Source organism: Brevibacillus sp. YAE8 (genome assembly GCF_057543335.1).
Genome location: NZ_BAAIYG010000005.1, coordinates 1 through 56424, shown reverse-complemented (window position 1 = coordinate 56424; position 56424 = coordinate 1). Strand labels below are relative to the sequence as shown.

At 55.4% G+C, this 56424-nt stretch carries 55 protein-coding genes and 2 pseudogenes; 38 read left to right on the top strand and 19 right to left on the bottom strand.

Translation table 11 applies throughout. From position 1 onward, the window contains the following. The first annotated feature begins 220 nt into the window (after positions 1-220). From AC27IT_RS09820 to AC27IT_RS09790, 7 genes are all read left to right on the top strand, one after another. Positions 221-379 (top strand): helix-turn-helix domain-containing protein, encoded by a 159-nt coding sequence (locus tag AC27IT_RS09820; RefSeq protein WP_081774628.1) that lies wholly within the window; start codon positions 221-223, stop codon positions 377-379. Between the two features lie 381 nt (positions 380-760). Next, positions 761-1051 (top strand): ECF transporter S component, encoded by a 291-nt coding sequence (locus AC27IT_RS09815; RefSeq protein ID WP_025846248.1) that lies wholly within the window; start codon positions 761-763, stop codon positions 1049-1051. A 153-nt stretch (positions 1052-1204) separates the two neighbouring features. Further along, positions 1205-1357 (top strand): hypothetical protein, encoded by a 153-nt coding sequence (locus AC27IT_RS09810; RefSeq protein WP_155808596.1) that lies wholly within the window; start codon positions 1205-1207, stop codon positions 1355-1357. A gap of 3 nt (positions 1358-1360) precedes the next feature. Then, entirely contained in the window at positions 1361-1795 is a 435-nt protein-coding gene (locus AC27IT_RS09805; RefSeq protein ID WP_025846246.1) for an energy-coupling factor ABC transporter ATP-binding protein, read from the top strand. Next, a complete protein-coding gene (locus AC27IT_RS09800) occupies positions 1764-1916 on the top strand; it encodes a hypothetical protein (protein WP_155808594.1) in 153 nt (50 codons plus the stop codon). Before AC27IT_RS09805 ends, AC27IT_RS09800 begins: the two co-directional genes overlap by 32 nt. Before the next feature lie 59 nt (positions 1917-1975). Beyond that, positions 1976-3814 carry an ABC transporter ATP-binding protein gene (locus tag AC27IT_RS09795; RefSeq protein ID WP_429781869.1) on the top strand — a complete coding sequence of 613 codons (1839 nt, stop codon included), beginning with the start codon at positions 1976-1978 and terminating at the stop codon, positions 3812-3814. Then, positions 3783-5519, top strand: a complete 1737-nt coding sequence (locus tag AC27IT_RS09790) for an ABC transporter ATP-binding protein (RefSeq protein ID WP_487091760.1) — start codon at positions 3783-3785, stop codon at positions 5517-5519. The genes AC27IT_RS09795 and AC27IT_RS09790 overlap by 32 nt, the downstream gene beginning before the upstream one ends. Before the next feature lie 84 nt (positions 5520-5603). Here the strand turns inward: AC27IT_RS09790 and AC27IT_RS09785 are convergent, their stop codons facing one another. Together AC27IT_RS09785 and AC27IT_RS09780 are read right to left on the bottom strand one after the other, a co-directional pair. Next, positions 5604-6050: a NucA/NucB deoxyribonuclease domain-containing protein gene (locus AC27IT_RS09785; protein ID WP_007779117.1), complete on the bottom strand. Its 447-nt coding sequence runs from the start codon at positions 6048-6050 to the stop codon at positions 5604-5606. Positions 6051-6219: 169 nt separating this feature from the next. Continuing rightward, entirely contained in the window at positions 6220-7527 is a 1308-nt protein-coding gene (locus AC27IT_RS09780) for an MFS transporter (protein ID WP_283857907.1), read from the bottom strand. A 234-nt stretch (positions 7528-7761) separates the two neighbouring features. Here AC27IT_RS09780 and AC27IT_RS09775 point away from each other — a divergent pair, with 234 nt between their 5' ends. Further along, complete coding sequence (locus tag AC27IT_RS09775) at positions 7762-9360, top strand: amidohydrolase (RefSeq protein WP_007779109.1); 1599 nt, start codon at positions 7762-7764, stop codon at positions 9358-9360. A 106-nt stretch (positions 9361-9466) separates the two neighbouring features. Here AC27IT_RS09775 and AC27IT_RS09770 read toward each other — a convergent pair whose 3' ends face one another. Continuing rightward, positions 9467-10354 (bottom strand): DMT family transporter, encoded by an 888-nt coding sequence (locus AC27IT_RS09770; protein ID WP_005831071.1) that lies wholly within the window; start codon positions 10352-10354, stop codon positions 9467-9469. Positions 10355-10506: 152 nt separating this feature from the next. On the opposite strand from AC27IT_RS09770, the gene AC27IT_RS09765 reads away from it, so the two are divergent. Then, entirely contained in the window at positions 10507-11382 is an 876-nt protein-coding gene (locus AC27IT_RS09765; protein WP_005831073.1) for a LysR family transcriptional regulator, read from the top strand. 11 nt (positions 11383-11393) lie between these two features. On the opposite strand, the gene AC27IT_RS09760 is transcribed toward AC27IT_RS09765, so the two are convergent. The 3 genes from AC27IT_RS09760 to AC27IT_RS09750 all read right to left on the bottom strand — a co-directional run bounded on the left by AC27IT_RS09760 (position 11394) and on the right by AC27IT_RS09750 (position 13709). Further along, entirely contained in the window at positions 11394-12140 is a 747-nt protein-coding gene (locus AC27IT_RS09760; RefSeq protein WP_238501256.1) for a YwaF family protein, read from the bottom strand. A gap of 452 nt (positions 12141-12592) precedes the next feature. Continuing rightward, positions 12593-13120, bottom strand: coding sequence for a cysteine hydrolase family protein (locus AC27IT_RS09755; protein WP_025846230.1), 528 nt, complete (start codon positions 13118-13120; stop codon positions 12593-12595). Between the two features lie 112 nt (positions 13121-13232). Then, the gene (locus tag AC27IT_RS09750) at positions 13233-13709 is read right to left on the bottom strand and encodes a Gmad2 immunoglobulin-like domain-containing protein (protein WP_122952776.1); all 477 of its coding nucleotides are present in this window, start codon (positions 13707-13709) and stop codon (positions 13233-13235) included. Positions 13710-13870: 161 nt separating this feature from the next. Between AC27IT_RS09750 and aspA the strand changes: the two genes are divergently transcribed. Beyond that, positions 13871-15295, top strand: coding sequence for an aspartate ammonia-lyase (gene aspA, locus AC27IT_RS09745; protein ID WP_007779092.1), 1425 nt, complete (start codon positions 13871-13873; stop codon positions 15293-15295). A 207-nt stretch (positions 15296-15502) separates the two neighbouring features. Here aspA and pdaA read toward each other — a convergent pair whose 3' ends face one another. Continuing rightward, positions 15503-16303, bottom strand: a complete 801-nt coding sequence (gene pdaA / locus AC27IT_RS09740) for a delta-lactam-biosynthetic de-N-acetylase (RefSeq protein ID WP_005831081.1) — start codon at positions 16301-16303, stop codon at positions 15503-15505. Between the two features lie 251 nt (positions 16304-16554). On the opposite strand from pdaA, the gene AC27IT_RS09735 reads away from it, so the two are divergent. Further along, positions 16555-16719 (top strand): hypothetical protein, encoded by a 165-nt coding sequence (locus AC27IT_RS09735; protein WP_007779087.1) that lies wholly within the window; start codon positions 16555-16557, stop codon positions 16717-16719. A gap of 156 nt (positions 16720-16875) precedes the next feature. Here the strand turns inward: AC27IT_RS09735 and AC27IT_RS09730 are convergent. Then, a pseudogene (locus AC27IT_RS09730) lies at positions 16876-17283 on the bottom strand (hypothetical protein); the annotation flags it as partial. Between the two features lie 107 nt (positions 17284-17390). Here AC27IT_RS09730 and AC27IT_RS09725 point away from each other — a divergent pair. The 3 genes from AC27IT_RS09725 (at position 17391) to AC27IT_RS09715 (ending at position 23855) form a co-directional block, all read left to right on the top strand. Further along, on the top strand, positions 17391-20672 hold the full coding sequence (locus tag AC27IT_RS09725; protein ID WP_487091759.1) for a DEAD/DEAH box helicase: 3282 nt from the start codon (positions 17391-17393) through the stop codon (positions 20670-20672). A 158-nt stretch (positions 20673-20830) separates the two neighbouring features. Then, positions 20831-22687, top strand: a complete 1857-nt coding sequence (locus AC27IT_RS09720; RefSeq protein ID WP_487091758.1) for a CotS family spore coat protein — start codon at positions 20831-20833, stop codon at positions 22685-22687. 25 nt (positions 22688-22712) lie between these two features. After that, the gene (locus tag AC27IT_RS09715; RefSeq protein WP_283857904.1) at positions 22713-23855 is read left to right on the top strand and encodes a glycosyltransferase family 4 protein; all 1143 of its coding nucleotides are present in this window, start codon (positions 22713-22715) and stop codon (positions 23853-23855) included. Between the two features lie 265 nt (positions 23856-24120). Here AC27IT_RS09715 and AC27IT_RS09710 read toward each other — a convergent pair whose 3' ends face one another. Continuing rightward, the gene (locus AC27IT_RS09710) at positions 24121-24726 is read right to left on the bottom strand and encodes a hypothetical protein (RefSeq protein WP_025846217.1); all 606 of its coding nucleotides are present in this window, start codon (positions 24724-24726) and stop codon (positions 24121-24123) included. Between the two features lie 186 nt (positions 24727-24912). On the opposite strand from AC27IT_RS09710, the gene AC27IT_RS09705 reads away from it, so the two are divergent. Genes AC27IT_RS09705 through AC27IT_RS09685 form a run of 5 tightly spaced genes read left to right on the top strand, consistent with a single transcriptional unit; the run spans position 24913 to position 29926 of the window. Further along, the gene (locus tag AC27IT_RS09705; RefSeq protein WP_007779075.1) at positions 24913-25935 is read left to right on the top strand and encodes a hypothetical protein; all 1023 of its coding nucleotides are present in this window, start codon (positions 24913-24915) and stop codon (positions 25933-25935) included. Next, the gene (locus AC27IT_RS09700) at positions 25928-26554 is read left to right on the top strand and encodes a DUF4129 domain-containing protein (protein WP_487091757.1); all 627 of its coding nucleotides are present in this window, start codon (positions 25928-25930) and stop codon (positions 26552-26554) included. The genes AC27IT_RS09705 and AC27IT_RS09700 overlap by 8 nt, the downstream gene beginning before the upstream one ends. Further along, positions 26547-27674 carry a DUF4350 domain-containing protein gene (locus AC27IT_RS09695; protein ID WP_005831090.1) on the top strand — a complete coding sequence of 376 codons (1128 nt, stop codon included), beginning with the start codon at positions 26547-26549 and terminating at the stop codon, positions 27672-27674. The genes AC27IT_RS09700 and AC27IT_RS09695 overlap by 8 nt, the downstream gene beginning before the upstream one ends. A 10-nt stretch (positions 27675-27684) precedes the next feature. After that, positions 27685-28605 carry an AAA family ATPase gene (locus AC27IT_RS09690; RefSeq protein WP_007777648.1) on the top strand — a complete coding sequence of 307 codons (921 nt, stop codon included), beginning with the start codon at positions 27685-27687 and terminating at the stop codon, positions 28603-28605. Beyond that, a complete protein-coding gene (locus AC27IT_RS09685; RefSeq protein ID WP_026557345.1) occupies positions 28556-29926 on the top strand; it encodes a DUF58 domain-containing protein in 1371 nt (456 codons plus the stop codon). The genes AC27IT_RS09690 and AC27IT_RS09685 overlap by 50 nt, the downstream gene beginning before the upstream one ends. On the opposite strand, the gene AC27IT_RS09680 is transcribed toward AC27IT_RS09685, so the two are convergent. After that, the gene (locus tag AC27IT_RS09680) at positions 29893-30873 is read right to left on the bottom strand and encodes a stage II sporulation protein M (protein ID WP_007777655.1); all 981 of its coding nucleotides are present in this window, start codon (positions 30871-30873) and stop codon (positions 29893-29895) included. The genes AC27IT_RS09685 and AC27IT_RS09680 overlap by 34 nt on opposite strands. A gap of 51 nt (positions 30874-30924) precedes the next feature. Here AC27IT_RS09680 and AC27IT_RS09675 point away from each other — a divergent pair, with 51 nt between their 5' ends. From AC27IT_RS09675 to AC27IT_RS09650, 6 genes and pseudogenes are all read left to right on the top strand, one after another. Further along, a complete protein-coding gene (locus AC27IT_RS09675) occupies positions 30925-31743 on the top strand; it encodes an RDD family protein (protein WP_005831093.1) in 819 nt (272 codons plus the stop codon). Positions 31744-31890: 147 nt separating this feature from the next. After that, positions 31891-32397 carry a hypothetical protein gene (locus AC27IT_RS09670; protein ID WP_005831094.1) on the top strand — a complete coding sequence of 169 codons (507 nt, stop codon included), beginning with the start codon at positions 31891-31893 and terminating at the stop codon, positions 32395-32397. Continuing rightward, the gene (locus AC27IT_RS09665; protein ID WP_174435219.1) at positions 32378-33457 is read left to right on the top strand and encodes a phosphodiester glycosidase family protein; all 1080 of its coding nucleotides are present in this window, start codon (positions 32378-32380) and stop codon (positions 33455-33457) included. The genes AC27IT_RS09670 and AC27IT_RS09665 overlap by 20 nt, the downstream gene beginning before the upstream one ends. Before the next feature lie 162 nt (positions 33458-33619). Next, entirely contained in the window at positions 33620-35647 is a 2028-nt protein-coding gene (ggt, locus tag AC27IT_RS09660) for a gamma-glutamyltransferase (RefSeq protein ID WP_025846208.1), read from the top strand. A 30-nt stretch (positions 35648-35677) separates the two neighbouring features. Beyond that, positions 35678-36567 (top strand): annotated as a pseudogene (locus AC27IT_RS09655) (NAD-dependent epimerase/dehydratase family protein). Between the two features lie 82 nt (positions 36568-36649). Then, positions 36650-37489 carry a M15 family metallopeptidase gene (locus AC27IT_RS09650; RefSeq protein WP_005831097.1) on the top strand — a complete coding sequence of 280 codons (840 nt, stop codon included), beginning with the start codon at positions 36650-36652 and terminating at the stop codon, positions 37487-37489. 75 nt (positions 37490-37564) lie between these two features. On the opposite strand, the gene lepB is transcribed toward AC27IT_RS09650, so the two are convergent. Then, complete coding sequence (gene lepB / locus AC27IT_RS09645) at positions 37565-38125, bottom strand: signal peptidase I (RefSeq protein WP_005831859.1); 561 nt, start codon at positions 38123-38125, stop codon at positions 37565-37567. A gap of 390 nt (positions 38126-38515) precedes the next feature. Here lepB and AC27IT_RS09640 point away from each other — a divergent pair, with 390 nt between their 5' ends. The 4 genes from AC27IT_RS09640 to AC27IT_RS09625 all read left to right on the top strand — a co-directional run bounded on the left by AC27IT_RS09640 (position 38516) and on the right by AC27IT_RS09625 (position 41248). Then, a complete protein-coding gene (locus tag AC27IT_RS09640; RefSeq protein ID WP_007777678.1) occupies positions 38516-38944 on the top strand; it encodes a MarR family winged helix-turn-helix transcriptional regulator in 429 nt (142 codons plus the stop codon). A 75-nt stretch (positions 38945-39019) separates the two neighbouring features. After that, positions 39020-39655, top strand: a complete 636-nt coding sequence (locus AC27IT_RS09635) for a hypothetical protein (RefSeq protein ID WP_429778502.1) — start codon at positions 39020-39022, stop codon at positions 39653-39655. A gap of 156 nt (positions 39656-39811) precedes the next feature. Next, entirely contained in the window at positions 39812-39979 is a 168-nt protein-coding gene (locus AC27IT_RS09630) for a DUF4025 domain-containing protein (protein ID WP_005831854.1), read from the top strand. Positions 39980-40135: 156 nt separating this feature from the next. Then, positions 40136-41248, top strand: coding sequence for an aminopeptidase (locus tag AC27IT_RS09625; RefSeq protein WP_487091756.1), 1113 nt, complete (start codon positions 40136-40138; stop codon positions 41246-41248). A 16-nt stretch (positions 41249-41264) separates the two neighbouring features. Here the strand turns inward: AC27IT_RS09625 and AC27IT_RS09620 are convergent, their stop codons facing one another. The 3 genes from AC27IT_RS09620 to AC27IT_RS09610 form a co-directional block, all read right to left on the bottom strand. Next, positions 41265-41585, bottom strand: a complete 321-nt coding sequence (locus AC27IT_RS09620; protein WP_025846204.1) for a hypothetical protein — start codon at positions 41583-41585, stop codon at positions 41265-41267. A 115-nt stretch (positions 41586-41700) separates the two neighbouring features. Continuing rightward, positions 41701-42225, bottom strand: a complete 525-nt coding sequence (locus AC27IT_RS09615; protein ID WP_005831849.1) for an isoprenylcysteine carboxyl methyltransferase family protein — start codon at positions 42223-42225, stop codon at positions 41701-41703. A gap of 5 nt (positions 42226-42230) precedes the next feature. Continuing rightward, entirely contained in the window at positions 42231-43301 is a 1071-nt protein-coding gene (locus AC27IT_RS09610; protein WP_026557340.1) for a type III polyketide synthase, read from the bottom strand. Positions 43302-43388: 87 nt separating this feature from the next. Between AC27IT_RS09610 and AC27IT_RS09605 the strand changes: the two genes are divergently transcribed. Next, positions 43389-43721: an activator of HSP90 ATPase gene (locus AC27IT_RS09605; RefSeq protein ID WP_237716578.1), complete on the top strand. Its 333-nt coding sequence runs from the start codon at positions 43389-43391 to the stop codon at positions 43719-43721. Here the strand turns inward: AC27IT_RS09605 and AC27IT_RS09600 are convergent. Further along, on the bottom strand, positions 43718-44953 hold the full coding sequence (locus tag AC27IT_RS09600) for an MDR family MFS transporter (protein ID WP_005831844.1): 1236 nt from the start codon (positions 44951-44953) through the stop codon (positions 43718-43720). The two genes, AC27IT_RS09605 and AC27IT_RS09600, sit on opposite strands and share 4 nt — an antisense overlap. Before the next feature lie 296 nt (positions 44954-45249). Here AC27IT_RS09600 and AC27IT_RS09595 point away from each other — a divergent pair, with 296 nt between their 5' ends. The 3 genes from AC27IT_RS09595 (at position 45250) to AC27IT_RS09585 (ending at position 47738) form a co-directional block, all read left to right on the top strand. Beyond that, entirely contained in the window at positions 45250-45894 is a 645-nt protein-coding gene (locus tag AC27IT_RS09595) for a GGDEF domain-containing protein (RefSeq protein WP_005836351.1), read from the top strand. A 214-nt stretch (positions 45895-46108) separates the two neighbouring features. Next, positions 46109-46726: a DUF47 domain-containing protein gene (locus AC27IT_RS09590; protein ID WP_005836349.1), complete on the top strand. Its 618-nt coding sequence runs from the start codon at positions 46109-46111 to the stop codon at positions 46724-46726. Continuing rightward, positions 46719-47738, top strand: a complete 1020-nt coding sequence (locus tag AC27IT_RS09585; RefSeq protein WP_005836347.1) for an inorganic phosphate transporter — start codon at positions 46719-46721, stop codon at positions 47736-47738. Before AC27IT_RS09590 ends, AC27IT_RS09585 begins: the two co-directional genes overlap by 8 nt. 58 nt (positions 47739-47796) lie before the next feature. On the opposite strand, the gene AC27IT_RS09580 is transcribed toward AC27IT_RS09585, so the two are convergent. The 3 genes from AC27IT_RS09580 to ligD form a co-directional block, all read right to left on the bottom strand. Further along, entirely contained in the window at positions 47797-48036 is a 240-nt protein-coding gene (locus AC27IT_RS09580; RefSeq protein WP_005836345.1) for a hypothetical protein, read from the bottom strand. 116 nt (positions 48037-48152) lie between these two features. Further along, entirely contained in the window at positions 48153-48950 is a 798-nt protein-coding gene (lgt, locus tag AC27IT_RS09575) for a prolipoprotein diacylglyceryl transferase (RefSeq protein WP_005836343.1), read from the bottom strand. 72 nt (positions 48951-49022) lie between these two features. Beyond that, positions 49023-49925, bottom strand: coding sequence for a non-homologous end-joining DNA ligase (gene ligD / locus AC27IT_RS09570; protein WP_005836341.1), 903 nt, complete (start codon positions 49923-49925; stop codon positions 49023-49025). 139 nt (positions 49926-50064) lie between these two features. Between ligD and AC27IT_RS09565 the strand changes: the two genes are divergently transcribed. The 4 genes from AC27IT_RS09565 to AC27IT_RS09550 are packed head-to-tail and all read left to right on the top strand — an operon-like array spanning position 50065 to position 54432. Then, on the top strand, positions 50065-51669 hold the full coding sequence (locus AC27IT_RS09565; protein ID WP_025846195.1) for a spore germination protein: 1605 nt from the start codon (positions 50065-50067) through the stop codon (positions 51667-51669). Next, positions 51666-52832 (top strand): Ger(x)C family spore germination protein, encoded by a 1167-nt coding sequence (locus AC27IT_RS09560; protein ID WP_025846193.1) that lies wholly within the window; start codon positions 51666-51668, stop codon positions 52830-52832. Before AC27IT_RS09565 ends, AC27IT_RS09560 begins: the two co-directional genes overlap by 4 nt. Further along, positions 52825-53061: a hypothetical protein gene (locus tag AC27IT_RS09555; protein WP_007777696.1), complete on the top strand. Its 237-nt coding sequence runs from the start codon at positions 52825-52827 to the stop codon at positions 53059-53061. The genes AC27IT_RS09560 and AC27IT_RS09555 overlap by 8 nt, the downstream gene beginning before the upstream one ends. A gap of 12 nt (positions 53062-53073) precedes the next feature. Continuing rightward, positions 53074-54432, top strand: coding sequence for a GerAB/ArcD/ProY family transporter (locus tag AC27IT_RS09550; RefSeq protein WP_007777698.1), 1359 nt, complete (start codon positions 53074-53076; stop codon positions 54430-54432). 39 nt (positions 54433-54471) lie between these two features. On the opposite strand, the gene AC27IT_RS09545 is transcribed toward AC27IT_RS09550, so the two are convergent. After that, positions 54472-55416, bottom strand: coding sequence for an ATP-dependent DNA ligase (locus AC27IT_RS09545; RefSeq protein WP_327919955.1), 945 nt, complete (start codon positions 55414-55416; stop codon positions 54472-54474). Between the two features lie 485 nt (positions 55417-55901). Here AC27IT_RS09545 and AC27IT_RS09540 point away from each other — a divergent pair, with 485 nt between their 5' ends. Continuing rightward, a complete protein-coding gene (locus tag AC27IT_RS09540) occupies positions 55902-56231 on the top strand; it encodes a DUF1904 family protein (RefSeq protein ID WP_025846190.1) in 330 nt (109 codons plus the stop codon). Positions 56232-56424 lie beyond the last annotated feature (193 nt).

The following is a 56424-nucleotide window of genomic DNA, read 5'->3' as shown; positions in this document are numbered from 1 at the left end:
AACCTTTTCTGCCCGGTGAATTTCTGGGCGGCAAAGGTTTTTTTGTGCATGCCGATTAGTGGCAAAGAAGCGAATTTCATTGATAATGAGAATCAAAATCAATATAATGGAAGAAAATGTGCAAGCCAGCGACGGTTGTTCGCTTACCATACATGCCGGACTAAAAAGAGGATGAGACAGATGCGTATTCAAGCCGAATTGTCACAGTTTACGGAGTCGGCTGGAAAAGGCCAAGCTGCTCCTGGAAAGAGAGCGGATCAGCGTCAGCGAGGCGGCGTTGCTCGTCGGCTACAGCAATTTCAGCCATTTTGCCTCGATTTTTCGCAAAACGTACGGCATCAACCCGAGCCTGTACGGCAAACGGGTCGAGAAACGATAAACCAGCGAGAAAGGCGCTCTGTTGCATGTTGCAGGGCGTCTTTTTTGTACAGACAAGAAGGGAGAAGATTCTGAGCAGTATAAGGGCGACATCGCGAGGCTGCGAACAAAGGGAGAAAGCGAGACTTGTGTCCTTTGCCATTTGGGGACGAAAAGCTCGCAGCCCAGTGTTCTAGTGAATGGGGCGCGGCGTTTTGCCCCGAAAAACAGGGCCGACTGCTTGCGTTGCGCGCAACTCACCGTCAGCGCATGACCGTGAGAAATGGACAATTTCTCCGTCCAGGGGCAGCGTCTCTCCGTGAAATGGCGGTAAAGGCCAGGGCCTTCCCCTTATGATGAAGAGGGAAAACAGAAAGCAGCAAGCGCTAGAGAGGGGAACCCAATGAAAACAGGCTTGGAGAAGGCGGGACGCGTCCAGCGATATTGGAGGACAAAGGACCTGCTGATGGCAGGACTGCTCGGTGTCGTCTTTGCCATCGTCATCATTGGCGTGAATTACGTTTACATGCTGGCTACTTCCCTGCTTGGCCCGATTTATTCCCGCATCCTGATCGGCTTTTACATGCTGCCCGGCCTGATCGCTCTCTATCTGATTCGCAAACCGGTAGCGGGCTTGCTGGCAGAAACGGTGGCGGGGCTGGTGATGATCCCGTTCACATCGTACGCTGGATGATGCTGGTGGGGCAGGCGGTCAACGGGCTGTTTTGCGAGCTGCCGTACGCGTTCGCCCGCTACCGGACGTCAGTGCGCGGTTTATGCTGGCGGCCGCAGCCGTAACAGGCGCGCTCGCGGTCTTGAGTGAATACCCGCTGACAGGCTACGCGATTTGTCCGCAGGGGCGCAGTTCGGCTTGTTTGCCGTGACGGCAGCGAGCTGCGCACTGGCGGCATGGCTCTCCCGGGCGTTGTGCCACGCGATTTTGCAGGCAGGCTTGCTCGCGGACTATCGCGTGAACCTGGCGAACCGGACAGGACGGTAGCCGATGGTAAGTGGCGTACTGGAAGCGCGGAATGTCTGCTTTGGCTACGACGACGCGGAGCAGCTTGTCATCCGCAACGTGACTTTTCGCGTGCAAACAGGCGAGCTGCTGCTCGTCATGGGAGCATCGGGCGCGGGCAAAAGCACGCTGGTTCTCGCGCTGAACGGCTTGATTCCCCACGCGCTCCAAGGCAGCTATGACGGCGAGGTCCGGGTCGCCGGGCGAAACACGCGGGAGGCGACAGTAGGCGAGCTGGCGATGCACGTCGGGATGGTGTTTCAGGACCCGGAAGCCCAACTGGTTGCGTTTACGGTGGAGGACGAGGTGGCGTTCGGTCTGGAAAACCTGTGCCTGGAGCGGGCAGAGATGGAGCAGCGCATCACGCGGGCCTTGCGCGAAGTCGGGCTTGCCGACCAGCGGCAAAAAGCAGAAAAGTGAATTTCACCGGGCAGACTGGCAGTTTATCCTGCTGCACTGGCTGTTGTCCGGGCTGCTGGTTGTCGGGCTTGCCGCATCCGGTTTGCTCGGGGACATCTCGTTTCTCAAAATGTTTGCATAGGCCTGCTTGCTTGCCAAAAAAGCAGGCCGCATAACTTCGCTGGAAAGGAGTGGAGTAGGATGAGCGAGAAAAAAGGAGTGCTTCGTCTGTTGGAAATCGCAGACGAAAAACGCAGCCTGCTGGTTGTCTCGGGGATTTTGTCGTCCTTGAGCGCGATCTGCATGCTGATTCCTTACGCATCCGTCTATTTTATTTTGCAGGAGCTATTGCTCCATGCCTCGGCTCCGGCGAATGCCGACGGGGCGTACATGGTCCGCTGGGGAGTGATCGCGCTGGCCGGACTGGTCGGCAGTCTCATTCTGATGTACGCAGGCGGGATGGTTTCGCATATCGCTGCTTTTCGCATTTTGTACGGCTTGCGCGTCAAGCTGGCTTCGCATATTGGCCGACTGCCGCTGGGCTGGCTGAACGGAACGTCGACGGGGGCCGTGAAAAAGACGCTGGAGCAAAACGTGGAAAAAGTAGAGACGTTTGTCGCGCACCAATTGCCCGATCTGGTGCAGGTGATCGTGACGACGGTTGTGATGATCGGCGTCATGTTGTACCTGAATGTGTGGCTGGCGCTCGCCTGCGTAGTGCCAATCGTCCTCGCGCTGCTGGTGCAGGTCCTGTCGTTTGCCAGTACGAGAACAAAAGAAAATGTCAGGAAGTACTACGACTCGCTGGAGCGGATGAACGGCTCGGCCGTCCAGTACGTGCGTGGCATGCCGGCGATTAAAGTGTTCGGGCAAACCGTTCACTCTTTTCGGCGCTTTTACGCGGACATGATTGCGTATCGAGACTACTGTGTCAAGCATACGAACGATTTTCAAACCGGCTATTTGACGTTCAAGGTGATTTTGGGCTCGTTCGCCGCCTTCATTTTGCCTGTGGGCGTGTTTTTGTTGAGCCGCGACCCGCAAAACGTCGCTTTTGCGTCTGTCCTGCTCTTTTTCCTCGTCATGGCGCCTGGCATTTCCGCGCCGATGTTCAAGATCATGTTTTTGACCTCGACCTTGCGCGACATTGGCGAAGGGGTGGAGCGGATGGATCGGATTTTCGCCGAGCCGCCTGTCGCCGAGCCGCTTGCTTCCAGGCAGCCCGAGCATTTTGATGTGCAGTTTGACGACGTCTCGTTTGCTTACTCCACGGAGGGCGAGGCAGGCAAAGAAGCTCTTTCCCGCGTGTCCTTTCTCGCTCGCCACGGGCAGGTGACGGCGCTCGTCGGTCCGTCCGGGGCAGGCAAGTCTACGGTGGCGAACCTCATTCCGCGCTTTTGGGATGTGCAGGAAGGGGCAATCCGCATCGGCGGCGTAGACATTCGGGAAATGTCCAGCTCTGATTTGATGAATACCGTCGCGTTTGTGTTCCAGGAGACGTTTTTGTTTTACGACACGGTGTACAACAACATCGCGGTCGGGATGCCGGACGCGGCGCCCGAGGCGGTCTATGCCGCAGCCAAGGCCGCGCAGTGCCACGCGTTTATTCAAAAGCTCCCGCAAGGCTACGACACGCTGATCGGGGAAGACGGCGTCTATTTGTCGGGAGGAGAGGAGCAGCGCGTGGCGGTAGCCCGGGCGATTTTGAAAAACGCTCCGATTCTCGTGCTCGATGAAGCGACCGCTTTTGCCGACCCGGAAAACGAGTACGAAATGCAGTTGGCGCTGGCCGAGCTGGTAAAAGGCAAAACCGTCATCGTCATTGCGCACCGTCTGTCGACGATCCGCGAGGCCGACCAGATTTTGGTCATGCAAAAAGGCAAGGTCGTCGAGCAAGGACGGCACGAAGCGCTGCTTCAGGCAAACGGCTTGTACGCGCGGATGTGGGCGGCGTACACAGATGCCCAGAACTGGCAGATCGGGAAACAGAGAGGGAGGGTGGATACCGATGAGCATGCTCAGCAATATTACAGCCGGTAAACCGCGGGCGCTGCTAAAGCCGGTTATCTATACGACGCTGGCCAACCTCGCAAGCATTGTGCCGTTTGCCTTGCTGGTCGAGGCGACGCGCCTGGTTTTCGAGCCGTTTGTCCATCCGGACGCGCCGCTTGACACGACGAGGCAATGGTGGGTATGCGTTTGGCTCGTCGTCTCGCTATTGCTTTTGTTTGCGGCGGAGATGCCCGCTTACCGCACGCAGTTTCGCGGTGCCTACAGCGTGGCGGCAGAAGGGCGGGCCAGGCTCGCCGAGCATTTGCGCAAGCTGTCGCTCGGCTATTTGAACAAACGCGACCCGGGCGATTTGGCGAACATGATGATGGGCGATTTCACGATGGTCGAGCACGGGATTTCCCACCTCGTGCCGCAAATGATCGGGGCGCTGCTCATGCCTGTCATCGCCATTACCGGGCTGTCCTTTATCGACTGGCGCATGGCGCTGGCCTTGTTTGCTGCCTTTCCAGTCGCGATCCTGCTCGTGCTCGCGACGTCCGGGCTGCAGCGAAAGCTGGGCGCCCAGCATATGCGGGCCAAAATCGACGCAGCCAACCGCTTGCAGGAATATTTGAACGGCATCCGCGTCATCAAGGCGTACAACTTGACGGGTGAGCGCTTCGTGCGGCTGGAGCGGTCGTTTCGCGAGTTCATGCGGCAAAGCATTCGCATCGAAGGCTTGCTCGGCCCGATTGTGCTCTGTGCTATCGCCTTCATCCGGGCCGGACTCACGCTCATGGTCATGACAGGAGTGTACTTGCTGGTGGGAGGCAGCCTCGACCTGATTACATTCGTCCTATTCCTTCTGGTCGGCACGCGCATTTTCGACCCGTTGACTACCGCGCTTGTCAACTATGCCGAATTTCGTTACCACGAGCAGGCCGGGGAGCGGATTGTGCAACTGCTGGCGGAGCCGATCATGCCAGGCGAGCTGCAGCCGCCGGAGGAAAACGACGTGACGCTCGAACGTGTCTCGTTCGGGTACAACGAAAACATGGCGCTGAACAACGTCAGCATGCGCATGCCAAACGGCTCGTTTACAGCTTTGGTCGGGCCGTCCGGCAGCGGAAAAAGCACGGTGCTGCGCCTGATCGCCCGCTTTTACGATCCGACTGAGGGCCAGGTGCTGCTGGGGCAAAAGCCGCTGGCGAGCATGGACCCGGAGGCGCTCCTGTCCCGCATATCCATGGTGTTTCAGGACGTCTATTTGTTCCAGGACACGATTGCCAACAACATTCGCTTCGGAAAAAGGGACGCGACGCAGGAGGAGATCGAAGCGGCGGCCAGGCAAGCGTGCTGCCACGACTTCATCATGCAGCTTCCGAACGGCTACGAGACGATGGTAGGCGAGGGCGGCAGCACGCTGTCCGGCGGGGAAAAGCAGCGAATTTCCATCGCGCGGGCGATTCTGAAAAATGCGCCAATCGTCCTGCTGGATGAGGCGACTGCCTCGCTCGATCCGGAAAACGAAGCGCAGATTCAAAAAGCGATTGATACGCTGATTGAGGGCCGAACCGTGATTGCGATTGCGCATCGGCTGAAAACGATTCGTCACGCCGACAACATCTACGTGCTGGACAAAGGCCGCGTCGTCGAAGCGGGGACGCACGACGAGCTGGTTGAGCGGCAAGGTCTGTATGCCAGGTTGTGGCGGCTGCAGCAGGAGTCGAGCGGCTGGCGCATTTCTTCCTGAACGGGAAAAGACAAAACCCGCCTGGCACACGTCGTCCAGGCGGGTTTTTCTCGGGCGCCAAAAAGCGAGGCGCAGCCGCGTTTTCTAATGCGCGGGCTGATCGTCAATGACAATCTGCACGCGGGTGCCGTCCGGGTAATCCTCAAGCTGGTTGGCAATCCACGAGCCTGCTCCGCGGTTGTCGGAAGGGGAGACGTAAGCGATATCGGCGCCCTTGCCGCCTTCCTTGCACATCGCCATCGGCCACTCGTCCCGATCGTAGCCGCGCTTCGTCGGAATGCCGGAAAGCGATTCCTCGCGATGCTTGTCCGCCGCTTTGCGGTCGATGGTACAGACGGCAGGCTGGCCTTTTTCGATGGCGGAGCGAATGTGCTGCGCCGTCTCGGGATACCGTTCGCGGGGAAAATGCAAAATGACATCCGCCTGCGTCGCAGCGCTGTCGGTCGGGACGCCCTGCTGCTCGGCAAACAGGCCGAAGTAGCCGAGGCCGAGCAAAAACGCGAGGATGAATAAAATGCGTTTGACTTTCACGGTTTCTCTCCTTCATCCATTTATGTACGCGCCAAAAAGGGCAGTTGATCTCACGGGCGATAACCGTGGAGATCGACTGCCCTTTGGTTCATTATACCAATGGCTGGTCAGCGTGCTAAGTAAAAACTTTGCGAATCAACAGCCCCGTGCTTTTTGCCAGGAGCCGGGGCTACGCGCGGCTCTGCTTTGCGTTTGCCGCAGAAAACAGTCTGGTCATGCACAGCCAGGCGATCAGCGGTCCTGTGCCGATGGCGAATACGAGCCAGTTCAGCGTGAGCGCAGAGACGCTGAACGAGGTAACCAACAAAAACAGCGAGATTCCCAGCAGCCTGCCGACATCGAGCGCGAACTCGCGCAGGACGACGTATTCGACCCGGTTGCGCGCACTTTGTTCATTGGTGCCGATCAAGTCAAAGACAGTCGAGATCATCGGCATCGAAAACAGCGGGTAGGCGATCGAGACGGCGATTCCGAAAGCGAGCAGCGTCACATAGCTCACCTGCCAGAAAAATAGGAGCAAGATGCCGGACATCACGATCGCTCCGATGAGCATGCCCCATTTGCGGTAGCGCGGAGCGTACCATTTGGCCGCAGCATAGTAGCTGCACAGCCCGACCGCCGATGTAATCAGCCAGAAGTTGCCGAGCGTCATCTCGCTTTTGGTGGCAATGTACACGAACAGCCCGATGATGAAGCCGAACACGCCCTCGCGCATCCCTTGCGCGGCCAGCGCGGCGGCAGCCCAGCGCCACTCCGGCTGCTCGCGCAGACAGCGAAAGGAGAAGCCCCAGGCGTACATTCCTTCCGATTGGCGCTTTTTCAGAAAAAAGCTGATGATGCCGCCGACGACAAACAAAGCGAGCGAGAGAGCGAAGATCAGGCGGTAGCCACTGCTGCCAGGCAGCCGGGAAATGAGCCAGCCCGACAGCCACGGAGCAAGCATGCCGCCGACAGAAGCGAGCAAGCCTGCCCAGCCGTTGAAACGGTCGCGGTTGTCCGGTCCGGTAATCTCGAAGTAGACGACATTGAAGGCAAGCCAAAAAAAGCCGACCGCCATCCCTTGCACCAGCCCGAGCGGGACAGCGTACGAGACGGCCAAAGGACCTGCCAGCAGCACGAGCACGTAAAAAAGCGCCGAGCCTGCCATCCCTGCCCGCAAGATGTTCATTTTGTTGAACCGTTTGACATAGGCGCCCGCGATCCAAAAGGTCAGGGCGCCAGCCAGATGGGTAGCAAATGTGAACCAGGCGATAGGGGCAAACTGGCTTTTTACCTTCCATAAATAGACGTTCACGAACGTGCCGGAGAGCGAGCCTGCGGCGATGAACAGTCCGTTCACCAGCAGCAGGAGCCGGGCCTGGCTGTCCAGCTCCCCCGGCTTGTGCTGCTCGGGAGAAGCGGCGCCCGCCGATTTCGCAAAGCTGTTGTTCTGCGGCTGGAAAAGAGCAGAAAGGCGGTTCTTCGTTTTTTGCTGCATACGATCACCCCGCTTCGTTAGTGGGCCATGAACATAACGTGCCCCACCTGGCAAGCTTTCAACAGGATGCAAAGCAAGTACCAGGTTTTTCTTGATTTAGAAAACGCTTTCAGCTATTGGCGGCCCAGGAAGCAGAAAGCCGAAGTTTTTTTCAGAATAGGAAGGAAAAAGGTGATTGGCAAACAAATAAGGAGAGGGATAGCGAAGGATCGCAATTCACAAGGGGGAACCAACATGGCGACGACCATTTTCAAAAACGGCCGCATCTACACGGGAGATTCGAGACATTTGTTTGTGGAGGCTGTTGTCGTGCGGGACGGGCTGGTCCACGATCTGGGCAGCGACGCGGACATGCTGCTGCAATACGGGCGAAGCGATGCGCAGGTGATTGACTTGCATGGCTGCACGGCAACGCCGGGTCTGATTGACAGTCACCTGCATCTCGGCTGGCTCGGACTGACCTTTTTGCAGCTAGATTTGCGGACAGCGCGCTCCAAGGACGAGATGTTGTCCCTCATCAGACAAAAGGCGGAGCAAACTGCCGCGAACGAATGGGTACAAGGCTTTGGCTGGGATGAGAACCTGTTTGTCGACGGCGGCGGCATCCCGACGATCGAGGAGCTGGACGCAGTAGCGCCGCATTGCCCGATTTTCTTGCCGCGCATTTGTGGACATGCGAACCTGGTCAATTCCCGGGCATTGGAGCTGTGCGGCTACCACCCGGACATCGAGGTTCCGGCCGGGGGCGTGATCGTGCGCGATTCGGCCACAGGAAAACCGACAGGCATGCTCTTGGAGACGGCGTCCAACCTGATTACGAAGCACATCCCCAAGCCTGGCTACGAGACGCTGAAAAACAGCTTGCGCAGCTCGATTCGCTACGCGATGGAGCACGGCCTGACAGGGGCGCATACCGAAGACTTGCGCGAGCTGAACGGGCTGGCGCAAACGTACCGGCTGTACGACGAGCTGGTCAACGGGGAGGGGCTTGGACTGCGCAGCCATTTGCTGGTCTACTACCCGCACATGCACGAACTGCGTGATTTGAACATGACGGCAGGCTCCGGCAATAGCCACGTGCAGATTGGCGCGGTGAAAATTTTTGCGGACGGGGCATTGGGCCGCAGAACCGCTTACTTGTCCGCGCCGTATGCGGACGATCCGACGACGAGCGGCTATCCCGTGCACGAGCAGGAGGAGCTGACCGAGCTGGTGCGGCAAGCCCGCGAGCTGGGGATGCCGATTGCCGTACATACGATTGGCGACAAGGCGCTGGAAATGGTACTCGACAGCCTCGACCAGTTCCCGGCTGTAGCCTATCGCGACCGGCTGATTCACACGCAGATTTTGCGCCCGGACTTGCTGGCGCGGCTGAACCATCCTAACCGGATCGCCGACATCCAGCCGCGTTTTCTCGCCGGAGACTTCCCGTGGGTCATCGACCGGGTGGGAGAGGAACGCATCCAGCATTCGTACATCTGGAAAACGATGATGAAACAAGGGATTATATGTGCGGCAGGCTCGGACACGCCAGTCGAGCCGATCAACCCGCTGCTCGGCATCCATGCCGCCGTGACGCGCAAGGCTCCGGGCGAGATGCACGACGGCTATCTCCCGCAGGAAAAGCTGACGATGGAGGAAGCGCTCCATCTGTTTACGCTGGGCGGAGCGCAAGTCACCAACGAAGACCACGTAAAAGGAACGCTGTCGCGCGGCAAATACGCGGACATGACGGTTTACTCCCGCGATTTGTTTGCCATCGACCCGGATGAGCTGCTCGACACAAAGGTCGTGATGACCGTCATCGGCGGCAAGGTCGTCTACAACAAATAGGAAAAACAGGTCGCGCCATCCAAACGACAAGAAAACCGGCTTTCGCATACGGAGCCGGTTTTTTGGACTGTTTTCCCATGCGCCCAATGTTGCGCCAGACGACGCGTCAGGCCGACAGCCTCGTCTGCCGCTTGCTCCGCAGCCATTTGACTACGTCGATTTCGGCAATCAGCACGCTGACTAAGACGAGCGCTGCGCCGATATACCCGCGCACGGTAAGGATTTCGCCCGCGAACAAAAACGCAAACAGGGCGGCGAAGACAGGCTCCAGCGAAAAAATCAGCCCGGTATGCGTCGGCGTCGTATATTTTTGCGCGACAGTCTGGACGACGAAGCCGATCGCGCTGCACAGGACGCTGAGAGCGAGCACGGCGACCCAGCCTTCTGCGGAATGCGGCAGGGCAGGCGATTCGAACAAACAGGAAAACAGCAGGCCGAGCAAGGCAGTAAAACCGAGCTGGTAAATGCCGAGTTGAATCGTGTCCGAAAACGAAGCCCATCTGCCCGTCACGGTGATGTGCGTCGCGTAGCAGAGCGCTCCGGCAATGCACAGCAAATCCCCCTGGCTGATGTGCAACTCGGAACTGAGCGTCAACAGGCCGATCCCGACCATCGCCAGTCCGGCGCCGACAAATACGCGCTTTTCCGGCCGATTGCGCAGCAGGATGGACAGCAGCGGGACGAAGATCACCGTCAGGCTGACCAAAAATCCGGCTTGCGAAGCGGTCGTCGATTTGACGCCGTTTGTGACCGTGGCAAACACGCCGAACAAAATCGTGCCGAGAATAAAGGCGTGGCCGAGCGTCTTGCGACTGGTGCCGCGCAGCCGCCTGTGAAAAATGGCAGCCGCGAGAACGAAGGCAATGCCGAAGCGGATGGCGATCAGGTTGAAGGTTTCCAAATCCTTCAGCCCCATTTGCATGAACAAATAAGAAGATCCCCAAAAAAGGGTAACCAGAAGCATTGCCAGATCGGCTTTTACTTGCGGTTTCATTTCCAGCCTCCTTGCCCGCATGAAACAGGCTAACCATGAAGAAATCGCGTTGCGTCATACTCAGTATAAGAGTATTGTTTGAATAAGAAAAATGAATGTTTATCATGCTTTTCATGAAAGGATTTAATGAAAAAGAAAGGAGGCAAAGCGACGTGAGTCTCGGCAAGTACGAAGTGTTTGTCACCGTCATCGAATCGGGGAGTCTGACAAAAGCAGGAGAAATGCTCGGCTTGACGCAGTCCGCCATCAGCCACGCCCTCGCCAGCCTGGAGCGGGAGTTCGGCTTCTCGATCCTGACGCGCGGGCGCTCCGGCATCAGCCTGACGAGCAACGGCGAGCGGCTGCTGCCGTACATGCGGGAAATGTTGCGGGCGCAGGAGCGGATGCAGCAGGAAGTGTACGCGATCAATGGCATGGAGGTGGGGACGGTGCGGATCGGGACGTTCACCAGCGTATCCACGCAATGGCTGCCAGGCATCCTCAAACGGTTTCAGGACTTGTATCCCGCCATCGAGGTCAAGCTGTTCGAAGGCTACTACGACGGAATCGAGAGCTGGATTCAGACGGGCGAAGTGGACATGGGCTTCGTCTCGCTGCCGACGACAGAAGACCTGGAGTCGATTCCGTTGAAAAAAGACCAGCTATACTTGCTCGTCACAGACGAACACCCGCTCTATCAGGAAGAGCGGGTGCATGTGAGCCGCCTGGCCGAAGAAACGTTCATCATGCCGAAAGAAGGCTGCGACAACGACATTCAGCGCTTGCTTGCGCAGTATCAGCTACAGCCGCGCGTCAAGTACGAGGTAGGGGACGACCACGCGATTATCGCCATGGTGCAAAACGGGCTGGGCATCAGCATCCTCCCGGAAATGATCCTGTTTTGCCTGCCGCCCAACATCCGCATGATTCCGCTCGCGGGCGAGCATTACCGTTCGCTCGGCGTGGCGGCGACGTCGTTTAGCAAGCAGTCGCCCGCAGCCAAACGCTTTTTGCAAGTCGTGACCGAGTGGGTGCGCGAGCAAGGGTAGAAAGACGCGGGTCACGACGACAAATCCCGCTCGGCAGGGACGGAGGCGGGCGTTTTCCGCCAAAACGGCACGTACAAAAGCGAAAAGAGCGCGACAGCAACCCCTTCCAGCGAGAGGATGTACCACGGATACGGCCCCAAAAAGTCGATGAGGCTCGGATTGTCCGGCTTGCGCGAGACGAAGAGATAGTTGCCGCCTGTCCAGGCGTTCGCGACGAGCGCCACAACCAGAAGCGCGTTGAGAAACCCCATCGTTTTCAGCACGGAGCGAAAAGTCGGGCGACAGCCTTCCACCCACGTCATGTACAGGCAGGCGAGAATAATCCCGGCATGGGCGACAAAAAAATGCACAAAGCGAAAGTGCGGGAACGGATAAAACAACTCGGGCGTAAGCAGTGCCTGGGCTGCGCCGCCGATCCCGGCAAAAAAAGCGATCTCGTACACGCGATAGCTTCTGGCAAGCAGCATGATGACAGACAGCAGGAGCGTGACGCTGCACAGTTGCAAAGGCAGCGTATAGGCAGCCGACCAGCTATCCGTCAGCACATGCCAGAGTTGAAAAGCCACCTCGGACAAGAGCAGCACGCCAGCCAAAGCAAACCGAAAGGCGCGCTTGGCCGCAGGTGCTTGCAACTGGCGGCGAAACAGGTACAAAAGCAGCAGCAGGCCAAGGGTAACCGCGAGAGCCAGCAGGTGCGGGAGCGAGAAAAGCTGAAAAGGCTCCCCGGAAATGGTCAACGAAAAAGAAGGCGAGTTCATCTGATCCTCCCTGGGGGATGTTTGTTCGGCGCAAGCTGTAGGGGCCTGGCGGAAAGGCTTTCGCAAGCTTCTATGTATAATTGAGAGAATTCACGAAATTTTAACACAAGCTTGCTTGGCGGATATCAATCATCGGTTATAATGTAACTAGACTAACGTACATCATTGAGAGGAGATATAGTCTTGAACTTGGTGCTCACGGAAAAACAGTGCAAATCTTGCCAGGCTCGCTTGACAGATTACGAGATCGAGAACAATGGTGCCCTTTGCATGGATTGCTACAAGGAAGAACAAAGCGAGCAAAAGTAGCAGCACGACGCAAGTCAGCATGTTGCCACACACTATAGATAGAAGTCTGACGCATCATGACCCTCTCCAAGCGAGAGGGTTATGATTTTTCGAAAAAACCATTGGAGTCATCGCCCCAATGGTTTTTTTCGTGGCCAAAAAAGCTACGCTTCCCAAACCGATGCGGAATCTTTGCCCCTAATGGTATGCTGCGGGCTGCCAAAGCCGTGCAAAGTCGTATTGTGATGGGCGATGATGTCGGCTGCCTTGAGGGCGGGGGAGTCTACGGTGGAGTGGCAATCGCTGACGAGTGTCACATCGTAGTTCAAAGAAATGGCGCTTCTGCACGTCGTATCCACACAGTAGTCGGTTTGAAAGCCAACGACGATCAGCTTTTCAATGGACATCGATTGGAGCTTGTCGTGCAGGCCTGTTTCGTAGAAAGAGTCTGGCGCTGTTTTGTGAACCACCGGATCGGTTTCTTCCGGCTTGATGGAAGCGGGAATTTCCCAGCCTGGCGATCCGAAAACCAGTTCCTCCGCTTCATGATGCTGCACGTAGATAACGGGAAGTTCGCGTTCTCTCGCCTCCGCGATCAGGCGTTTGATCCGCTCGACGATTTGTTGTCCCTGGTAGCAGTGTTCTACGAGCAAGTTTTGTACATCGACGACGAGCAAGGCAGTTTTCTTCATCCGACAGTCATCCTCCCCACGTATCATGAATCTCTCTCATTATAACGGACAGGCATGAACATGGAAGAGAGGGAATGAAAAAACTGGAAAAAATCTCGCGTCGGCGAAGCGTCTATTCCTCTGGCAACGGAATGATTAGCTCCATCCGGCGGCTGCCGTCCTTCGCGCTCACTTCAAACAGGATCAGCATGAGCGTGCTGTTCGGTTCGGCTTTTTTCACCTTCACGGTTTGCGTGAAGTCGCCCCATTCCGGAGCTCCGGCAGAGGTTTGGAAAAAGCCTTGCGTCAGCTCGTTGTGCCCGTCTTCCACGACGTAGTTGACGACGGCTTCGAACACTTGCGCCTGCCCTTTTACTTCAAATGTATCCTCCCCTGTTTTTTTCACGGTGACATTGCGAAAAATATCATTGGCATAGACGGTTTCTTTCGTTTCCGGCTGCTCGGCAGGCGGCTGTTCTGCCGGAGTCTGCGGCTGGGCAGGGGCTGGCGTTTCCGGCTGCGTGACAGGCGGATTTTCCTGCGCAGGCGGAGCGCTCGTGCAGCCTTGCAACAGACCGACTGTCAACAAGACGAAAAGAAGCTTTTTCATAGTATCCCTCGATTCTGTCGAGATTGTGGGTGGAGCTGTTCACTTGGTAAGACGTAAAAAAGCCGTACGGTGTTACAAACTACTGGTCATACCACTTCGAATCTGTGCTAAAATGGGGAGGTAGCAGTAACCACTATTCCTAGAAAGCTGGTCTGATAAGAATGGTACAACAAACATTTCGCACGGAAAAAGACTTTCTCGGTGAAAAGGAAATTCCCGTAGATGCCTACTATGGCGTGCAAACGATGCGGGCGACAGAAAACTTCCCGATTACCGGGTATCGTCTTCATTCTTCCCTGATTATCGCAATGGCAATGGTCAAAAAAGCGGCGGCCCTTGCGAACATGGAGGTTTCCCGTCTGAATCCGCGACTCGGCAATGCGATTGTGGCAGCCGCGCAGGAGATCATTGACGGAAAATGGCACGATCAATTCATCGTGGACCCCATTCAGGGCGGTGCGGGAACATCCATTAACATGAATGCGAACGAAGTGATCGCCAACCGCGGTCTGGAGCTTATCGGAGAGAAAAAAGGAGATTACTTCCATCTCAGTCCAAATACACACGTCAACATGTCGCAGTCGACCAACGACGCTTTCCCGACGGCGATCCACATCGCGACGCTCGATTTGCTGGAAAAGTTGCTCGTGACCATGGAGACAATGCATGACGCTTTTGGCCAAAAAGCAAAAGAGTTCGATGACGTCATCAAGATGGGGCGCACGCATTTGCAGGATGCCGTTCCGATCCGTCTCGGCCAGGAGTTCGAAGCGTATCGTCGCGTGCTGGAGCGCGATATCAAGCGGATCAAGCAATCCCGCCAGCACCTGTACGAAGTGAACATGGGGGCGACTGCTGTCGGGACAGGCCTGAACGCCGACCCGCGCTACATTACCACCGTGGTCAAGCATCTGGCGGAAATCAGCGGCTTCCCGCTCGTCGGGGCGGAGCATCTCGTAGACGCTACGCAAAACACGGACGCGTACACAGAAGTATCCGCAGCGCTGAAAGTATGCATGATGAACATGTCCAAAATCGCCAACGACCTGCGTCTGATGGCATCCGGACCGCGTGCGGGACTGGGCGAGATTTCGCTGCCAGCGCGCCAGCCAGGCTCTTCGATCATGCCGGGCAAAGTCAATCCGGTCATGGCAGAGGTCATTAACCAGGTGGCATTCCAGGTAATCGGAAACGACCACACCATTTGCCTCGCTTCCGAAGCAGGTCAACTGGAGCTGAACGTAATGGAGCCGGTGCTGGTCTTCAACCTGCTGCAGTCGATCAGCATCATGGACAACGCATTCCGCGCCTTTACGCGCTATTGCCTGGAAGGAATCGAGGCAAACCGCGAGCGGATGAAAGAATACGTAGAAAAAAGCGTAGGCGTCATCACAGCCGTCAACCCGCATCTCGGCTATGAAACGGCTGCCCGCATTGCGCGCGAAGCGATTTTGACCGGAAAATCGGTGCGCGAGCTGTGCTTGCAGTACAACGTCCTGACGGAAGAAGAGCTGGACCTGATTCTCGATCCGTTCGAGATGACTCATCCGGGTATTGCTGGCGCTTCCCTGTTGGATCGCGAATAATCGTAAAACGGAATGTGTGCAAAAACTCCCGCCCTTGTCTGAAACTGACGAGGCAGCGGGAGTTTTTTTGTACAGATTAAGAATGGATAAGATTGTTGTCCAGTATAAAGGCAACTAAAGCTGCGCCAATCGCTTGGCACAGCCAAGTTTTCTAGTCGACACACAATTGTTTCGCGGGAGAGCTTGCGACCCGCCCTTTGTCAAAGCTTACGGAGTGCCAGCCTGCTTTTGCGGCAACTGGTCCAGGCTTTTAAATTCGTAGCCGCGCTTGCGGGCCTCGTCGATGATGGACCCGAGCGCATCTGCGTTGTCCTTGGAAACAGAGTGCAAGAGAATCACGGCTCCCGGATGCAACTGGCTCATGACGCTGTCAAATGCGTACTTCGCCCCGCGCTGCACTTTTGTATCCCAGTCCTTGTAGGCGATCGACCAAAATACGTTCGTATAGCCCAGCTCCTTGCTGACGGCGAGTGTGCGGTCGCTGAAAATGCCTCTGGGCGGACGCAGGTAACGCATGTTCGCCTGTCCGGTCACTTTGGCGACTGCCTCGCTGACCCGTGTCAGCTCCTCCTTGATTTTTTCGTTGGACACGGTCGTCATGTCCGGATGGCTCCAGGAGTGGTTGCCGATGAGATGGCCTTCTTGCGTCATCCGCTTCAACAGTTCAGGCTGTTCCTTGACGTAATGGCCCGTCACAAAAAAAATCGCGGGCACTTTTTTCGCTTGCAGCGTGTCCAGGATCGCCGGGGTAAAGCCGTTTTCATACCCGTTGTCAAATGTCAAATACAGCTCTTTTTTCGACGTGTCTCCCAAAAAAACAGCGCCGTGCCGATCTACAATGCTTTTGAAGCCTTCTTCGTTGATCGAAGGAAGCTGTCCATTCTTGCTTTTTTTGAAGCCGAAATGGTATGGATGGTCCTGATGGGCGACAGCCGCATGCAGCGGCAGGGTGAACGCCAAAAGCAGAATGGCGCCAACGTGAAGCAGCTTTTTGTAGCGTGGTTTCATCATTCTGGCACTCCTTTCCTATCCCAAGTCATGACGGTAGCACGGACGTTTCCATCCAAAGTTTGTCCAGTCCCCATGCAAATATGTAACGAGCAGGGCGGGAAACGGGGACGGCAAGTTGGGTAAAACTTGCGCGGCGGAAAGGGACAGTGAACCATGCCAGGCAAAAGACGTTTGTCATATAGTATCAATGTCGACGGAAAAGCCGCTGACGACAGGCATGTCATCATCCGTTACCAGGAGGTGTAGTCATGGATTGGTTGAGGTATTTGCGTGACGCTGTTGGTGAGGACGAATATATTGAAGAGATCGAAGTCAAGGTAGAGTACGAGGACGGCACCAAGAAAAAGTGGATCTTCTCCAAAAATCAGGACCCGGTCCTGGAAGACGACGACGATGAAGAGGACGAAGACTGATTTCTTGCTAAATACGAAAAAAAGATACGCTCGCCAAGGAGGCCACTGAAGAACTTAGGTTTTGCCGGTGATCTGAGATTTTTGTAAAAAAATAAGCGACACCTGTTCCGTTTTTCCTGGCAGGTGTCGCTTTTTTGTTACTGCATTTCCCTTTTTTTAGTCCGCCAATTTCAGTATACGCTTGAGATTAACCGCGAATATCGCCATAGCGCCTTGCAGCTCCATACCTAACAAGCCCGAGGATGTAGCTACATCATACCCGTGCCTATGCTTGAGTTCGCTATTCTTGGCTTCAATTCACGTTCATGCCCGCTGCCTTGCTTTTCTCAATGAGTGCCTGGAGTTGCTTGCCGTCGCTTTTTTCTCCTGTCGTAACCACGGCCGCCGTATGATCCGTTCCTCGGTCAAGGCGAGATGTGTCTTGTATCCAAAGAACGAGGAATCCGCACTTTTGTGGCCAACTCGCGCGTCCTGATCTTCTGAAATTCGCAATTGCTCCACGTCATCTTCGACGGTTTCTTGGAGCAGATTCAACGGCTCCGTAATTTTAGGCAACTGGGCGATGCCAAGCCGTGTCTGTGTGACAGTGGCCTCTCGCCAAGGCGTATCTTTTTGCTTTCCAAATCTGCTATCATGAAACATATTTTACGAAGATGAGGCAGGTAGGGGCAATGAGCTTTTCAATCAGCCAGCAAATGATAAAAGAATGGTGTGGCCGACTCTCCTTTGAACGGGGAAAAGCGTTTTACCGCTCGCAAAAAGTGAGCATCGACCACTTCCAGCCCGAGCCTGCCCGCGTCCGGGCCACCGTGCGGGCGGGCAGCCACGACTATCGGGTGATGCTCGAACTGGATGAGGCAGGGCTCGTGGCGGCGTGTAGCTGTCCGACGCTGCATTCGTATGAACAATACTGCCAGCATATCGCGGCGGCTCTTTTGGCAATGCGCGATCTGTCAGCGGACGATTTGGCGCCACAGGCGAGCCGGGGGACGCGTTTACCGGGTGCGGACGGCTCCGCCGCAAGCGAAGCGCAACTGACGCAGGGCATTTTCGATCTGTTCGGCAAGCCGCGTCCGCACAGCATAGGCACGCGAAAAGCGCTGTTCGACCAGCGAGCGTTGCTGGAGCTGGAAATCATTTGCAAAGTGATACCGTATGGCTTTCGCAAATCGATAATCGGGCTTGAACTGAAGCTGGGGCCGAAGCGGCTGTACGTCGTAAAAAACATTCGCGAGTTTTTGAAGCGGCTGGAGAGCAGGCAGCCGACCGTCTTTTCCGCGCATTTTACTTACGACCCGGAAAGCCACCGCTTTTTGCCCGAGCAGGAGGCGATTCTCCAGGAGCTGATCCGCGTGTTCCAGCATGAAAAGCTGTATCGGGAGACGGCTGGCTACGGCTATCAGGAGCCAAAGCCGGTGGGGACGGAGCGCACGTTGATTTTGCCGCCGTTTGCCTGGGACAAGCTGTTCGATTTGCTCGGGCAGGCTCCCGGTGTGCGCGTCCAGCAGGGCGAGCGCACGTATGAGCAGTTTCAGGCGCAGACGGGAAAGGTGCCGCTGCAGTTCGCCTTCGATGCGGGGGAGCGCGAAAACGAGTATCGGCTGACAGTGGACGGGCTTGCCGAGCTGACCGTGCTGGAGGCGTACGGGTTTGTCCTGCACGGCGGCGTCTGGATGCGGCAGTCCGCTGACGCGTGCAAAAGTCTCGCGCAGCTCAAGCAGATGCTGGAGGCGCATCAGCGCGAGGACATCGCGGTTCCGCAGGAGAAAATGGAGTCGTTCATGACCAGGGTCGTCCCTGGGCTGATGAAGCTGGGCAGCGTGCAGATCGCGCAGGCGGTCGCCGATCGGATCGTCCAGACGCAACTGCAGGCGCGGCTCTATTTGGACCGGGTACGGGAGCGGCTGTTGGCCGGGCTGGAGTTTCAGTATGGCGACATCGTCATCAATCCGCTGGCAAAAGAGACGAATGGGCAACAGCGCCGCAACGATCAGATTTTGCTGCGCGACGGCGAGCGGGAGCAGCGCATTTTGGAGCTGATGGACAACAGCGCGTTCACCCGGACCGAAGAGGGGTATTACCTTGAAGACGAGGAAGCCGAGTTCGAGTTTTTGCACCAGACCGTCTCCGAGCTGGAAAAATGGTGCAAGGTGTATGCGACGACGGCGGTCAAGCTGCGGCTGCACTCCTTGCACGCGCCGCCCAAAGTGAAAGCCGATGTGAACGAGCGGACGAACTGGCTGGAGGTTCGCTTCGATATCGAAGGCTTTCCGCCCTCCGAAATCAAACAACTGCTGCAGGCGCTGGAGGAAAAGCGCAAATATTACCGCTTGCCGACAGGAGCGCTGCTGCCGCTTGATACAAAAGAATTTGAACAGATCAACCGGTTCCTGGATGAGCTGGGGATTCGCCAGGCGGAATGGATCGGGAACGGCTTTGCGCTCCCGGCCTTTCGCGGCTTGCGCTTGCTCGATTCGTCCCAGCCGGGCAAGACGGTGCAGTTGGGCAAGGCGCTGCGGAGCTTTTTGGAAAATATGCGCAACCCGGACAATCTCGACTTCCACGTTCCGGACACGATGCAGCCTGTGCTCCGCGATTACCAGAAGTTCGGCTTCCAGTGGCTGATGACGCTCGCCCACTACGGCTTCGGCGGCATTTTGGCGGACGATATGGGCCTTGGCAAAACGGTGCAAAGCATCGCGTACATCCTCGCCAAGCTGCCGGACATTCGCCGCGAAAAGCAGCCGGTGCTGATCGTCTCGCCTGCGTCGCTTTTGTACAACTGGCGCAACGAGCTGCACAAGTTTGCTCCTGAGCTGAGCGTGCGCGTCGTGGACGGCAGCAAGGAAGAACGGAACCAGGCGCGAAAGGAAGCGGGAGATGCCGATGTGTGGATTACGTCTTATCCGCTGCTGCGCAGAGATTACACGGAGTACGCCCAGCGCACGTTCCATACGCTGATTCTGGACGAGGCGCAGGCGTTCAAAAACTATGCGACACAGACGGCGCAGGTCGTGAAGCGCATTTTTGCCAAGCACCGCTTTGCCTTGACGGGGACGCCGATCGAAAACAGGCTGGAGGAACTGTGGTCGATCTTCGACGTTGTGTTTCCACAACTGTTTCCCGGGCGCAAGGAATTTCAGGATTTGCCCCGAGACGCCATCGCCAGGCGTGCGCGGCCGTTCCTTTTGCGCAGGCTGAAAACCGAGGTGCTGCGTGAGCTGCCGGAAAAAATCGAATCGCTGCAAGCCACCGAGCTTTTGCCGGAGCAAAAAAAGCTGTACATCGCGTACTTGGCGCAGTTGCAGCAGGAGGCCGCCAAACATTTGCACGAGCGCACCTTTGACAAAAACCGGATCAAAATATTGGCCGGCTTGACCCGGCTTCGCCAGCTTTGCTGCCATCCTGGCCTGTTCGTGGAAGGCTACGAAGGCAGCTCGGCCAAATTCGAGCAACTGCTGGAAGTGCTGGAGGAATGCCGGAGCGCGGGGCGGAGGGTGCTTTTGTTCTCGCAATTTACGGAAATGCTTTCGATCATCGGACGAGAGCTTGGGGCTTACGGCGTCCCGTTTTTTTACCTGGACGGCAACACGCCAGCCGCCCGGCGCATCGAGTTGTGCAACCGATTTAACGACGGAGAGGGCGACTTGTTTCTCCTGTCTTTAAAAGCCGGGGGAACAGGCTTGAACCTGACCGGAGCCGACACCGTCATTTTGTACGATCTGTGGTGGAATCCGGCTGTAGAGGAGCAGGCGGCGGACAGGGCGCACCGCATCGGGCAAAAAAACGTCGTCCAGGTCATTCGGCTGGTCGCGCAGGGGACGGTAGAGGAAAAAATGTACGAGCTTCAGCAAAAGAAAAAGCATTTGATTGAGGAAGTCATAGCGCCAGGCGAGGAAGCGATCTCCTCCATGAGCGAAGATGACATTCGGGAAATATTGATGATCGGCTAAAGCGGCCCGACTTGCGTCCTTTGTGCGCAGGTCCGGCCGCTTTTTCGCGCGTGGAATTGGCAAGTTCCCAAGGGTATTTGTCCGTTTCGTCAACCTGCGCGCATGAATATTTTAGGAAGAAGGTGAGCGCTTTAACAAGGAACGTGGGGGGGAAGGAAATGGAACAATACGTCATCAAGCCATGGGACACCCGGGACGACGGCCAACCTGCGCCTGTCGACTGGGATATGCAAGTACCTCCGGAAGTCGATGCGATCGCGGAGCTCGTCATGAAAGAATACGAGATGTCCGTCAGCAGCAAGACGCTGATTACCTCGAAGCCGGACAAAGGCGGCGCGATCTGGCGGATCGAGACAGACAAAGGGCCGCGCAGTCTGAAAGTGCTGCACCGCACACCGGAGCGGAGTCTTTACAGTGTTGGCTTGCAGGAATACGTCGTCAGACAGGGGGCCAGAGTTCCCGCGCTCATTCCGGCCAGAGACGGAAAGCTCTTCGTGGAAAAGGGCGGAAAGCTGTGGATTGTCACGGACTGGATTGCCCTTACGCAAGCGACCAAAGTAGACTTGGCAGGAGCGCAGGAGCTGTGCTTCGGCCTGGGAGAATTTCATCGACATTCGAAAGGATACGTGCCGCCACAAGGGGCGAAAAATTCTTCCCGCCTGTACCGTTGGCCCAACTACTATCAAAAGATTGCCAAAAAAATCGGCTGGATGCGTGAGATGGCAAAAGCCTATCGGGAGACGACCGCAAGCAACTCGATTTTATCTGTCGTAGACAAGTATGAGCGACAAGCATTGGATGCGCTGGAGCGTCTGAAGGCATCTGCCTATCCAAGAATGGTGCAGATGGGTGAACCGCACTGGGGAGTAGTTCATCAGGACTATGGCTGGTCCAATGGACAGAATGGACCAGGCGGGCTTTGGGTCATCGACCTGGACGGTGTGGCTTACGATTTGCCGTTCCGCGACCTGCGCAAGCTGATTACAAGCACAATGGACGACATGGGTGTCTGGGATTTGACGTGGATGAGAGGAATGATCGAGGCGTATCACCGGGCTAACCCGCTCGATCGGGAGTCATTTGAGGTGCTTTTGATCGACCTGGCGGCGCCAAATGAATTTTACAAGCATCTGAAGGAAATGTTTTACGATCCTGTCACGTTCTTGAACACGGAAGCAGAGGCCATCCTGCAGCGAATCCTCTCCACCGACCAGACAAAAGACCAGGCATTGGCGGAGCTGGCGAAAGACATCAGCCAGTACCAGCCCGGCGATTACACCCAGGCTGCCGTCCCGGCCACGACCGTGCGCCAAACGCCTGCGAGTGCATCAGATCAGGCAAACTGGCAGCTCGCTTCGCCAAATCCGGCGGCAAAAGGTGAGAGCAAGCCAGTCGATGTGGAACCCGGAAAGCTTATTCGTCTCCCCGAAAAAGAAAGTAAGCCTGTTCGAACTGCTGTGGCCGCGAAAAAGCCGCCAGTCAAAGAAGAACGGCGGGTTGAAGCAGCAAGAGAAAGCGGGAAACGGGAAAAGGAAAAGGAAAAGGAAAAGGAAAAGGAAAAGCTGCCAGATGTCGTGCTCTTCCCTAATCCCGAGCTGCCTTTCGCAGAGACAACGACGCCAGCGAGCAGGCAGAGCGAGCGCTTGAAGCCGATAGTAGCTACTGTGAAAAAAGCCGGGAGCAAGCCAGTGAAGAAAAAGGCAGCGTCAACCGGCTCGGCAAAAACAGCAAGCAAAACGGGCAAGAAAACCGTTCTGAACAAAAGTTCGGTCGCCAAAAAAGCAAGCGCCAAGCTGCCCGCAGGAAAAGCGCTCAAAAAGACTGGCAAGTCGAACGAAAAAGCAAAAACAGGAACCCAACTTGCAAAACGGTCCAGTTCTCCCCGAGGCACTCAGCATGCAGCCGTCAAGCATCCTTACAAAAAGGCAGCAGCTCCAAGCCGCAAATTGACCAGTAATCAGGCAAAGAAGCCGCGCGCGGTGAAAGCAAAAAAAACAGGCAGAAACATGCGATGAGTAGTGTCAGGAAAGGAGAATTCGGATGAAGGTAGTCATGATCTGTACGGAAAAGCTGCCCGTTCCCCCGGTACGGGGCGGTGCCATCCAGACGTATATAGCCGGGATCGCGGATACGCTCGGGAAGCATCACGACCTTACCATTTTAGGGACGTCGGACCCAACGCTCGCCATGGACGAACGTGTGCGAAATGTTCGCTATGCGCGTGTGAATGGACACGGTGTCTTCGAAATCTACGCCCAGGAAGTTCTCGCGTTTTTGCGAGCGAATGCATACGATGTGATTCACGTGTTCAACCGACCGCGGCTGGTTCCCTTGATTCGCGAAGTATGCCCGAACGCACGGATCGTACTGAGCATGCACAACGACATGTTCGATGCGGCGAAAATTCCCCCGGCGGAAGCGGCGAGCGCCATCGCCAACACGTCGACGATCATCACGATCAGCGATTATGTAGGACGCGTCCTTGCGTCGCTCTACCCGGAAACGCAAGGGAAACTGCGCACGATCTATTCCGGTGTCGATCTACAGACGTTCGTCCCGTGGGAGAGCTCGCAGGCTGCACGAAAAATTCGCCAGGAGCTGCGGGCTGCCCACAACATCGGGAACAGGCAGGTCATTTTGTTCGTCGGCAGACTGACCCCGAAAAAAGGGGCGGACATCCTCGTGCGGGCGATGAACGAGCTTTCGGCCTACGAATCCAACATCGCGCTTGTGCTGGTCGGAGGCTCCTGGTACGGCGTCGATAAAATCAGCGACTATGTCGCCTATGTGCGCGCGCTGGCGGATCGTTCGCCGATTCCTGTCATCACGACAGGCTATGTGGCAGCAGAGAACATCCACCACTGGTTTTGGGCAGGCGATATCTTTGTCTGTCCTTCGCAATGGGAGGAGCCGCTCGCCCGCGTCCACTACGAAGCGATGGCTGCAGGGCTGCCGTTTGTGACGACAAAACGCGGGGGCAATGCGGAAGTGATTATCGGCGGAAACGGCCTGCTCGTCGAAGAGCCGGAAAACCCGCAGTCTTTTGCCACTCAACTGAAGCAGCTTCTGTCCAGCCGCGACCTGCAGCGCAGAATGGGGAACAGCGGCCGACAGTTGGCGGAACAGCGGTTTACGTGGGAGCGCGTGGCCCGGGAAGTGCTGGACGTATGGAGGAACTTGTAGCGTGAGCTGACAGGACGCAAATACCCACTTTTTTCGAGAGAGAGGGGAGAAGTGGGTGTTTGGTCCGTTTTTCTTGCGGGGGAGAAAGGGACAAGCCTGCGGCAGGCAGGCGCACAAGCTCGCCACAAGCTTGTCCAAAAGCTGTGCAAGCAAAGACGGAAAAAAGCGGCTCCCCCACTCCCGGCTTTTTAAGCGGAAGCGCCAATGTCTTTTGGCGCATGGTGAAAACCAAGCAGGAGTGGGAGGACGAAGCGAGGCGAAGAAATCAAAGTACTTTGGCTGAACCTTCGATTACTTTCAGGGTGACGGGCGCTGTCTCTTCCGCTTCGTCTGTGGCGGCGGCTGCTTCCGGCGGAGGGGCGTCGGGAATGATGGCGGCAATGCGGTTGAGCGGGATGAGAATACAACTGCCGTAGCTTCCGTCAAGCTTCAGCTCGATGATGCCGTCGTCGACTCTTGTGAGCTGCCCCACCCGGTAAGGGCGGCTGTCTGGTCCCCAATCGGACGTGAGAATGACTTCGACTGTCCTGTTTTGCCTCATGCATTTGTACAGCTCTTTTCGCAGCCCTTCCACGCTTTCCTGCTCGGGCGTGTCTTCTGCTTCTACGTCCACGTTGACAATCGGGGCGGGGATGACGAGCGGTTTCGGTGCTTCAAACTGGACGATCGGCGCCTCGACCTGGACGGTGGGCGTGGCGCTCGTGACAGACACGTGGGGAGCGGGCGTGGTGACTTTTACATTCGGGGCGCGCACATGGAGGCGGACGACCCGGTTCAGCCTGTCGAGCAAGCGCCTGGTCGCCTGGCCAGACGAGCGGCGTCTGCTGCGGGAGACTGACTTCGCCCGTGTCTTCTTTTTCGCAGATCCCAAGAGAATGCACCTCCTACTGTCATGCTTTATCATATTCAGCGCGGAACGGAGAGAAATGGACAAATACCCTTGCCAAGAAAAATCAGGCAGGAAATGATTAGGGAATTTAGCGGAAATTTTTAAAAACAAATGGAAAATCGTGTATACTATTCAGGTAATCTCAAAAAGAGAGATGGAGGTTTCACCATGAATCAAATGCCAATGACCCCAATGGGAGTGGGGAAGCTATTGGACAAAAGCTTTAACGTATATCGCCAGCATTTTGGGGCGTACTTTTTTCTGGCTCTTATTTGGTTTGGCCCGTTTTTGCTTTTACAACAGCTACTCCTGGTCGACCTTAGCAGTGTACCGCTACTCATGCAGGATACCGAAGGACTGGAATTTTGGGAATCGATGGGGGAAAAGTTTGGGGGGCAGGAAGAGATGGTCACCCAAAACGTCGGCCTGCTCTTGCTGTATGTGTTTTTGGTCGCGCCTCTGACGATGGTCGTGGCCTATCCGCAGTTGATTGCGGGCGCCACCTTGCTGACGAAATCTGTATGGGAGCAGCAAACGGTTGATTTGAAGGCCGCGCTGAAAGGCGCATTGGGACGCTTTTGGCCGCTTGTCGGAAGCACCCTCGTCTACGGACTGCTCATGCTCGCGGTGACGTTCGGGTTTGCCCTCGTGTTTTTGTTCATCGGCTTTTTGCTCGTGATGGCTACCGGCAATTCGATTGACACGTTTTTTGACTCGGGAAGCGAGTTCAATCCGTTCCTCTTCATCATTGTCTTTTTGTTTGGCTACATTTTGTTTTTGATCGGCATGCTTCTAGTGCCGGGCTACTTCCTGCTCAGATGGAGCTTTTACTTGCCGCTTGTCCTGTTTGAAAAGGGCGGCGTCGGCATCGGGAAAAGCTGGCATTTGACAAAAGGAAATTTTTGGAGGCTATTTGCGATTTTCATTGTTTTGAGCCTTCTGTATTCGATCTTTTCCGGCGGCATCCAGGTGGCCATCATGGGAATTTTGGGGACGTCGATCATTTCGCAGATCATCATGGTCGTGTTGAGTTGCCTGCTGATGCCGTGGATCGCGATTGTTTATGCGCTCGCTTACTTCGACTTGCGCGTCCGAAAAGATGGAACAGACCTGCAGGAGCTGATGAACAGGCAGTTGGAGCAGGCAGCAGACCGTCCTTCTACACAGGAGCCGGGAGCAGCGCATGAATAGCACAAATCCTTGGGCAGCCGACAAGGAGCATTTGCAGGAAATTTTGCAGCGCGACGAATTTCAAGCCCTGCACACGGAAGGGGAGAGCTGGCTTGTGCGAGTGAGCGATTTTTTGCTCGAATGGCTTGCCAGGCTGTTTTCGTGGTCGGACATTCCTTCGGGTGCGGCGACGACGGCATCGACGGTCGTGCTGGTCGTCGCGGCGCTTTTGCTGGTGATGGTCATTTTCTGGCTGTTCCGCCGAATGGTATGGGAGCAAAAGCGGAAGGCGTCCCTGTTTGTCCACGGTGAAAAAATCCGCTCTCATGCCGATTACTTGCGGGAGGCACAGGAGTGTGCCGACCGCGGAGAATGGCGTGAGGGCGAACGTTCCTTGTTTTTGGCGTTGCTCGTCTACATGCAAAAACAGTCGTGGATTCGCATTGAACAGTGGAAGACGAACTGGGAGTACGCAGACGAAATCGAGGCCAACCACCCGGAGGCGAAGGCGCTGTTTCGCCGCTATGCCCGGGCGTTCGAGCAAGCTTGGTACGGGCAGGTAGCTGTGGACAAAGCAGACTATCTGGAGCGCATCCGCGAGCTTGCGCAGATTTTGGACGGGGAGGGACAGCATGAATAGCCTGAGAACGTATCGCGTGGGCATCAGCGTGGCGATCGTGCTGCTCGTCGTCGTCGGATGGTTTATCGTCAAGCCTGTAGCCACGAAACTGCCTCCTTATCTGGCATCGTCGGCACAGCCGGACGGAATCAAGGCGGTGCTGCTTCTGCTGGAGGAAAAAGGCAGCCAGGTTAAGGAGTGGCGGCAGCCGATGCATTTGCTGCCGAAGCCAGCGGGCCAGGCGCTGCTTGTCGTCGAGCCGGACAACCTGAGCGCGAACGAGCAGGATGACTTGCTCGCATGGGCCAGCGGCGGAAACGACCTGTTTGTTTTCTCCGAGCGACCGATCTTGTGGGCCGGCTTGCCGCTTGAAGCGAAGTATATGGAAGAGAAGGGCAACCAGGAACGAAATGTGCAGGGGCAGTTGCTCGCTGAAGGGCTGCTGGGCCAGGCAAAAACACAGGCCAGATGGAAAGAGGCGGAGGGGCTGGAGCCGCTTTTTTACGACGACCAAGGAATCCTTGCGGGAAAAGTCCAGGTAGGAGCCGGAAGCATCTCGTACTTTTTGGTCCCGGATTGGTTGACGAATCGAAAAATTGGCGAGCTGTCTCACTTCGAGGCGGTGTGGCCGCATTTGCAAAAAAACTGGTCCGCGATCTGGGTGGACGAATACCATCACGGGCTGCAGGAGAAGCCAGGGCTTTTGGCGATCTATCCCGGCTGGCTGGTGGCAGCGCTCGTCCAGTTGGCCGTCGTGCTGCTTTTGTTCGTCTGGTGGAAAGGGAAGCGGTTTGGCCCTGTCTACACATTGCGCGAGTGGACGGTTCGCCGGGGGGACGAGACGCTTTTAGCCGTGTCGAGCTGGTATGAGCGCCGGGGACTTGCGCGTGACGCGCTGGCGCATAGGGAAGCGTATATGCGCCAACTGATGCACGATCGCTGGGGCGTTCACCAAAAAGCGGACCGCGCCGAGATTTTGCGCTGTGCCCGGCTACGCTGGAGCGAGCAGGCAGTCACCAGGCTTGCCGAGCTGCTGGATCGGCTGGAGCAAGCCCGCAGCGGAACCGGATATTCGGCGAAGCGGCTTTTGGCAGACAGTCTTTTGCTGGATGAGATCATTACGCAACTGATGAAGGAGTGACATAACAATCGTGGAGCAATTGTTGCAACAGATGGAAAAAGAACTGGTCGGACAGCGGCAAAACATTCGGCTGCTCGTGGCCGCCTTGCTCGCTGGCGGTCACGTACTGCTGGAGGGAGTGCCAGGGATCGGAAAGACCAAAATGGTCCGCACCTTGTCGGGGCTGATCGGGGGAGAGAGCAGGCGCATCCAGTTTACGCCTGACATGATGCCTTCGGATATTATCGGCCATGTCGTTTTCAACATGCAGGACAACCGCTTTGAGACGATCAAAGGCCCTGTATTCGCGAATTTGCTGCTGGCGGACGAGATCAACCGCACACCGCCGAAAACGCAGGCGGCTCTCCTGGAAGCGATGGAGGAAGGCCAGGTGACGATTCACGGAGTCACGTACCCGTTGCCCGAGCCATTTTTCGTCGTCGCCACGCAAAACCCGGTCGAGTACGAAGGAACTTACGTGCTGCCGGAGGCGCAACTCGACCGCTTTTTGTTCAAGCTGACGATGCAGTATCCGTCGCATGAGAGCGAAAAGCAGATTCTGGTCCAGCACGTCCGGCACACAGGCGGGCAGGAGGCGAAGCAAGCGCCGATCTGCAGCCTGGACGACATTTTGGAGCAGCGGCGCAAATTGCAGGACGTCGTCGTGGACGATTCGATTTTTGAGTACATTACGACCTTGATTCGCAAGACGCGGGAAACGAAACGACTTCTGCTCGGGGCAAGTTCCCGTGCCGGGATTGCGGTTCTCTTGGCCAGCAAGGCTTGGGCGCTTTTGGACGGCCGCGAGTACGTGACGCCGGATGATGTGAAAATGGTGGCCCGGCCTGCGCTGCGGCACCGTCTCATCCTGTCACCCCAGGTAGAATTGGAGGGGGGCACCAGTGACCACATCATCGAAGAGACGTTGGCCGCTATTCCGGTTCCTCGCTGATTTTTTGGCAGATCGCTTCGTTTTGCCGACGAAGCGGCTGCTCGTACTGCTGCTGCTCGGCACCCCGATTGCCGTCATCGGCTTTTTCATGGGCACCGGGTACGGGGCTTTCTGGCTGTACAACGGCCTCGTCTGTGTGGCGAGCGTGCTCGACTGGCTGACGCTGCCCAAGCGCAAAGACCTGGAGCTGCGCCGCGTGCTTCCCGAGCAGAGCGACATCGGCCAGTCGTTTTTGGTCGAGGTAGAAATGACGAACAGAAGCGGCCAGACGGTTTCCTACGTGCTCATGGACGATTTGCCGCACTCTTTTGCGGAAGCAGGGCCGATCTCGGGCAGGATGGAAAGCGGCGAGTCGCGCATCGCCTATCAGACGCGCGGATGCGAGCGGGGGAACTATTCATTTGCCTGGCTGTATTTGCGCTGGAGCGGCAAAATCGGCTTGTGGTACCGCCAGAGCCGCTTTTCCTTTCCGCAGACGATCAAAATTTACCCCGATTTGTCGCAAGTTCGCGGCTATTTGAACTCGTTGCAGGAGAGCCTGATTGTCGACGGCAAAAAAATATTGCGCCGGGCCAAGGCTGGCTCTGAGTTCCACGCGATCCGCGAGTACGTCCCGGACGACGATCCGCGCACGATCAACTGGTCGGCGTCGGCACGCTCCCGGCGGCTGATGACGAACCAGTATCGGCCCGAGCACGGCAAAGTCATTACGATTCTCGTCGATTGCGGCAGGCTGATGGGCGTCGAGCTGAACAACCAGAGCAGGCTCGATCAGTCGCTGGAGTCGGCGCTCACTCTGGCTGCGGTCGCTTTGCGCCAGGGAGATCAGGTGGCGTTTCTGGCCTATTCCCACGAGATCAAGACGTACATACCGCCAGGGCGCGGGATGGGACATTTGCACACGATTTTGGAAGCCACCTACGATTTGTCCCATGACTTCGTCGAGGCTGATCCGGCCAAGGCACTGGAATTTATGCATCGCCAGCAAAAGCGGCGCAGCCTGATGGTGCTGTTCTCGGACATGGAAAATTACTTGGTGGAAGACTTGCTCGCCAGCTATTTATGGAAAATGCGCCGCTCGCACCTGTTTTTGCTGCTCTCGCAGGCGGACCCGCTGCTGCACGAATGGACGCGGGTTCCGGTCGAAAACAGCCGCCTGGCCTACATCAAATCGGTGGCGCAGCGCTTCCAGCTCGACCGCAGGGCGTTTCAACAAAAAATGACCGGCGCGGGCATCCAGGTGCTCGATGTGCCGGCCGATCAGTTGACGCTGACGGTGATAAATGCTTATTTGGAAATAAAGGCGAGAGAGGCATTGTGAGCCTGGCGCCTTCGCCCGATAACATACCAAAGGCACAAAAGCAGCAACGTGGCCGCCGCCACGAGGTACTTCGTTTCCAGGGAGAGCGTCGAAGGCGTGATGTAGCCTTCGATGACTCCCGCCACGAACAACAGCGGCAGGGTCGCAAGCAGCAACTGGGCCGATTCTTTCGCCGCCTCCAAAAACTGATACTTGCGGGCGTAGCGCCCGGGCACGAGCAGACGGTAGCCCATGTGCAAGCCGGCCCCTCCGGCAATGAAGATCGCCGTCAGCTCGATGACGCCGTGCGGGAGGATGTACGCCCAAAAAGCGTAGCTGCTGTCTGCCTGATAGTAGACAGCGGCCAATGCCCCGACGAGCAGCCCGTTGAACAGCAGGACGTAGATCGGCACGAGGCCGAATGTAATCCCGCTGACAAAAGCGAGAATAGCTACTTTCATGTTATTGGTCATAATCATCGTAGAGATGACAGGGCTGTTGATGGCATCGTGCCCTTCCCCCAGTCGCGAAGGATCAATCTGTTCGGCCATGCCTTGGGGCAGCACGTAGTACAGGTTGAGCGGGTCGGCGAGCACGGCCGCAAAGCCGGATATGCCGCCAATGATGAAGAGCAGGGCGGCCATGCCGATAAATCCGATCCGCTTTTGCATCAGCCCGATCAGATGGACGCCGAAAAAGTGCCGCAGTTGCTGCCAGCTTCCCGACTGCTGCTTGTACGTCAGGTTGTGGGCGCGGGATACGAGCTGGTTGAGGTAGAGCGTGATTTCATCCATCGGGTGATACGAGCGGACGAGCGCCAGATGGGCGGAAGCTTTTTTATACAAATGGGTCAGACGGTCAATGTCTGCGGCTGTAATCTGCCGCTCTTGCCGGGTGAACCGTTCGACCAGTTGTTCCAGTTCGGCCCAAGAGGCTTTATGCTTGTGCCAAAATGAAGTGATATCCATGGATAAGGCCTCCTTATCTACTAGAATTGCGAGAGGGAGAAGCGAACCGACATGAATGAAAATCCATCCGTGAATCAGGCAGGTCGCGAAGCGTCCGTTGTCACCCCTGAGCATGTGATGCTGCGGTTCCAGACAGCGGGATTGGGCAGTCGGGCCGCTGCCCAGTTGATCGACAGCGTCATTTTGCTCCTGGTTAATCTTACTGTATTTATTGTAATCGGTATAGTTTTATTTGGGAAAGAAGATATTTTTTTCCTGGATAGTGACGGCTATGCCATCGCCGTTGTCATCCTCCTGCTCTTCGTGCTCAACTTCGGCTACTTTTTGCTGCTGGAAGCGCTCTGGTCGGGGCAGACCGTCGGGAAAAAGTGGATGGGGATTCGCGTCATCCGCGACAACGGCCAGCCGGCGACGTTTTTGTCCTCCACGATCCGCAATCTGTTCCGCATCGTGGACACTCTCCCGTCCGGCTACTTTTTGGGAGCGCTCGTCTCTTTTTTTCATCCTCGCGACAAGCGCATCGGCGACCTCGTCGCAGGAACGATCGTCGTAGTCGAAGGCGGGGGCCGCACCGCTCTGTTCCAGAACAGAAAGGCGAAAAAACAGGGAGCGGCACTGGCAGAGCCGCTTGCTTTGAGCGAGCAGCAAAAGCAGGCGTTCACCCGCGAGGACTGGCAGTTGCTTTCGACTTTTATCGCGCGGCAGTCCTCGCTGGCGGAAGCCAAAAAGCTTGAGTTGGCGGGAGAAATCGCCCGCCTGTTGCAAAAAAAGCTGGAATACAGCGAGGAACAGGCGCGGCAGGAAGAGCCGATTCTGTTTTTGCAGCGGCTGCACCGCACGCTGCAAAGCGAGTGGAGCCTGGGGAAATAGCCTTGGAAGATACCGTCAAGGGCACGAAGCGGCGGTATCTTCTTTTTTTCGAGCAAAATTTCCACTATTTTCGCAAAAGCCTTGCCGAAAAATAAACTATGATATAATAAAACCTCACTCTATGTCACAGAAAGGAGGAGGGAGCCGATGAACGACAAATACATGGGAGCGTCATCGACTTCGTCTACTACTCTGCCACTCCCGGCAAACGGGAAGCAGGCGAACAGACGCAAACGAGGCAGCCTGTTTCAGGCATTGTTTCCCTCCCAAACAGAAGGCAAGCGGCCTCTATTGCCAATCGTACTGGCTGTACTGGTTTGGGCGGGACTTGCTTATGCCGGGTACGCCTATGCTGCCCATACGCTGGACAAGCAGCAGCAACTTGTGAACCTGCGCATCGATCAGATACAGGAAGACAATCAGAAGCAGATGAAAGCGTTGGGCGAACAACTGGCTTTGGTGCAGGAAGAGATGAAAGACGTGCAGGCGGGTCTTGGCAATCTGGAAGAAGACCTGCAATTGACGGGTGAGACGATTGGCGGGACGAACAAGACAAAAGAAGCTCTCCAGGATCGGATCGACCAGTTGAACAAGCAACTGGTCGATTTGAAGGCATCGCTGAAAAAACTGGAGGATGCAGCCCGTGCTTGGTAAAGTCAATCGCTTTTTCCTGTTCCTGCTGGCGCCAGCGCTCGGCTTTTTGCTTGCCCTCACCCTGACCAATCCCGCGGACAAGCTGCAGGCGGAAGGCTTGAAGCTCGCTTCCGAACAGTCGAAACAACTGGCGGACGAGCTGGGACAGCAGTTGGACGACACGAAGAAAACGCTGCGCGATGTAGAAGCGGTCGTAGCGGACATCCGCGACCGCGCCAAGAAGGAGCAAAAAGAGTACGAAGAGCAAAACAAGCACATCAACAACCTGCTGGTGACGAGCCGATCGCAGACGCAAAAGTCGGCAGATGTGCTGGATGCGATCTTGTCCAACATGCTCGGCGACCCGATCGGGCAGTCCTTCGGCAACAAATCAATAGTGAAAGTGTACTCGCTGCAGGAAGCGGGCTATCGCGGGTACATGGCGAAGGTCCGGCTGAAAGACCCAAGCGCACTGAAGATGGTGCTTGCCAACAACTCGGTCAAAAGCAAAGGCGAGACGACGAGCCATGCCGGGAAGCGCACCGGAGCTGTCCTGGCGATCAACGCAGGCGGCTTCATGAGCGACAGCAAGGGCAATCTGACGCCGCTTGGCATTACTGTTGTCGACGGCAAGATTCGCACGTTTTCCAACAATTCGAATCTGAGCTTCGTCGGATTCAACAACAAAGGCCACCTAGTGGGAACCCAAATTACTACCCAGGCGCAAATTACCCAGCAAGGCATTTTGCAAGGGGCCAGCTTTTTGCCAAGACTGCTGCAGGACGGGAAACGGCTGCCGATTCCTCGAGACTGGGCCAACACTCGCCAGCCGCGCACGCTCATCGGGCACTTTGACAACGGCGACTTGCTGCTCATCGTCATCGACGGCAGAAGAGAAGGCTGGAGCAAAGGCGTTACTTTGGAAGAAGCGCAACGCAAGCTGCAGGAATTCCACGTCGTCGACGCGTACAATCTCGATGGCGGCGGCTCCAGCGCGTTTTACTACAACGGCAAGCTTTTGAACAAGCCTTCGGACGGCAAAGAAAGACCAGTCGTGAGCAATCTGGTCATCTTGCCGTAAGCGGTAAGCGAATGCTTTTGAATAGAGACACTCTTCCAGCGGGGAACCTGGCTTCGCTGCGGAAGAGTGTTTTTTCGTCTGTCAGAGAGCAGATGGGTTGACCTGGAAAAATGCTGAAAATTATAATAATAAGGATAGGAAGAAAAAAACAGGGGGGATCTTATGAACAAAAAGATGATGGTAGCCCTCTCGTTCGTTTCCGTTTTTTCGCTGACCCAATTGGCATGGGCAAAGGTGCCCGGTGTTCCGGCTGGCGTAGATGGCGCCACGAAAGGCATTGTGGCGGTCTCCCACCCTGCGGCCGCGCAGGTTGGACGGGACATTTTGGCCAAGGGGGGAAATGCTGTGGACGCCGCCGCCGGAATCCAGTTGGCTCTCAATGTGGCAGAGCCGTACATGTCGGGAATCGGCGGCGGAGGCTTTATGATGATCTATTTGAAGGACCAGAACAAAATCACGGTGATCGACAGTCGGGAAGTAGCCCCGGCAAATGTGACAGCCGACATGTTTTTACAGGCCGACGGGCAGCCGATTCCTTTTGAACAGCGGCACACCAGCGGTCAGGCAGTAGGCGTGCCGGGGACGTTGCTCGGCGTGGCAGAGGCGCTTGAGGAGTACGGCACGTGGGAGCTGGCAGACGTGCTTGCGCCAGCGATCGAGCTGGCCGAAAAAGGCGTTCGCGTCAACTGGGTGACGGCGGACTACATCGCCAAGTCGCGCGACAAGCTGGAAAAGCACAAGACAGCCGCGCAAGTGTTCTTGCCGGAAGGCCGTCCGCTGGAGGAAGGGCAAATGCTCGTCCAGCCCGATTTGGCCAAGACGCTGAAGCTGATCCGCGACGAAGGGCCGGATGTTTTGTACAAAGGCGAGATTGGCCGCGCGCTCGTCGAAGAGGTGCAGCGCACAGGCGGCAAAATGACGATGGACGACCTCAAGGCTTACCAGGTCAAGGAACGGGAGCCGGTGCGCGGGATGTTTCGCGGCTACGAGGTGATTTCCATGGCGCCCCCCAGCTCGGGCGGCTTGACCATGATCCAGATTTTGAAGCTGATGGAAGGCTACGACAACCAAAAGGACGGATTTGGCTCCGTAGCGTATTTGCACCATCTGATCGAGGCCAACCACCTCGCCTACGCTGACCGGGCGGCGTACATGGCGGACGAGGACGTCTATCCGGTGCCCAAGCAAGGACTGCTCCACGACGATTACATAAAGGAACGGCGCAAGCTGATCGACGACAACCGGGCCAACGCGAACGTAACGGCTGGCGACCCGTGGAAGTACGACGCGGGACAAAAGCCTGCGGCTGCGATCAAAATGCTCGACAGCTCGCCCGTGAAACAGACGACCCATTTTGCCGTCATGGACAAATGGGGCAATCTCGTCTCTTATACGACCACGATTGAGGACATTTTTGGAAGCGGCGTGATGGTGCCGGGCTACGGCTTCATGCTCAACAACGAGCTGACGGATTTTGACGCGGTTCCGGGCGGCGTCAATCAGGTGGAGCCAGGCAAGCGCCCCCGCTCGAGCATGACGCCGACGATCGTGCTCAAAGACGGGCAGCCGTTTTTGGCCGTTGGCTCGCCGGGCGGCTCGACGATTATCGCCTCTGTGTCGCAAACGATTCTCAACGTGATCGACCACGGCATGAACATCGAGGACGCTATTCGCGCTCCCCGCATTTTTTCCAGCGGCTATCCGAACGTCTCCTGGGAGGCGGGGATTGACCAGGACGTCATCTTGCAGTTGATGGCAAAAGGCCACGTCTTTGCCGAGCAGCCTGCGGATATCGGCAATGTTCAGGCGATCGTCTACGATTTTGAAACAGGCAAGATGTACGGAGGGGCAGACGATACGCGAGAAGGCACGGTGCTTGGCGTCGACGCGATCGCCTACACGGCTGCCGAGCCGGAGGAAGTGCCGTATGAGCCGGGCGAGCCTTTTGCCATTGCCGTAAACGGGCAGACGTACCCGTTTTTGGCGGAACAGAAGCTGGTCGTGGATGGCATTGCCTATGTGCAGGCGGAGAAGCTGCTGCTCGGTTTGGGCAAAAGCAGCGCCGACTTCCGGGCAGATGCGATTACCGTACGCGGAGTGGCGTACCTCCCTGTGAAAAAAGTCGCGGAAAAGCTCGGGTTCACCGTCACCTGGGATGAAAGCGAACGGGTCATCGAGTTGAAGAAGTAAACAAAACCAATTTGGAAGGTGGAAGCTTCAATGAAAAAGGTACTGGTACTCGGAGGAACCCGTTTTTTGGCAAACGTCTCGTGCAACTGCTCGCTGATTCTGGCGCAGAGGTAACGGTAGCGACAAGGGGCTTGGCGGAGGCGGATTTGCCGCCGCAGGTGAAGCGGCTTACGCTCGACCGCGACGACAAAAGCGCGCTTGCTACAGCCGGGGAGCAACAGTGGGACATCGTCTACGACAACATTTGCTACTCTTATCAAAATGCCGTGGACGCCTGCGAAGTTTTCCGCGGCAAAGTAGGCAAATACGTGCTGACCTCGACGCTGTCGGTGTACGATTTTTCCGATCAGGCGTTAAAAGAGGAAGCGTTTGACCCGTGCACGTACCCGCTCCGTCCGGGAACACGGGAAGGCGTCAGCTACCAGGAAGGAAAGCGGCAAGCCGAAGCCGTATTTTTCCAGACCGCTGCTTTTCCGGTGGCAGCCGTCCGCTTTCCGATCGTGCTCGCGGAGGACGATTATACGCGCCGCCTGCATTTTCACGTAGAGCACGTACAACAGGAGCAGCCGATCGGGCTTGTGAACCCGGAAGCTGTCATGTGCTTTATTCACGCCGGGGAGGCGGCCAAATTTTTGGCCTGGGTCGGCACGGACGCCTTTACTGGCCCCGTCAACGCCAACTCGCAAGGCACGATTACGCTGCAAGCTTTGCTGGACACGATTTCGCAAGCCGTGGGCAAACCAGCGCGCATTGAGGCAGAGACCGACCCGGCTCACCAGTCGCCATTCGGATTCCCGCATTCTTTTTTCATGGACACGAGCAAGGCAGCGGCGGCAGGCTATGCGTTCGCGGCCCTCGATTCGTGGCTGCCGGAGCTGATTCAATCGATCGCAAAAGAAACTGTGCAAGCAAAAGCGTGACTATCCGTCCTTTTTTTTCGTCTAACTCCATGGTAAGGTAAAGCAGAACATATGTGTCTGTATGGAACCAGGAGGATCAATGATGAAAAAGAATCGCACCAATGGTCTTGCGATCGTCGCCGCACTATCAGTAGCCCTGCTCAGTGGATGTGAAGCCCCTTCGTTGGATGGGTTGCTCGCTTCCCACCAACCGTCTCAGCCGACGGGAAATACGGCAACAGCGAAAGACGGTACGCAAACAAATACAACAGAGCCGGCGCAGGGAGAATCCCCTCGCGCGAAGCAGGCATCCCTGGCCGAAACGATCCAAGACGTCAACGGGGTCCCGACGGTGACAAACCCGACCGATCTCGCCGTTGTTGTGAACAAGAAGCGGGCGCTGCCTGCTGACTATATTCCGCCTGATCTGGTGGAGCCTGACGTGCCGTTTCCGTTCGATGAAAAAGTGGAAAAACGGTTGATGCGCCAAGAAGCCGCACAAGCGTTGGAAGAGTTGTTCGCAGCCGCCAAGCAGGACGGCATCGAGCTGTACGCCGTGTCCGGCTACCGCTCGTACAAGACGCAAAAATCGCTGTACGAGACATATGTGCGAACACAAGGCGCAGAGCATGCTGCTGCGTACAGCGCTGTTCCAGGAAAAAGCGAGCATCAGACCGGATTGGCTATGGACGTGTCGGGGGCAGATGCGAAAACAAGGCTGGAAGAGTCGTTTGGCGAAATGCCGGAAGGAAAATGGCTGGCGGAGCATTGCGCGGAATACGGCTTCATCATCCGCTATCTGAAAGGCAAGGAAGACACGACCGGATACGCCTATGAGCCGTGGCATCTGCGCTACGTCGGAAAAGAAATGGCGCGAGAGATCACGGCGGCAGGGCTTACCCTGGAGGATTACTTGTCCGCAACCGCCACGGCGCAAAAATAAAAGGGGAAAAGAAAAAGCCGCTCACGTGCAAGAGCGGCTTTTTCGTATGCGACTGCCCAGCTAGGTAGCAGGCGGTTATTTTGGCAGACGGATGTCCGACAACGGCCAGTAGACCGCTTCCGCGCGACCGACTACATGATCGAGCTTGACAGGGCCAATGACCCGGCTGTCCATACTGTTGTTGCGATTGTCTCCCATTACAAAAACGCTGCCTTCCGGAATGGTGATCGGCCCGAAGTCTTCGGTCAGGGTCACGCCAGCCGCCGAAGCTTGCAGCTTGTTGTTGGCCAAATACTCTTCGCTGAGCGGTTGGCCGTTGACGTACACCTGGTCGTTTTTCGCTTCTACCGTATCGCCTGCGACAGCGATGACGCGCTTGATCCAGTTGTCGCCGCTCGCATCCGGGTGAATAATGACGATGTCGCCCGGTTTCGGCTCCTTGAGATAGTAAATCGCTTTGTTGACGATGACCCGTTCGCGGTCGTGCAGCGTGCTCTCCATCGACCGTCCTTGCACGACGTAGGGCGCCATGACGAACACGTAGATGAAGGCAGTCAAACCGCCAATCAAAACAAACGATTTCAACCAGTCGAGCAATTCGGTTTTCCATTTCGCTGTGCTTTTGGTTTGTTCCATCAACTTGATCTCCTATGTACATGGTTTCGCTGGCAACAGATTGCCGTGGGCAAAAGAACGCCCTGCGCTTGGGACTGCCTTTCTATTATACATGCAATACGATTGGATACGGAATAAGATTCAAGGAAATTAATGGAGGGCGCGCCCAAAAGCTGCTGTCACGATTTTGCCATCTTCGCCTATTGTCAGTTTTTCCTGTTTGCGGTAAGATGATGTTGCATATAAGTTTTACAGTAAAAATATTAAGTAGTAAACACTTTGTTCCGGCTCATACATATCTTTCGAGGAAAGAAATAATTTTGGAAGGTCTATTGATCTTCATGTACTTAGGCTATATAGTTTTATAGTAAAAGTACTTATATTATTTACTTTCTGAAAATAGGTGATGTTGTGAGCGACATGTCCCGCGCCAGTAAAATTGAGGAACTGGATCGAGCATTTGTCGAGATGGCTCGCTTCTTCATCAGCCACTGGCTGGAAGAGGAAGAGCTGATTAGTCCCAAGCAATTTATTTTGCTGCGAGTGCTTCATCAAAAAGGAAGAAGCACAGTTTCCGAACTGGCGACCATTCTGAAGCAATCCAACAGTGCGACTACGATTGCTCTCAATCGGCTGGTGAAAGCCGGTTACATCGACCGGGTCCGCGACGAGCTGGACCGGAGAGTCGTATGGGTCACGCTGTCGCAAAAGGCAGTCCCTATGCTGGAGGGGCTTTTGTGCCAGAGAAGAGCACTGGTGGGCAAACTGCTGGAAAACCTGAGCGACGAAGAATTGGAGCAGTTTACGTACTTCTTGCGGAAAATGAAGCAATGCATGTAGCGTTGCCATCAGGGTAGCAGGTGGGGGACATTTCAGCGGACAATGTGTGTACTACGCGAATGGGAGTGTACACATATGAAAAAAAGCAGCACATTGATGATGGGTTCTTTGATTCTCGGAGCGGCGCTGTTTGCACAGTCAGCCTGTGCAGAAGAAGCTTCCGCTAATGCAACTGAAGCTTCCGCGACAACTCCTGCGCCAGCAGTTGAAACGACGACAACAACAACTCCAACGGCTGCACCCGTAGCTGAACAGCCACAACCTGGAAACGGCGTTCAAGGAGCTTGGGTCAAGCTTCCTGGGGAAGACGAATACGTTTTCGTGAGCGGCCAATTTGTTCCTGACGCATCCTCGACGTCCGGTTGGTCCCTCTTGCCAGCAGAAGACCAGTTTGTCTCCACCAATCGTTTCCAAGTCGTGCAAACGGCAAATGGCGGCTGGATGGGAATGCCGGCTGAAGATCAATTCGTTTCGACAAACCGTTACCAAGTGGTGCAAACGTCCAACGGTGGCTGGATGGCAATGCCAGTAGAAGACGAGTTCGTTTCCACGAACAACTACCAGGTCGTGCAAGCGCCAAACAGCGGTTGGACCGCATTGCCAAAAGAAGATGAGAGCATCGTCATCGGACGCAACTCTACGCAAGATGTGACCAACAGAACCGGCTGGTCCTTGATGGTTCCAGATGTTTCGGCTGACAAAGACAAGTAAGAATAACGGTGGAAGACGCTTTGCCGCAACGGGCAAGGCGTTTTTTTTCGTCTGTTCGCGAAAGCGGCTTCTTCTTTTCTGCGATGGCTAAATGGCTAAATCGGGAGCGCCTGACGCACACTATACCGAAAATCAGCTAGAAGGAGGAAGAAAGCGATGGCAGAACGTGAAAACCGCCCCACGCAGCAACTGAGTGAGACGGGGCAGATGGAAAGCGCCGTGTATCAGGTAGAGGAAGAAGCAGGAGGACTCGCGGCTACACAGGAACAGGTGAGCGACATGTACAAGATGGGGACGATCGAGGACAGCGAGCAGAGCGAATAGCACCGCGCTGGACCACGGGAGCAAGCCAGCTTTTGTCTAGGGGAAAAAGCTGGCTTGTTATTTTGTGCTTTTGATAAAATAAATTTTATTGACTTACAGAGATTTATCGGCAAGAATACAATTGGAATCAGAAAATTAAAAAAGGGTGTGTCACGCATGAGAGACTCTCGTTTGGAGCAATTGGCCTATAACCTGGTGAACTATTCCGTCCGCGTACAGCCAGGGGAAAACATCCTGATTAACGCCAAAGGGAAGACGCCTGAACTGGTATCTGCCCTCGTCCGTGAGATTTACAAGGCGGGAGGCAGCCCGTTCGTCCAGCAGATTGATCCGGCGATCAGCCGTGAAATCGCGATGAACTGCAACGAGGAGCAACTGAAGGTCATGGCGGAAAGCGAAGTGGCACTCATGGAAAAAATGCAAGGCTATATCGGCATCCGCGCAGCCGACAACATCAATGAGATGGCAGATGTTCCCGGAGACAAGCTCGGTCTGTACTCCCGTTTGTACGAGCTGCCAGTCATGAACGTCCGCGTGCCCAAAACAAAATGGGTGGTGCTTCGCTACCCGAACCCGTCCATGGCTCAATTGGCGAACATGTCGACGGCGGCGTTTGAAGACTTTTACTTCCAGGTGTGCAATCTGGATTACGGAAAAATGGACAAGGCGATGGACAGCCTGGTCGACCTGATGAACCGCACCGACGAAGTCCGTCTGGTCGGGCCGGATACAGACCTGACTTTCTCGATCAAGGACATCCCGGCGGTCAAATGTGCGGGTCTGCGCAACATCCCGGACGGCGAAGTGTACACCGCTCCGGTGAAAAACTCTGTCAACGGCACAATTACACACAATGCGCCTACGCCGTACCACGGCTTTACGTTTGAAAACGTTCGCCTGACCTTCCGCGACGGCAAAATCGTCGAGGCGACCGCAAACCATAGCAAGCGGCTGAACGAAATTCTCGACACGGACGAGGGCGCGCGCTACATCGGCGAGTTTGCGATCGGGGTCAATCCGTTCATCCGCAACCCGATGAAAGACATTTTGTTCGACGAAAAAATCGACGGCAGCTTCCACTTCACGCCTGGTCAATGTTACGATGAGGCGTACAACGGAAACAAGTCGTCGGTTCACTGGGACATGGTTTCCATCCAGCGTCCGGAGTGGGGCGGGGGAGAAATCTGGTTTGATGGCGTCCTGATCCGCAAAGACGGCCGCTTTGTCATTCCCGAGCTGGAGTGCCTCAATCCGGAAAACTTGAAGTAGAACCCCGGCAGCCCGATTATTTATCGTACTGAGACAGTCTCTCCTGTGCCAGCTCAACATCCATTTCGATCTGGAAAAGCATGTGCAAATTGCTGGAGGACATGATGGAGCGACGAGCGGAATGATAGAGGATCGGCTTGTCCGTTTTGATGAGCGTCATGATTTCGACCACCGGCGGGATGACCTGCTTGATTCTGAGCAAGCTTTGCAGGTAGCGGAGAAATGTCTGAACGCTGGCGGCATCGTCCTGATTGGGCAAGGTCTTCATCAGGCTGAGCAAGTCACGCACGATGATGCGCTTTGCTTCCAGAGGCTCTACGATATTTGTACGGTTCACGCTGGCTCCACCTCACGGGACTTATAGTAACGTATTCCTTGTTCTTTTCCTCCATTCGTCCCATCGTAAACCTGTAAACAGGAAAAAAGTCTGTGGCTTGTGCCATAGACTTTTTTTATGACGATTCTTCGCCTTCATACACGCCTTTTTCTTCCAGCGGAATGCGCACGCGCAGCAGTAGCCAGGCATTCAGGAGCGTAAAGGCGACAGCGGTATTCACGGCGGAAAACGTCAGCGGGAGAGTGAACAGCTCGATCGCCACGACGACGTAGTTCGGATGGCGAAGCCAGCGGTACGGACCGCGCCGGAGCGGCGCTTCCCCCGGAATGACCAGAATCCGCGTATTCCAACGCCTGCCCAGGCTCTGGATGCACCAGTAGCGGAGCAGTTGGGCCGCCAAAAACAGGCCGAAGCTGTACCCCCACCACGGAGGCAGCGCCGAAGCACTGCCTGTCGCGAGTACTTCTACCATCAAGCTGACAAAAAAGCAAACATGCATCAGCACGATGTATTTGTAATGGCCCGCGCCGATCTCGACGCCTCCCAGGGCGCACACGTAGCGGGCGTTTCGCGCGGCCAGCACCAATTCGCAGAAGCGTTGCAGGCAGACGGCAGCCATGACTGTGACGAAAAAGAGCATCGCGCCTACCTCGCTTCCAAGAGGAGCAGCTCAGAGCTGAACCCCGGCCCAAGCGCCGCAACCAGTCCGCGGTCGCCCGGCTGCCACGCTTGCTCCATGCTTTTTTCCAGCACAAACAGCACCGTCGGCGAAGACATGTTGCCAAAATGGCGCAGCACCTCTTCGGAGTGGCGCGTCGCCTCGGCATCAATGCCGAGCGAAGACTGGTACGCGTTCAAGACTTTTGCGCCGCCCGGATGAAAAATAAAGTGGCGCAGACGGTCCACGGTCGTCTGGTGCGACGTCAAAAAGCTTTCCACGTTTTCGCGCATGTACGTCTGAATCAACGTAGGAATGTCGCGGGAAAAAATCACCTTCAACCCCGGCTCTGTCAGCTCCCAGCCCATCACGTCGAGCGTATCCGGCCACGTCGTGGTGCGGGCATCGCGAAACTGGATCCGGGGCGCGCCTTCCTCTGCCGAGGCTTGGACATGGTCGCCGCTGACCACGACGGCTGCTGCTCCATCCCCGAACAGACAAGTCGCCACGAGATTGCTTTTGGACAAATCCTGGCGAATAAAGGTCAGCCCGCACAGCTCTACGCTGATGAGCAGCACCCTGCGCCCGGGGTAGGCTCCGGCGTACTCGCACGAGCGGGACAAGCCCATCGCTCCCCCGGCACAGCCCAGTCCCCACAGCGGAATCCGCGTAATATCGGAGCGAAGCCCGAGACTGTTGACCAGGCGGGAATCCATGCTCGGCGTGGCAATCCCTGTGCTGGAGACGAATACGAGACAATCGATATCGGTTGGCACAAGCCCGGCTTTTTGCAGGCATTTTCGCGCAGCCGCAAGCGACAACGCTTCTGCGTGCTGAATGTACAGCCTGTTTTTTTCGGCAAACGGCTGGTCGCTGGAAAACCAGTCCAACGGCATGCAAAAGTGCCGTTTTTCGATATGGCTGTGGGCAAAAACGTTCAGGAGCCGATCAATATCGGGAAAAGCATCCTGAAAAAAATGACGGGCGAGCTGCATGGAAGCTTCCGTGGAAACTTCATGCGGCGGTACTGCTGTCGCAACGGATTCGATACGGGGCATACACTTTTTCACTCCCGTTGTTTCATAATGTACAACTATGTTTCCCCTTCCAATTGATTCCAATTCATCGCATCCGCCCATCTGCTGGTGTTTACGTTTGCACTGCCGCAATTTAGCGATACACAGGAGCGGATTGCCGTCGTGCTCGCCTCTGTGGAGGGCGGCTGCGAAATGACGTTTTCCCAGGAGATCGTCGTACCGCATGAAAACGGCTGGACAACAGAAGCCGTTGAAAAGGCCGAGCGGGAGTACTACGAAGGCTTGGAGCATGGCGGGAGCCGCATGCTTGCCGGATTGCAGCAATCGGCGAATATCCTTAGCAGCGTAGCCGTTTATCTCGAAAAAAAGAAAAAGCCTGCATGCGAGTCGTTGGCAACCCCACCGTTTGGCAGACAGGCTGGAATGGACACAGTGCTCTAGCTCGAAAGCGACTGGACACTTTCGGCAGGCTCCGTCTGCGTCGCTTTTTTGACAAAGCGGTATTGGAACAGGCCGCCGACGAGCAGCAGCAGGCTGAGGATGGAGAACCAGAGAGCGCCCCCGATCCCTTTGAACGCGACGGCGCCGACACTCGGGCCGATCGTGCCCGTGATGCCCCAGTTCGCGCCGAAGATCGCAAAATAACGTCCGCGATATTCTTCCGGGGCCATGACGGAGATCGCTTTTTGAATTTGCGGCCCGTAGAGCATCTCGCCGATCGTAAACAGGACTTCGGCGAGCACGAGAATGAGAAAGCCAGGCGCCCAGCCGTAGCCGAAACCGACACAGGCGAGAAACAGGTAGGCGGTGAGAATGACCCAATGAGCAGGAAAGCGCTCGGCGTACTTGGCAATCGCAATCTGGCAACAGACGACCAAGACGCCGTTGATCGTCATCAAAGTAGCGAAGACGCTGAGAAAGTCGGTGTACTGGGTGCGCAAATGCTGCGGCAAAATGATCTCTACTTGCGAGTACAAAAGCGACACAGGCACCGCGGCAAGCGTCATCCAGATCAGCGTAGGATGCTCGGCCAGCTTCAGCCGGGGAGCCTGGTCCGTCTTGGCAGAACGGCTCGCCTGTGCCCGGATGTGGTCGGGCAGCGTCTCCGGGACCTTCCAGAAGAGGAGCAGCGCGTAGACGAACAGCATACAGGAGCAGATGCCAAACGCAATCGCCGGGTTGACTTTATAGATGGCGACACCGATCAGCGGGCCAGCGGCGGCCCCGAGATTCAGCGCGGTGTGCAGAAGCGCGAATACTTCGCTGCGTTTTTCCTCCGGCACGACATCGGTAATTTGGGCGCTTGCGGCTGGCCAGAACAACGAGGCTCCGATCCCGTTCAAGACGGTAAGCGTGGCAAAGGCAAAAATAGATTCCGCCCAAATATAACCGGCCATGGAGATCGCTTCAATGGCCAGTGCGGCGATCATCAGCGGCTTTCGGCCATAGCGGTCGGAGAGGCTCCCGGCAAAATAGCCGGAGATGATGCTCGTCAGCGGTTGCAGGCTGGTGACCATCGCCGCCACGAGCAGATTTCCGTCCATCCTGTCGTACAGATAGAAGGCGAGGAACGGCCGAAGCATGAAGCCTGCAAAAGTTGTAAGGACCGTCCCGATGACGCGAATCCAGATCGTCGTGTCGTAGCGGGCGATCATTTGTTGAAGCCAGACCATTCGGTTAATTCCTCCCTATCGATCAATCATATTTTGAAAGTATAGCTTACCCATTATACGAAAAAAAAGAGGGTTGGGATAAGTGGGAAAATTCGATGAAAGTAGAGAAAGCAAGTTATTCTGTTCGCCCATCAGGGCATTCAACAGAATAGTGCTTGAACCGTGACGGAAAGGAAGGTAAAATATTCCTGCAAGCACGAAGCAAGGCCTAGTTTTAAGGAAAGTGTTTAGGTCTTATGTAACAGAAAAGTACTTATGGTGCTGCTACAATGGATGGGCCGGAGGTGGAGAGTACCTTGGACTCACGCTGGATTGGCATGGGTGTGTCCTGTTTTATTATATGGATTTGGCTTATCGTATGCGGGCTGCCTGATGAGCAGTCGGCGATGCGGTTTGTCGTGCTGGTGGCCATCATCCAGATGGCAGCCGGATACAGCCTGGGGATATACGTGAATCGTCTGCGACAAATGGCCTATCACGACTCATTGACGGGGGTATTGGTCAATCGCCGGTTTCTGGACAGGCTGATTCGCGAGATCAGGCAGGCGAAAAATCAGCACTATCCGATTACGCTTTTATTTATCGACCTGGATAATTTCAAAAAATTCAATGATTGCCATGGACATATGGAAGGGGATCGGCTGCTCTGCCAATTCGCTTCCATTTTGCAAGCCAATGTGCGCAACCAGGATACGGTCGGCCGATGGGGCGGCGAAGAATTTGTCGTACTGCTGAAGCATGCGGATACGAATGAGGCGCTCGCAATCGGGAAGCGGATCCAGGAGCAGGTTCGCGAGACGCTGTCCGGCGTGACGGTCAGCATCGGCGTCGCCTCCTATCCGATGCATGCGGCTACGGCAGAGGAGCTGACGCACAAGGCGGATATGCTCATGTACGAAGCGAAGAAAAAGAAAGATTGCATGGTAGTCGCTACGCAATAAAGAAGAGAATAGATGGCAAGACTAACACCTGTCGCCCGCTCAAGGAGACGGGTGTTTTATTTTTATTTGCGGATTGTAAAGGAGATTTACAAAAACTTAATATTTTTTTAAAGAAAAATCTACACACTTGCCCTTGAATTTAAATTTACGTCAACAATATCTTTCGATATAATCGTCTAGGTGTGATTTATCCAAAGGAGTGAAGAAGGACCGTATGTTGAAATCTAACAAGTATATCTTCTTTGATCTGTTTGAACAGCAGATTGCCACGGTGCACAAAGGGACTCATCTTTTTTATGAAATGATAGGAAACTATCAAGATGTGGAAGCCAAAGTCAAGGCAATCAAGGCTGTTGAAAAAGAAGGGGATGAGATCGTTCGCCGCATTATGAACGAATTGAATTCTACCTTTATCACTCCGCTTGAGCGTGAAGACATTCACCAGCTCGCACATACAATGGACTCGATGATCGATTACATTGACGGTGTTGCGGATCGCATGTATCTCTATCAAGTTCGTCAGCCGGAGCCGCGCGTTTTGGCACAAGCAAACATTTTGGTCAAATGTTCGGCAAAGCTGATTGAGCTGATTCGCACGCTGCGCAAGCTCGATCATCAGGTAGTATCGAAAATCGCGCGGGAAATCAAAGATCTGGAGCATGAATCCGACTCCAATTACCGCAAAATGGTATCCGATCTGCTGAATTCGCCTGATGCGAATCCGATCGAAGCGATCAAACTCAAGGAAATTTACGACAAGCTAGAAGACTGTGCTGACTTTGCCGAGGACGTTTCGAACCTGGTCGAAGGGATCGTGTTAAAGAATGCCTGATTTTTCGCCAGAGGTTGTTATTCTCGTACTTGTCGTCGTCATGGCGCTGAGTTTTGACTTTATCAATGGTTTTCACGACACGGCCAACGCCATTGCGACCTCAGTATCGACCCGGGCCTTGAGTCCGCGGACAGCCATTGTTATCGCCTCGCTCTTCAACCTGATTGGCGCGCTGACGTACACGGGTGTAGCGAAGACGATCGGGGGCAAAATCACGGACCCGTTCAAGCTGGAAAATGGACTGGTTGTCGTCTTGGCAGCTTTGACCGCCGCGATTTTGTGGAACTTGATTACGTGGTGGTTCGGTATCCCGAGCTCTTCCTCGCATGCGATCATCGGAGGCGTTGCAGGTGCCGCTGTAGGAGCTGCCGGCTTCGGTTCGATCAACATGGAAGGCTTCATTGAGATCGTCAAGGCGCTCATCATTTCGCCGATCGTCGCGTTTGTCATCGGTTTTATCGTCATCAAAATCGTTTCCGCGATTGTCGCCAACATGAATTACCATAAAACGAATCGCAACTTCCGCATGCTGCAAGTGTTGTCTGCATCCTGGCAATCCTTCAGCCACGGAGCCAACGACGCCCAGAAAACGATGGGGGTTATCACGCTGGCCTTGCTCTCTGGCGGATTTTTGGTGCAGGAGCCTGGCGAGTTTGCGATCCCGCTGTGGGTCAAGCTGTCCGCCGCGATTGCCATGGCGCTGGGGACTTCCTTCGGCGGCTGGCGCATTATCAAAACCATGGGTGGCAAGATTATGAAAATCAAGCCAATCAGCGGTTTTTCGGCCGACCTGTCATCTGCCTTGATTATCACAATCTTTACTACCTTGAAACTGCCGGTCAGTACGACACATGTCATCACCTCTTCAATTTTGGGTGTAGGCGCGTCGCAAAAGCTGAACGCAGTCAAATGGGGAGTGGCTGGACGCATCGTCGTTACCTGGATCATTACGCTCCCGGTAACGGGTCTGTTGGCCGCAGCCTGTTACGTTGTCTTCGACGTTTTCCTGTAAAATACAAAAGACAAAAGACACCTTCTACGTACCGTTTCGTAGCGAGGTGTCTTTTTGCTTACCCAAAACCCGTCAAACGGTCCCACAAGCTGGCTTTTGGCTTGATTTGCACGAGCCGTACAGCGGAAAAAGGAATGTAGTCGAGCGAGCCGTCCTTTTCCTCGATCAGAATGCCGTTGGGGCTGTAGTCGAACAGCTTGCCTTCCGCGTAGGCGGGCAAGCCTGGCCCGATCATGTCCGGGGCAAAATGTATGCGCACCAGACGGTCCAGATATTCCTCCAAAATGCCGTCATCCATCTGCGATCCCTCCTGTCTTCTAGTTATTTCCCGCATTGCGACAATTCAGACGAGCGAACTGCAAAAAACCACTCTGCCAAAGCGGCGAGAGTGGTTGTACAGGATTGTCCCGATTGCTATTCCATTGAATTGTGGGAATGGCCTGACTGCTTGCTTTTGCGAGCGAAGACCAGCATCAGAATGGCCCCGAGGGCGATCAGGCTCAGGCTGACAAGCTGTGCGACCCGCAGCGTGTCTGCGATCAGCAGGCTGTCTGTACGCATGCCTTCGATGAAAAAGCGGCCGATGGAATAAAGAATCATGTAGCTGAACAAAACTTGCCCATCGAATTTTTTAAACCGATACAGCATGAACAGCAGGATGCCGAAGACGAGCAAGTTCCACAGCGATTCGTACAAAAACGTCGGATGATAATACTGTCCGCCGATAAACATCTGGTCGCGGATGAAAGCGGGAAACTTCGCCATAAATTCCGCAGAGGCTACATCGCCGTGTGCTTCCTGGTTGATGAAATTTCCCCAACGGCCGATGGCTTGACCGAGGATGACACTGGGCATGAACACATCAGCCAGGCGAAGGAAGGGAAGCTTGTGCTTGCGAATGTAGTACGTTCCCGCGAGAACTCCCCCGATCAGCCCGCCGTGGATCGCCAGGCCGCCTTTCCAGACCGCGAAGATGTCCAGTGGATTGTCTTTGTACTGCGCCCATTCGAATGCGACATAATACAAGCGGGCACACACAATCGCTGCCGGGATAATCAACACAACCATGTTCAGGACGTGATCGGGATCAATGCCGGAACGTTTGGAATTGTACCTCGCGAGGTAAGTCCCCAGAAAAAAAGCCAACCCCATGATGATGCCGTACCAGTGAATTTTAAGGGGTCCGAGCGAAATCGCGATCGGATCAATCATGAAAATGCCTCCTTGCCTCAAACGTCTGTGCACAGTATAGCATACCTGGACAGGGGGATTCCAATAGGTCGCCTACTGAAAGCGCAAAAAGTCGAGGATCGGGTCGAGGGAGGCTCTTGTGGTCGGGCGGGAGACGGCGGCGAACAAGTCTCCCTTCTCTTTCAGGCGTGGCGGAACGGTGTGTACGGTGTAGTCGCTGGGATGAGACTTGGGCACTTCCTCCCATAATAACGGGGCGGAGACGGTCGCCCCTTTTTTGGCCCGCGTCGAATAAGGAGCGGGAAGGGTTTTGCCGCGCCAGTGCTGCAAGTAGTCGATGTACAGCTTGTCCCCGCGATTTTTCACCATGCGCTCGATGGTCAAAAAGGAAGGGTGCTTGTTGACCAGATACGAAGCGATAAACTGCCCGACCTGTCTCGTCTGCTCGAACGTATAGCGTAGCTCGATCGGGACGTACACCTGCAGGCCGCTTGCTCCTGAAGTCTTGACAAAGGCGGGCAGCCTCAGCTCGTCCAACAGCTCCTTGACGAGCAGCGCAGCCTCGATCACGACAGCAAAGTCTTCCGTGGACGGATCGAGGTCGAACACCAGCTCGGTCGGCGTCTCGTCGGCCGCGAGATGAAAGGAAACGTGCCATTCCAGCGCCGCCTGATTGGCCATCCACATGAGGGTGGCTTCATCGTTGCACAGCACATAGCGGACGTTTTCCCACGTGTGCGTCTGAATCCAGGACGGGGCGTACTCGGGAATGTTTTTTTGATAAAAATGTTTGTCGTGGATGCCGTGCGGATAGCGGATCACGGTTAACAGCCGGTCTTTGGCATAGCGCAAGAGATGCGGCGCCACCGTCAGGAGGTAACGCAAATAATCTAGCTTGGTCACATTCGCTTCCGGCCAGAGCGGCTTGTACGGGTTCGTAATGCTGATGGCATGACCGCCGATAGTCAGCTCGTATTCTTTGGTTGCATTCGCCACGATGGCACCTTCCTTTGGGCGGTAGATGTGCTCCTACTTTCTCCCGTTCGCGAAACGGATATGCAGCCCACGGGCGGACTGCATATCTTTCCAGTAAATCACCCATAATACCGTTAGCTTTCCAGTGGCTGGTGATGAGATGGAGTTCAGGAAAAAAAGCAGAATCGAAAAATTGCTGGAGACGATTGATACGTGCAGCTTGCTTGAGATGGAAGGCATTGCGCTTTTTCCGGATTTGGATGACAACGTAGAAGTGTTGAAAAAGCTGTTCTCGGATTGCTCGGATTTTGTCATCCGCGAGTTTAGGCTAAAACACAGTGCGCGTGCGGCCGCGATTTTTGTAGACGGCTTGATTGATACCGCCGAAGTGAACCAGGCGCTGAAATCGCTCATGGTGATGGAAAAGGGCGATGACGACATCGAAGTAATCGAAGAAGCGCTGCTGCCCGTCTCGCAAATCGCGCGGGTGAACGATTACAAGCAGCTTTTGCAGGCTGTGCTGTCCGGCGATACCGGCATTATGGTCGACGGAAATGTCGAGGCACTCACGCTGGGCATCCGCGGTGCGGAAAAGCGCTCGGTCAACGAGCCGGAGGGAGAAGCCGTCGTGCGCGGGCCGCGGGAAGGCTTCATTGAAAACATCCGCACGAACACGTCGATGCTGCGGCGCAAATTGCGCACGCCCCGGTTGAAAATGAAGTCGCTGGTCGTGGGGAGAGAGACGAATACAAACATCGTGGTCGCGTTTTTGGAAGGCATCGCGGACCCGCAAGTCGTGGAAGAGGTTTCCCAACGCATCAGCAACATCGACATCGACGCCATTTTGGAGAGCGGCTACATCGAAGAGCTGATTCAGGACAACGTCTATTCGCCCTTTCCCCAGCTCATGTATTCCGAGCGGCCGGACACGGTGGCGGCTTCGATCTTGGAAGGGCGCGTCGCTATTTTTGTCGATGGCACGCCGATGGTGCTGATCGCTCCCGCCACGTTTTGGATGATGATGCAGGCGAGCGAGGACTACTTCGAGCGCTTCCAGATGACGACGCTGCTCCGCTGGCTGCGCTATTTGTTTCTGATTATTGCGCTGGTTACGCCTGCGCTGTACGTGGCGATTACGACGTACCACCAGCAAATGCTGCCGACGACCTTGCTCTTGAGCGTCGCCGCAGCTCGCGAGTCGATTCCTTTTCCCGCGATCGTGGAGGCGCTCATTATGGAAATTGCCTTTGAAGCGCTGCGTGAAGCGGGGATTCGCCTCCCGAAAACGGTCGGGCAGGCCGTCAGTATTTTGGGGGCGCTCGTCGTCGGACAGGCGGCCGTGCAAGCCGGGATTGTTTCCGCGCCGATGGTCATTGTCGTGTCGCTCACCGGGATCGCCTCTTTTACGATTCCGCACTTCAATGCGGCCATTTCGCTGCGAATGCTGCGCTTCCCGCTGATGATTGCGGCCTCTATTCTCGGCATTTACGGCATTTTGGTAGGCGTGCTGCTCATTTTGGGGCATATGGCTAACTTGCGCTCCTTTGGCGTCCCGTACCTGTCTCCGCTTGCCCCGATGTCCGTTGGAGACTTGAAGGATGTTCTGGTGCGGGTGCCGTGGTCGTTTATGGAAAAGCGGCCCAGCTTTCTCGGGATTCGAGATGCGAGGCGGATGAACGCAAACTTTGCCAACCAGGTGCAGCAAAGAGGAGGGCACGCAGGAACGACGAGCCGCGGGAATTCAGACGAGGAGGGCAAAGCGTGAAACGTCTCACTCCGATTGTCGTGTTGCTGATGGGAATGCTGGTGGTGTCAGGCTGCTGGGATCGGCGGGAAGTAAACGATATGGCGATCGTGATTGCAATGGCGATGGACAAGGAGCCAAACGGCCATTATCGCTTGTCCGTGCAGGTTCCGCTGGTCAGCAGTCTCGGCTCCACGTCTGGCGGGGGAGGCGGGACGAGCGGAGACAAGACGTACTATGTGGACTCAGCCGTCGGCAAGACGATCAGGGAAGCGAACAGCATGATCCAGTCGCGCATGTCTCGCGAGCTGTACTATTCCCACCACCGGATGATTGTCATCGGCGAGCAACTGGCCAAGGAGGGGATGAGCGACGTATTGGACATCGTGGCCCGTTTTCCCGAAAATCGGCTGACCGCTTATCTCGTCATGACCAAAGGCAAAGGGATCGAGCTGTTGAATGCCCAGCCGCAGTTCGAACGCTTTTCCGGGGAGGCGATGCGCGAGTTGGTGAAAATGGAGGCGATTTCCGTATCGCTCAAAGACGTTGCACAGATGCTCACTACACCCGGGATTGATGCGTTTCTCCCGGTGCTGGCTCCCGTTGACTCGCATCCCAAAGGCAAGTCGAAGGAAGTCGAGTTTACGGGGATCGGCCTGTTTCGCGGTGACAAGCTCGTGTATGTGTCCAAGGCCGAATCGATCAAAGGTCTTCGCTGGTTTCAGCGCAACTTCATGCCGTTCTCTGTCGTGCTCTCGCTTGGCGACAAAGGCCGGCTGACCTTCTACTTTTCAAAAGGAAAGGCCGATCTCAAGCCTGTTTTGAAAAAAGGGCGGGTCCATTACGACATCATGGTGCACGCGACAAGTGTGATAGTGGAGAACATGACGAATCTGGATCTGGAGCATAAAAAGAACATTGCGATGATCGAGGACATGCTCAAAAAAGAGGTCGAGGTCAGCGTGAAGAACACGTTGCAGTTAATGCAAAAGTATCGGACGGACACAATTGGAATGGGCCTTATTATGGCCAGACAATTCCCCCGGGAGTGGCGGGAAACGTACCGGGACCGTTGGAGTGAAGAACTGCCGGAAATTACGTTCACGATCCGTTCCAAGGTGGCCGTCGAAGATATCGGGCAAACGACGAAAAACATCACAAAGGAAGACCGCGAGAATGAATAGATTGTTTTTATGTTTGTTAATCCTGATGCTGGTGTTTTCCTTTTTCGATTTTTTCTTCAAGCGCAAGCAGATGCAGCGAAGGCAGCAAATCGTCATTTATACGATTTACGCCCTTTCCGTGCTCGGATTGTACGCGATCCAATTTCAGCATACCAGGATGATACCAACCGACTTTTTTTTGAACATCCTCACGCCACGGGTGAAAATGTGGATCGACCAGATCCTGTAGAGGAGGGAGCGCATGATACACAAGCAAGTCGTCAATCATCGGCAAATCGCCTGGCTGGTCGGAAGTCTGCTGATGACAGGGATGATGATAAGCTTTTTGCGGTCGGTTGTGCAGGTCGCCAAGATGGATTCGTGGTTCTCGCAAATTCTTCCGGCTTGCTATGCCTTGCTCGTCGCCTATGTATTGTCGGAGCTTGTGCGCGCCTACCCGGGGAAAAACTTGTTCGAGATCATGTTCATCATCTGCGGCAAATGGTTCGGCGGCTTTATCAACTGCTTGATCCTGTTTTATATTTGGGTGATCCTCGCCCTCGATATAAAAGGGGCTGCCGACTTTTTGCATATCTCCCTCTTGCCGGAGACGCCCTTGGAAATCATCCTGCTTGTGTTCGTTCTTCTGTTGATGTACTACGGCAAAACGAGCCTGGAGGTGGCGGCGAGGGTCAACGAAATTTTTTTTCCCGCCTACTTCATCATGTGCCTGCTGCTCTACTTTCTTTTGATGAACGAGTACAGCATCGAGCGGCTGGAGCCGATTTTGAGCACGAGCCTGGATCGGATTACGATAAGCAACCTGCTGCCGATCGGCGTTTACGGAGACATTTTGCTGTTTGGCGCTTTTTTGCACGCCAGCAGCGAGCCGCGTCTCCTGTTTACCGCCATGAAGCACGGAATCATGATCGCCTGCTTCACGACCACGCTTACGGTGCTGATTCTCCTTGGGGTGATGGGCTACGTCATTGCGGGCCGACTCAATTTTCCGATCTACATTCTCGTGCAGCAAATTCACCTGACGGACTTTCTCGACCGGGTGGAAATGATTTTGTTCAGCTTGTGGTTTCCTGCGTTCAGCATTAAAGTCATCGTCGCCTATCTGGCCTTCCTCGTGGGCGTAGGATCGTTTGGCGGACAGTTGCACTACAACACGTACAACGCGCCCACCGGCTGCTTCATGGTGGTGACCTCGCTGCTCGCCTTTCCCAAGGTGTCGGATATCAACCAGTTCATCAGCTACAGCTTTCCGCTGCTTGTCGTGCTTTTTCAGGTGCCGCTGCTCCTGTTTCTGTTTATCGTCGCCCGCCGGAAAAAACGGGAAGAAGGCCAGGCTCTGATTCCGCGAGGCACGAAGCTGCACCGCTTTTACCGGATGATGGTGTGGGGGGGAGTATTCAGCATTGCAGGCTGTTTCCTGACGATCTTGGTCGGGGATCTGCTGCGGGACAAATCTCCGGCGGCAGGGATCGCGACGGCCATCGCCTACATCGTGTTCCTGGTGATCGGGGTGTTGACCAGCTACGGAGAAATGCAGGCCCTCAACCACGGCAAGCAAAGGCTGGGGCGGCCCAAGCAGCAAGGCAGTTTTCGGCAGTAAGGCCCGTCGTTTTGCCCGCCTGTATGCTGGTGCTGCGGTTTACGCTTCGAATGTGCACTGGCGGGCAGGGGAGTCGACGAAGCCCTGGATGCTCGGCTGGCGCAAGGAGTGCCCGTCTGCCCACTCTGCGTACTGAATTTTGGCTGTGAGCTGCGGCTTTAGCCAGATGGTGCCGTTGATGCGCTCCGGCTTGTTATGAAAAGGCATGTCAGCCTGGATCAACGGCTGAATCGTTTCGGTCAAGCTGCGCCAATCGCTGTGGGTCAGCTTTCCGGTTCCGGCATGGCCGATATACCAGAGAGCGCCCTTGGCGTCGTAAAGCCCGAGCAGCAAGGAATTGACCGTCTGATCCCGCATCGTCACTCCGCCTACCACCGCGATCAAATCCCGGTAGTTTTTTTTCTTTTGCCAGCGCGCATCTTTTCCGGCGATGGCATACGTGCTGGTCAAATCTTTGATGATGACGCCTTCCATCCCTTGCTGCTCGATCGTCTGAAACAACTCCCGGCCACTCGTAAAATTGTCGACGAGCTGCACCGTGGGCGTCGGGGAGATGAGCTTTTGCAACAGGCGCTGGCGCTCTGCCAGCGGACAGGCCGTGACCCATTCGCCGTCTGCGTACAGGACGTCAAAAATCATGTAGAAGATGGGGACCTGACGCTTTACGGCTGCGATTTTTTCCATCCGTCGCAGACCGTCCCTGCGCATGACCTCGTAAAAAGAAGGCTTGCCATCTGCACCAAGCGCAACGACCTCGCCGTCGAGAATGACGGACTGCGCCCGGCAGTATTCGGAGATTGCGGCGATTTCCGGGTAGTGCAAAGTCCGCTCGTTAGCCTTGCGATTGTACAGCTTGACCGAGTTGCCGTCGTAGTACGTCAACAGCCTGATCCCATCCCATTTGACTTGCGCAATCCAGTCGGGGCCATCCGCGATGTCATCCGTCGTCGTCGGCTCGAAAGGAATAATCGGCGTTAGCTTCATGGTAGCCTCCCGTATGTGCTTGGTGTCTGCCATTTGTACGGTGTCACCATTCGCGATCGTCTATGCACGGGTCAGGACAGAGAGTTTTGATTGAATTTTAAGAAACTTATTTATTGATTAAGTATTGTATTTGCGTTATACTAGGAAGCAGTTCACGAAACATCATGCATGATTTGAAACGCGTTGGAAACAGTATGGATGGGCTATATCTGACAGACTTTTGACCTCCTATCGTGGTACGTCCACCACAAGTGCGCAAGGAGAAAGTCATTTCTGGATATAGTCCTTTTTTTGTACAGAGAAGAATGGATAAGATTCTTAGTAAGTATAGGGGCAACCAAGTTGCTCGCCTTCACTTTTCTTCATTCTTTTTTCGTTGATCCAGAAATAGACTGTAGTTTATAATTACTGAGGTAATGATTTTGGGAACAGCTTCGGCGTGCGTTGCTGTTGCTGGCCGCCTGTTCCGGAAAGAAGGAATTGACTTGCCGTTTCTTCGCTTTAAAGGCTTTGAAAAAGAAAAGCTGCAATCGGTATCGCCCCTTATTATAGAAGAGTTTGCCCGCATCGCGGAAGTGAGCCAGGAAAAAGTCAAGCTGGAGCTGCTTCTGGTCGAGCAGTTGACGAACAGTCCGTTGTCGCTTGAAATCATGATGTTTCCCCGGGAGCAAAAGCAGCACGACCAGATCGCCAGCACGATGAACCGGATTTTGCAAAAGCAAGGTTTCCAGAACGTCCATATTTTCTTTATCCTGCTGTCGCCCGAGCTGTATTATAAGGAAGGGCTTCCTTTGCAAGTCAAAGTCTCAGGCTGAAGCGAGCAGGTGAAAAGACCGCCATCCCACTGTCGAGGTGGTATTATCCCCTCATGGTAGACAGTGAAAAAAGACCTCATGGTATGATGAGATCAACACTGTTGACCGGAGGGGATTTTCTTATGCCGCCACGTAAAGGGCAAAAACAGCAGCAATATGACGAAGCAACGAAGAGCGAAGCAGTACGTTTGCG

Excerpts from the sequence above, each read along its gene's own strand:
- AC27IT_RS09815 (WP_025846248.1), top strand. The coding sequence starts at position 761 with ATGAAAACAGGCTTGGAGAAGGCGGGACGCGTCCAGCGATATTGGAGG.
- AC27IT_RS09805 (WP_025846246.1), top strand. The coding sequence starts at position 1,361 with ATGGTAAGTGGCGTACTGGAAGCGCGGAATGTCTGCTTTGGCTACGAC.
- AC27IT_RS09795 (WP_429781869.1), top strand. The coding sequence starts at position 1,976 with ATGAGCGAGAAAAAAGGAGTGCTTCGTCTGTTGGAAATCGCAGACGAA.
- AC27IT_RS09790 (WP_487091760.1), top strand. The coding sequence starts at position 3,783 with ATGAGCATGCTCAGCAATATTACAGCCGGTAAACCGCGGGCGCTGCTA.
- AC27IT_RS09780 (WP_283857907.1), bottom strand. The coding sequence starts at position 7,527 with ATGCAGCAAAAAACGAAGAACCGCCTTTCTGCTCTTTTCCAGCCGCAG.
- AC27IT_RS09775 (WP_007779109.1), top strand. The coding sequence starts at position 7,762 with ATGGCGACGACCATTTTCAAAAACGGCCGCATCTACACGGGAGATTCG.
- AC27IT_RS09770 (WP_005831071.1), bottom strand. The coding sequence starts at position 10,354 with ATGAAACCGCAAGTAAAAGCCGATCTGGCAATGCTTCTGGTTACCCTT.
- AC27IT_RS09760 (WP_238501256.1), bottom strand. The coding sequence starts at position 12,140 with ATGAACTCGCCTTCTTTTTCGTTGACCATTTCCGGGGAGCCTTTTCAG.
- AC27IT_RS09755 (WP_025846230.1), bottom strand. The coding sequence starts at position 13,120 with ATGAAGAAAACTGCCTTGCTCGTCGTCGATGTACAAAACTTGCTCGTA.
- AC27IT_RS09750 (WP_122952776.1), bottom strand. The coding sequence starts at position 13,709 with ATGAAAAAGCTTCTTTTCGTCTTGTTGACAGTCGGTCTGTTGCAAGGC.
- aspA (WP_007779092.1), top strand. The coding sequence starts at position 13,871 with ATGGTACAACAAACATTTCGCACGGAAAAAGACTTTCTCGGTGAAAAG.
- pdaA (WP_005831081.1), bottom strand. The coding sequence starts at position 16,303 with ATGAAACCACGCTACAAAAAGCTGCTTCACGTTGGCGCCATTCTGCTT.
- AC27IT_RS09735 (WP_007779087.1), top strand. The coding sequence starts at position 16,555 with ATGGATTGGTTGAGGTATTTGCGTGACGCTGTTGGTGAGGACGAATAT.
- AC27IT_RS09725 (WP_487091759.1), top strand. The coding sequence starts at position 17,391 with ATGAGCTTTTCAATCAGCCAGCAAATGATAAAAGAATGGTGTGGCCGA.
- AC27IT_RS09720 (WP_487091758.1), top strand. The coding sequence starts at position 20,831 with ATGGAACAATACGTCATCAAGCCATGGGACACCCGGGACGACGGCCAA.
- AC27IT_RS09715 (WP_283857904.1), top strand. The coding sequence starts at position 22,713 with ATGAAGGTAGTCATGATCTGTACGGAAAAGCTGCCCGTTCCCCCGGTA.
- AC27IT_RS09705 (WP_007779075.1), top strand. The coding sequence starts at position 24,913 with ATGAATCAAATGCCAATGACCCCAATGGGAGTGGGGAAGCTATTGGAC.
- AC27IT_RS09700 (WP_487091757.1), top strand. The coding sequence starts at position 25,928 with ATGAATAGCACAAATCCTTGGGCAGCCGACAAGGAGCATTTGCAGGAA.
- AC27IT_RS09695 (WP_005831090.1), top strand. The coding sequence starts at position 26,547 with ATGAATAGCCTGAGAACGTATCGCGTGGGCATCAGCGTGGCGATCGTG.
- AC27IT_RS09680 (WP_007777655.1), bottom strand. The coding sequence starts at position 30,873 with ATGGATATCACTTCATTTTGGCACAAGCATAAAGCCTCTTGGGCCGAA.
- AC27IT_RS09675 (WP_005831093.1), top strand. The coding sequence starts at position 30,925 with ATGAATGAAAATCCATCCGTGAATCAGGCAGGTCGCGAAGCGTCCGTT.
- AC27IT_RS09670 (WP_005831094.1), top strand. The coding sequence starts at position 31,891 with ATGAACGACAAATACATGGGAGCGTCATCGACTTCGTCTACTACTCTG.
- AC27IT_RS09665 (WP_174435219.1), top strand. The coding sequence starts at position 32,378 with ATGCAGCCCGTGCTTGGTAAAGTCAATCGCTTTTTCCTGTTCCTGCTG.
- ggt (WP_025846208.1), top strand. The coding sequence starts at position 33,620 with ATGAACAAAAAGATGATGGTAGCCCTCTCGTTCGTTTCCGTTTTTTCG.
- AC27IT_RS09650 (WP_005831097.1), top strand. The coding sequence starts at position 36,650 with ATGAAAAAGAATCGCACCAATGGTCTTGCGATCGTCGCCGCACTATCA.
- lepB (WP_005831859.1), bottom strand. The coding sequence starts at position 38,125 with ATGGAACAAACCAAAAGCACAGCGAAATGGAAAACCGAATTGCTCGAC.
- AC27IT_RS09635 (WP_429778502.1), top strand. The coding sequence starts at position 39,020 with ATGAAAAAAAGCAGCACATTGATGATGGGTTCTTTGATTCTCGGAGCG.
- AC27IT_RS09630 (WP_005831854.1), top strand. The coding sequence starts at position 39,812 with ATGGCAGAACGTGAAAACCGCCCCACGCAGCAACTGAGTGAGACGGGG.
- AC27IT_RS09625 (WP_487091756.1), top strand. The coding sequence starts at position 40,136 with ATGAGAGACTCTCGTTTGGAGCAATTGGCCTATAACCTGGTGAACTAT.
- AC27IT_RS09615 (WP_005831849.1), bottom strand. The coding sequence starts at position 42,225 with ATGCTCTTTTTCGTCACAGTCATGGCTGCCGTCTGCCTGCAACGCTTC.
- AC27IT_RS09610 (WP_026557340.1), bottom strand. The coding sequence starts at position 43,301 with ATGCCCCGTATCGAATCCGTTGCGACAGCAGTACCGCCGCATGAAGTT.
- AC27IT_RS09600 (WP_005831844.1), bottom strand. The coding sequence starts at position 44,953 with ATGGTCTGGCTTCAACAAATGATCGCCCGCTACGACACGACGATCTGG.
- AC27IT_RS09590 (WP_005836349.1), top strand. The coding sequence starts at position 46,109 with ATGTTGAAATCTAACAAGTATATCTTCTTTGATCTGTTTGAACAGCAG.
- AC27IT_RS09585 (WP_005836347.1), top strand. The coding sequence starts at position 46,719 with ATGCCTGATTTTTCGCCAGAGGTTGTTATTCTCGTACTTGTCGTCGTC.
- AC27IT_RS09580 (WP_005836345.1), bottom strand. The coding sequence starts at position 48,036 with ATGGATGACGGCATTTTGGAGGAATATCTGGACCGTCTGGTGCGCATA.
- lgt (WP_005836343.1), bottom strand. The coding sequence starts at position 48,950 with ATGATTGATCCGATCGCGATTTCGCTCGGACCCCTTAAAATTCACTGG.
- AC27IT_RS09565 (WP_025846195.1), top strand. The coding sequence starts at position 50,065 with ATGGAGTTCAGGAAAAAAAGCAGAATCGAAAAATTGCTGGAGACGATT.
- AC27IT_RS09555 (WP_007777696.1), top strand. The coding sequence starts at position 52,825 with ATGAATAGATTGTTTTTATGTTTGTTAATCCTGATGCTGGTGTTTTCC.
- AC27IT_RS09550 (WP_007777698.1), top strand. The coding sequence starts at position 53,074 with ATGATACACAAGCAAGTCGTCAATCATCGGCAAATCGCCTGGCTGGTC.
- AC27IT_RS09545 (WP_327919955.1), bottom strand. The coding sequence starts at position 55,416 with ATGAAGCTAACGCCGATTATTCCTTTCGAGCCGACGACGACGGATGAC.